At 41.9% G+C, this 56939-nt stretch carries 57 protein-coding genes and 1 pseudogene; 37 read left to right on the top strand and 21 right to left on the bottom strand.

Annotated features, from left to right (window positions below; genetic code table 11):
• Positions 1-157 precede the first annotated feature (157 nt).
• Positions 158-5224, top strand: coding sequence for a tape measure protein (locus ACLFKQ_RS22475; protein WP_449001947.1), 5067 nt, complete (start codon positions 158-160; stop codon positions 5222-5224).
• Positions 5225-5336: 112 nt separating this feature from the next.
• Here ACLFKQ_RS22475 and ACLFKQ_RS22470 read toward each other — a convergent pair whose 3' ends face one another.
• From ACLFKQ_RS22470 to ACLFKQ_RS22445, 6 genes are all read right to left on the bottom strand, one after another.
• Entirely contained in the window at positions 5337-5615 is a 279-nt protein-coding gene (locus ACLFKQ_RS22470) for a hypothetical protein (RefSeq protein WP_449001946.1), read from the bottom strand.
• 51 nt (positions 5616-5666) lie between these two features.
• Entirely contained in the window at positions 5667-5795 is a 129-nt protein-coding gene (locus tag ACLFKQ_RS22465) for a hypothetical protein (RefSeq protein ID WP_449001945.1), read from the bottom strand.
• A 73-nt stretch (positions 5796-5868) separates the two neighbouring features.
• Positions 5869-6009: a hypothetical protein gene (locus tag ACLFKQ_RS22460; RefSeq protein WP_449001944.1), complete on the bottom strand. Its 141-nt coding sequence runs from the start codon at positions 6007-6009 to the stop codon at positions 5869-5871.
• A 260-nt stretch (positions 6010-6269) separates the two neighbouring features.
• Positions 6270-8027 carry a DUF2460 domain-containing protein gene (locus ACLFKQ_RS22455; RefSeq protein ID WP_449001943.1) on the bottom strand — a complete coding sequence of 586 codons (1758 nt, stop codon included), beginning with the start codon at positions 8025-8027 and terminating at the stop codon, positions 6270-6272.
• 112 nt (positions 8028-8139) lie between these two features.
• The gene (locus tag ACLFKQ_RS22450) at positions 8140-8952 is read right to left on the bottom strand and encodes a DUF2163 domain-containing protein (protein ID WP_449001942.1); all 813 of its coding nucleotides are present in this window, start codon (positions 8950-8952) and stop codon (positions 8140-8142) included.
• A gap of 35 nt (positions 8953-8987) precedes the next feature.
• Positions 8988-10019: a DUF2460 domain-containing protein gene (locus tag ACLFKQ_RS22445; protein WP_449001941.1), complete on the bottom strand. Its 1032-nt coding sequence runs from the start codon at positions 10017-10019 to the stop codon at positions 8988-8990.
• A gap of 36 nt (positions 10020-10055) precedes the next feature.
• Between ACLFKQ_RS22445 and ACLFKQ_RS22440 the strand changes: the two genes are divergently transcribed.
• Both ACLFKQ_RS22440 and ACLFKQ_RS22435 read left to right on the top strand, forming a co-directional pair.
• Positions 10056-10460, top strand: coding sequence for a hypothetical protein (locus tag ACLFKQ_RS22440; RefSeq protein WP_449001940.1), 405 nt, complete (start codon positions 10056-10058; stop codon positions 10458-10460).
• Positions 10460-12724, top strand: coding sequence for a phage tail protein (locus tag ACLFKQ_RS22435; RefSeq protein ID WP_449001939.1), 2265 nt, complete (start codon positions 10460-10462; stop codon positions 12722-12724). Before ACLFKQ_RS22440 ends, ACLFKQ_RS22435 begins: the two co-directional genes overlap by 1 nt.
• Positions 12725-12770: 46 nt before the next feature.
• Here the strand turns inward: ACLFKQ_RS22435 and ACLFKQ_RS22430 are convergent, their stop codons facing one another.
• The 3 genes from ACLFKQ_RS22430 to ACLFKQ_RS22420 all read right to left on the bottom strand — a co-directional run bounded on the left by ACLFKQ_RS22430 (position 12771) and on the right by ACLFKQ_RS22420 (position 14437).
• Positions 12771-13493, bottom strand: a complete 723-nt coding sequence (locus tag ACLFKQ_RS22430; protein ID WP_449001938.1) for a hypothetical protein — start codon at positions 13491-13493, stop codon at positions 12771-12773.
• A gap of 96 nt (positions 13494-13589) precedes the next feature.
• Positions 13590-14108, bottom strand: a complete 519-nt coding sequence (locus ACLFKQ_RS22425; RefSeq protein WP_449001937.1) for a D-Ala-D-Ala carboxypeptidase family metallohydrolase — start codon at positions 14106-14108, stop codon at positions 13590-13592.
• Between the two features lie 11 nt (positions 14109-14119).
• A complete protein-coding gene (locus ACLFKQ_RS22420) occupies positions 14120-14437 on the bottom strand; it encodes a hypothetical protein (RefSeq protein ID WP_449001936.1) in 318 nt (105 codons plus the stop codon).
• Between the two features lie 210 nt (positions 14438-14647).
• On the opposite strand from ACLFKQ_RS22420, the gene ACLFKQ_RS22415 reads away from it, so the two are divergent.
• The 4 genes from ACLFKQ_RS22415 to dnaN all read left to right on the top strand — a co-directional run bounded on the left by ACLFKQ_RS22415 (position 14648) and on the right by dnaN (position 18177).
• Positions 14648-15724 (top strand): DUF2793 domain-containing protein, encoded by a 1077-nt coding sequence (locus tag ACLFKQ_RS22415; protein ID WP_449001935.1) that lies wholly within the window; start codon positions 14648-14650, stop codon positions 15722-15724.
• Entirely contained in the window at positions 15724-16620 is an 897-nt protein-coding gene (locus tag ACLFKQ_RS22410; protein ID WP_449001934.1) for an arabinofuranosidase catalytic domain-containing protein, read from the top strand. Before ACLFKQ_RS22415 ends, ACLFKQ_RS22410 begins: the two co-directional genes overlap by 1 nt.
• Position 16621: 1 nt before the next feature.
• A complete protein-coding gene (locus tag ACLFKQ_RS22405; RefSeq protein WP_449001933.1) occupies positions 16622-17014 on the top strand; it encodes a hypothetical protein in 393 nt (130 codons plus the stop codon).
• 77 nt (positions 17015-17091) lie between these two features.
• Positions 17092-18177: a DNA polymerase III subunit beta gene (gene dnaN / locus ACLFKQ_RS22400; protein WP_449001932.1), complete on the top strand. Its 1086-nt coding sequence runs from the start codon at positions 17092-17094 to the stop codon at positions 18175-18177.
• A 1-nt stretch (position 18178) separates the two neighbouring features.
• Here the strand turns inward: dnaN and ACLFKQ_RS22395 are convergent, their stop codons facing one another.
• Complete coding sequence (locus ACLFKQ_RS22395; RefSeq protein ID WP_449001931.1) at positions 18179-18574, bottom strand: hypothetical protein; 396 nt, start codon at positions 18572-18574, stop codon at positions 18179-18181.
• A gap of 165 nt (positions 18575-18739) precedes the next feature.
• On the opposite strand from ACLFKQ_RS22395, the gene ACLFKQ_RS22390 reads away from it, so the two are divergent.
• Complete coding sequence (locus ACLFKQ_RS22390; RefSeq protein WP_449001930.1) at positions 18740-19600, top strand: hypothetical protein; 861 nt, start codon at positions 18740-18742, stop codon at positions 19598-19600.
• Here the strand turns inward: ACLFKQ_RS22390 and ACLFKQ_RS22385 are convergent.
• The 4 genes from ACLFKQ_RS22385 to ACLFKQ_RS22370 form a co-directional block, all read right to left on the bottom strand.
• A complete protein-coding gene (locus ACLFKQ_RS22385) occupies positions 19546-19887 on the bottom strand; it encodes a hypothetical protein (RefSeq protein WP_449001929.1) in 342 nt (113 codons plus the stop codon). The genes ACLFKQ_RS22390 and ACLFKQ_RS22385 overlap by 55 nt on opposite strands.
• An 87-nt stretch (positions 19888-19974) precedes the next feature.
• A complete protein-coding gene (locus ACLFKQ_RS22380; RefSeq protein WP_449001928.1) occupies positions 19975-20364 on the bottom strand; it encodes a hypothetical protein in 390 nt (129 codons plus the stop codon).
• Positions 20365-20386: 22 nt separating this feature from the next.
• On the bottom strand, positions 20387-21487 hold the full coding sequence (locus tag ACLFKQ_RS22375) for a Rha family transcriptional regulator (protein ID WP_449001927.1): 1101 nt from the start codon (positions 21485-21487) through the stop codon (positions 20387-20389).
• A 95-nt stretch (positions 21488-21582) separates the two neighbouring features.
• Positions 21583-24981, bottom strand: a complete 3399-nt coding sequence (locus tag ACLFKQ_RS22370; RefSeq protein WP_449001926.1) for a hypothetical protein — start codon at positions 24979-24981, stop codon at positions 21583-21585.
• 264 nt (positions 24982-25245) lie between these two features.
• Here ACLFKQ_RS22370 and ACLFKQ_RS22365 point away from each other — a divergent pair, with 264 nt between their 5' ends.
• From ACLFKQ_RS22365 to ACLFKQ_RS22330, 8 genes are all read left to right on the top strand, one after another.
• A complete protein-coding gene (locus ACLFKQ_RS22365; protein ID WP_449001925.1) occupies positions 25246-26193 on the top strand; it encodes a Sak single strand annealing protein in 948 nt (315 codons plus the stop codon).
• 6 nt (positions 26194-26199) lie between these two features.
• Positions 26200-26496 (top strand): hypothetical protein, encoded by a 297-nt coding sequence (locus tag ACLFKQ_RS22360; protein ID WP_449001924.1) that lies wholly within the window; start codon positions 26200-26202, stop codon positions 26494-26496.
• 24 nt (positions 26497-26520) lie between these two features.
• Positions 26521-26778, top strand: a complete 258-nt coding sequence (locus ACLFKQ_RS22355; protein ID WP_449001923.1) for a hypothetical protein — start codon at positions 26521-26523, stop codon at positions 26776-26778.
• A gap of 91 nt (positions 26779-26869) precedes the next feature.
• Positions 26870-27061, top strand: a complete 192-nt coding sequence (locus ACLFKQ_RS22350) for a hypothetical protein (protein WP_449001922.1) — start codon at positions 26870-26872, stop codon at positions 27059-27061.
• A 74-nt stretch (positions 27062-27135) separates the two neighbouring features.
• On the top strand, positions 27136-27798 hold the full coding sequence (locus ACLFKQ_RS22345) for a single-stranded DNA-binding protein (protein WP_449001921.1): 663 nt from the start codon (positions 27136-27138) through the stop codon (positions 27796-27798).
• A 132-nt stretch (positions 27799-27930) separates the two neighbouring features.
• Positions 27931-28062, top strand: a complete 132-nt coding sequence (locus tag ACLFKQ_RS22340; protein WP_449001920.1) for a hypothetical protein — start codon at positions 27931-27933, stop codon at positions 28060-28062.
• Positions 28063-28165: 103 nt separating this feature from the next.
• Complete coding sequence (locus ACLFKQ_RS22335; protein ID WP_449001919.1) at positions 28166-28873, top strand: sigma-70 family RNA polymerase sigma factor; 708 nt, start codon at positions 28166-28168, stop codon at positions 28871-28873.
• 272 nt (positions 28874-29145) lie between these two features.
• On the top strand, positions 29146-29682 hold the full coding sequence (locus tag ACLFKQ_RS22330) for a hypothetical protein (RefSeq protein WP_449001918.1): 537 nt from the start codon (positions 29146-29148) through the stop codon (positions 29680-29682).
• 110 nt (positions 29683-29792) lie between these two features.
• Here the strand turns inward: ACLFKQ_RS22330 and ACLFKQ_RS22325 are convergent, their stop codons facing one another.
• On the bottom strand, positions 29793-30164 hold the full coding sequence (locus tag ACLFKQ_RS22325) for a hypothetical protein (RefSeq protein ID WP_449001917.1): 372 nt from the start codon (positions 30162-30164) through the stop codon (positions 29793-29795).
• A 269-nt stretch (positions 30165-30433) separates the two neighbouring features.
• On the opposite strand from ACLFKQ_RS22325, the gene ACLFKQ_RS22320 reads away from it, so the two are divergent.
• The 12 genes from ACLFKQ_RS22320 (at position 30434) to ACLFKQ_RS22265 (ending at position 41836) form a co-directional block, all read left to right on the top strand.
• A complete protein-coding gene (locus tag ACLFKQ_RS22320; RefSeq protein WP_449001916.1) occupies positions 30434-30904 on the top strand; it encodes a hypothetical protein in 471 nt (156 codons plus the stop codon).
• Positions 30905-31010: 106 nt separating this feature from the next.
• The gene (locus ACLFKQ_RS22315) at positions 31011-32561 is read left to right on the top strand and encodes a terminase large subunit domain-containing protein (protein WP_449001915.1); all 1551 of its coding nucleotides are present in this window, start codon (positions 31011-31013) and stop codon (positions 32559-32561) included.
• A 132-nt stretch (positions 32562-32693) separates the two neighbouring features.
• Entirely contained in the window at positions 32694-33473 is a 780-nt protein-coding gene (locus ACLFKQ_RS22310) for a KilA-N domain-containing protein (RefSeq protein WP_449001914.1), read from the top strand.
• Between the two features lie 212 nt (positions 33474-33685).
• Complete coding sequence (locus ACLFKQ_RS22305) at positions 33686-33958, top strand: hypothetical protein (protein WP_449001913.1); 273 nt, start codon at positions 33686-33688, stop codon at positions 33956-33958.
• A gap of 27 nt (positions 33959-33985) precedes the next feature.
• A complete protein-coding gene (locus ACLFKQ_RS22300) occupies positions 33986-34480 on the top strand; it encodes a hypothetical protein (RefSeq protein WP_449001912.1) in 495 nt (164 codons plus the stop codon).
• 145 nt (positions 34481-34625) lie between these two features.
• On the top strand, positions 34626-37196 hold the full coding sequence (locus ACLFKQ_RS22295; RefSeq protein WP_449001911.1) for a Hint domain-containing protein: 2571 nt from the start codon (positions 34626-34628) through the stop codon (positions 37194-37196).
• Between the two features lie 69 nt (positions 37197-37265).
• Entirely contained in the window at positions 37266-38024 is a 759-nt protein-coding gene (locus tag ACLFKQ_RS22290) for a DNA adenine methylase (protein ID WP_449001910.1), read from the top strand.
• A 91-nt stretch (positions 38025-38115) separates the two neighbouring features.
• Positions 38116-38406: a hypothetical protein gene (locus tag ACLFKQ_RS22285; RefSeq protein ID WP_449001909.1), complete on the top strand. Its 291-nt coding sequence runs from the start codon at positions 38116-38118 to the stop codon at positions 38404-38406.
• Entirely contained in the window at positions 38403-38693 is a 291-nt protein-coding gene (locus ACLFKQ_RS22280; protein ID WP_449001908.1) for a hypothetical protein, read from the top strand. The genes ACLFKQ_RS22285 and ACLFKQ_RS22280 overlap by 4 nt, the downstream gene beginning before the upstream one ends.
• A gap of 6 nt (positions 38694-38699) precedes the next feature.
• Positions 38700-39332 (top strand): hypothetical protein, encoded by a 633-nt coding sequence (locus tag ACLFKQ_RS22275; RefSeq protein WP_449001907.1) that lies wholly within the window; start codon positions 38700-38702, stop codon positions 39330-39332.
• Positions 39333-39403: 71 nt separating this feature from the next.
• Positions 39404-41644 (top strand): hypothetical protein, encoded by a 2241-nt coding sequence (locus ACLFKQ_RS22270; RefSeq protein WP_449001906.1) that lies wholly within the window; start codon positions 39404-39406, stop codon positions 41642-41644.
• 9 nt (positions 41645-41653) lie between these two features.
• Complete coding sequence (locus ACLFKQ_RS22265; RefSeq protein ID WP_449001905.1) at positions 41654-41836, top strand: hypothetical protein; 183 nt, start codon at positions 41654-41656, stop codon at positions 41834-41836.
• Positions 41837-42064: 228 nt separating this feature from the next.
• On the opposite strand, the gene ACLFKQ_RS22260 is transcribed toward ACLFKQ_RS22265, so the two are convergent.
• A complete protein-coding gene (locus ACLFKQ_RS22260) occupies positions 42065-43627 on the bottom strand; it encodes a recombinase family protein (RefSeq protein WP_449001904.1) in 1563 nt (520 codons plus the stop codon).
• A 43-nt stretch (positions 43628-43670) separates the two neighbouring features.
• Here ACLFKQ_RS22260 and ACLFKQ_RS22255 point away from each other — a divergent pair.
• The 4 genes and pseudogenes from ACLFKQ_RS22255 to ACLFKQ_RS22240 all read left to right on the top strand — a co-directional run.
• Positions 43671-43769 (top strand): annotated as a pseudogene (locus tag ACLFKQ_RS22255) (peptide-methionine (S)-S-oxide reductase MsrA); the annotation flags it as partial.
• A 279-nt stretch (positions 43770-44048) separates the two neighbouring features.
• Complete coding sequence (locus ACLFKQ_RS22250; RefSeq protein ID WP_449001903.1) at positions 44049-45029, top strand: GntR family transcriptional regulator; 981 nt, start codon at positions 44049-44051, stop codon at positions 45027-45029.
• Between the two features lie 33 nt (positions 45030-45062).
• Complete coding sequence (locus tag ACLFKQ_RS22245) at positions 45063-45755, top strand: lecithin retinol acyltransferase family protein (protein ID WP_449001902.1); 693 nt, start codon at positions 45063-45065, stop codon at positions 45753-45755.
• Positions 45756-45827: 72 nt separating this feature from the next.
• Positions 45828-46229 carry a nuclear transport factor 2 family protein gene (locus ACLFKQ_RS22240; protein WP_449001901.1) on the top strand — a complete coding sequence of 134 codons (402 nt, stop codon included), beginning with the start codon at positions 45828-45830 and terminating at the stop codon, positions 46227-46229.
• A gap of 19 nt (positions 46230-46248) precedes the next feature.
• On the opposite strand, the gene ACLFKQ_RS22235 is transcribed toward ACLFKQ_RS22240, so the two are convergent.
• Positions 46249-46863, bottom strand: a complete 615-nt coding sequence (locus ACLFKQ_RS22235; RefSeq protein ID WP_449001900.1) for a class I SAM-dependent methyltransferase — start codon at positions 46861-46863, stop codon at positions 46249-46251.
• 44 nt (positions 46864-46907) lie between these two features.
• Here ACLFKQ_RS22235 and ACLFKQ_RS22230 point away from each other — a divergent pair, with 44 nt between their 5' ends.
• Together ACLFKQ_RS22230 and ACLFKQ_RS22225 are read left to right on the top strand one after the other, a co-directional pair.
• Complete coding sequence (locus tag ACLFKQ_RS22230; RefSeq protein ID WP_449001899.1) at positions 46908-48632, top strand: M3 family oligoendopeptidase; 1725 nt, start codon at positions 46908-46910, stop codon at positions 48630-48632.
• Between the two features lie 64 nt (positions 48633-48696).
• Positions 48697-49731, top strand: a complete 1035-nt coding sequence (locus ACLFKQ_RS22225; protein ID WP_449001898.1) for a threonine aldolase family protein — start codon at positions 48697-48699, stop codon at positions 49729-49731.
• 45 nt (positions 49732-49776) lie between these two features.
• On the opposite strand, the gene ACLFKQ_RS22220 is transcribed toward ACLFKQ_RS22225, so the two are convergent.
• From ACLFKQ_RS22220 to bioU, 4 genes are all read right to left on the bottom strand, one after another.
• Entirely contained in the window at positions 49777-51588 is a 1812-nt protein-coding gene (locus ACLFKQ_RS22220) for a fatty acyl-AMP ligase (RefSeq protein WP_449001897.1), read from the bottom strand.
• Between the two features lie 188 nt (positions 51589-51776).
• Entirely contained in the window at positions 51777-53177 is a 1401-nt protein-coding gene (locus ACLFKQ_RS22215; RefSeq protein WP_449001896.1) for an ATP-binding protein, read from the bottom strand.
• Positions 53178-53294: 117 nt separating this feature from the next.
• Positions 53295-54209, bottom strand: coding sequence for a histone deacetylase family protein (locus ACLFKQ_RS22210; protein WP_449001895.1), 915 nt, complete (start codon positions 54207-54209; stop codon positions 53295-53297).
• A gap of 136 nt (positions 54210-54345) precedes the next feature.
• On the bottom strand, positions 54346-55347 hold the full coding sequence (bioU, locus tag ACLFKQ_RS22205) for a (S)-8-amino-7-oxononanoate synthase BioU (protein WP_449001894.1): 1002 nt from the start codon (positions 55345-55347) through the stop codon (positions 54346-54348).
• Between the two features lie 365 nt (positions 55348-55712).
• Between bioU and ACLFKQ_RS22200 the strand changes: the two genes are divergently transcribed.
• The 3 genes from ACLFKQ_RS22200 (at position 55713) to ACLFKQ_RS22190 (ending at position 56801) form a co-directional block, all read left to right on the top strand.
• On the top strand, positions 55713-55922 hold the full coding sequence (locus ACLFKQ_RS22200; RefSeq protein WP_449001893.1) for a DUF2997 domain-containing protein: 210 nt from the start codon (positions 55713-55715) through the stop codon (positions 55920-55922).
• Positions 55923-55983: 61 nt separating this feature from the next.
• Complete coding sequence (locus tag ACLFKQ_RS22195) at positions 55984-56370, top strand: DUF1257 domain-containing protein (RefSeq protein ID WP_449001892.1); 387 nt, start codon at positions 55984-55986, stop codon at positions 56368-56370.
• Entirely contained in the window at positions 56370-56801 is a 432-nt protein-coding gene (locus ACLFKQ_RS22190) for a ferredoxin (RefSeq protein WP_449001891.1), read from the top strand. Before ACLFKQ_RS22195 ends, ACLFKQ_RS22190 begins: the two co-directional genes overlap by 1 nt.
• The last annotated feature ends 138 nt before the right edge of the window (positions 56802-56939 follow it).

Raw genomic sequence — 56939 nt, 5'->3', positions numbered from 1 at the left:
CCTCTGGGAGTTTTGGTTGTAGAGGACTCCTCCCCGTGGATTACATCCATTGTAGTCTAACAACTAATTCGGTGTCAATAGCTTTTGAGAATTTTTTTGGAATCTCAAAAACCGATCTGTCACTATTATTAGTCGTTAGTTACAAACACTTTGAAAGATGGCAGTTACTCTAGAATCCTTAATATTAGATTTCAAGGCAGACTTCAGCGAGCTAGATGCTCAATTAGACCGAGCTAGTAGCAAGGCCATAGATGTTGGTAAAAAGATAGAAAAAGGTCTATCTGCCAGACTAAATTCAAAGAACCTAGAGGACTATCGAGGTACGATCGTCAAGGTGCAAGAGGATGTTAACCGAGGGTACCGCGACCAATTAAAATCCTTAAAAGAACTTCAGAGTGCGACTGATAAAACCAGAAGAATCGAAGCTGCTGCGACGAGAGCACAAAAAGAATCGATGAGGGAGGCTACGCGGGCTGCTAAAGAGCGACACAGAGTAGAGTTAGCCGAAGCTAAAGCCAAGATTGCCGAACTAAGGAGATTGCGCCGACAAGAGAAAGACGAGAAGCGTAGAAGAGAAGATCCTCTTAGAGCTGTGCGTCACTCCATGTATAAGATGGGCATCTCTGGAGGAATGGTAGACTTTTTTGACACTACTGTTAGAGGTGCTCGTCAGCTTACGAAAGAATTAAAGTTGACAAAAGCTCAGGCTTTAGCTTTGGGTACGGGTGCCGGTATCATGCTGTTCGGTCAGCAAATCATGGGTGCGGTAAATAATCTCGGTCGGCTCGCTATGGAGCTAGATCGCATCAATCTCAAGTTATCAGCGATCGGTAAAGGTGGGGGGAATATATTCGATCGCTTTGGGGATTCGGCTAATAAAGCTGGTACTTCGGTACAACAGTACGCCGATGCTTACGCCTCCATGCTTTCGTCACTAAAAGGTAATGTAGTTAACCCTGATGCTTTAATTGAAGGTTTGGCGGTAGGGATGGCTAACCGTGGGGTAGTCGGCGAGGGTCAATCTAGGGCGATGACTGCTATTTCGCAGATGGCTTCTAAAGGAGTTGTCTCGATGGAAGAGTTACGTCAACAGTTAGGGGAAGCTCTACCGGGTGCATTGAGTATCGCCGCCGATGCAATGGGTGTTACTACAGGTCAACTTATCCAGATGGTTAGTAACGGTCAACTAGCTGCCAACCGATTCTTGCCTCGTTTAGCTGAAGAGTTAAACAATGTTGAAGGCGAAACCAAGTCACTAAACAAAGAAGTAGCTAGACTCCAAAACCTTTGGGCGGAAATTCGAGCAGCCTCTATTGGTAACTTACCGCTACAGTCAGGCTTAGAGGGGTTAAACAATACTCTCGAGACTACGATGAAGATTGTCAAGCCACTCTCTGGGATGTTGACGGCTTTGGCGGGAGTTGCTTTAATCAATCTCGGGGTACAGGCTGTAAGCGCTGCTCTCGGTATTGGCATGGTTAAGACTGCTTTACTGGGTATGGGTAAAGCTCTACTGGCTGCTGCTCCTCCATTAATCGCTCTAGCTGGTGGTTACGTCGTCTTAAAATCCCTATCCGACTCGTTCCATCAAAATAACATTGAAGTTCGTAGTCTAAATAACGAACTCAAGAAACTTGCTAGTGAAGGTCTAGCAGAGGTAGAGGAGAAAGTATCTGGCTACCAGACTCAAAATATCTCTAGATTTGGGGAAGGAATCGCTCGTTTACTTGGTAGACGTACGGCTTCACAAAGAGAGCTAAACAACTTCCAAGATGCCTTAGGAAGCTCAAACCAAACTCTACTCGACTTAACGCTTGACTTCAAAGCTCGCATTAATCCTGAATCTTTGGCTCAAGTCGAACAGGAAATCCAAAGAGATTTAGACCGTATCGATAACTTGAGCTACCGTATCAACAACCGAGAAGTTTTTGACTTATCTAAAGAAGAAGCTCTTGACCTACAGAGACAGGTGGACTCGATCACGGAAGGTGTAGAAGCTAAAATCGAGACTACATTTAAGCCTGCCGAGTTAGACGGTGCGTTAAAAGTAGTTGAGAAACTCGAAGCTGAAATCGCTCAGAAGCGCAAGCAGGGTGCTAGTGACAGTGACCTCAAAGTCTTAGAAGACGAGCTAACCAAATACAAACGTCAGATCGAAGAGATGCGTCGCCAAGTTCGCGCTCTCCAAAACATTACTAGCCCTGTAATGCAAAACTTGAGAGAATTTAGATCTGCTTCAGGTGCTCAAGGTGCTGAGTTAGAGCTTTCTAGAATCGAAAGGCTAACTGAATCCTATGGTGCTTTAGCTGAGATGAAAGCTTACTCGGGTACTCTTTCAGCTAATGCTACCGTTGACAATCTCAAGAATATCGAAGCTGAAATCGCTTCCTTAGATGCTCTCAAAAACAAAGCTCAAAGCGTTTATGGTGCTTTAAACTCGAGCCAAAAGCAAGACTTGGCTAACTTACTTGGCACGGAAGACTTTAACAATGTAACCCGCAAGCAAGTCTTACAGGCTCAGCAACAGTTAGAAATGCGCGAGCAAAACTTCGGTAAAGCCGACCAAATGGTTAAGGCTGCTGTCGAAGCTCTAGAAGGCATGGAAGACTTAACTCGCCGTGAAAAGCAATTGGCTCTCGAGAAGCTACAGGCTCAAACGGAAATCTACAACGCTACTCGTGACCTTCAAAACAATATGGAGCGCATGGTAGTAGATAACTTCGCTAAAGAGATTGAGGCTCGTAAGTTACAACAAGAGCTATCTAACCAAGGTAACCCCTTGTTAGATAATGAAATGTTTAACGCCAGTAGAGGCTTGCGCGACCAAGAGCGTCAAAACGCTAGCTTACTCAGACAACAAGAAAGAGCTTTCTCTGACTTCGTTCGTGGTTTGTCAAGAGCTACGGAAGATATGAGAGCTGCGGCTGAAAGAATGGGTCTAGAAGTTTCTAAACTCGACCTAAGCAACCTCTCAAGTGCTATCTCAGGCATGAATAACTTTGCCAAGGCTGCAGGTATCGACGATCCATTAGGCTTAACTGGTGTTAGAGACTTAATCGCTCAGGCTATCGGTATTAGTGCTGGTGACAATCGCCCGGGCATTCGCTTGGAGATGGAAAACCAGCAACGTAGCTTTAACCGTACTCGTGAAGACCAAATACGTCAACGGGAAGAGTTAAACTACAATATCGCCAATGCGATCGCCGATGCTAAAGAGCGCGAATTGCAGTTCGAGAAACAAAAGATCGAGCTACAACAAAAGAGCGAAATCTCTATGGATGAGATGTTGCTTAAAGTACAGCAATTTAACTTATCCGTTCAAGAGCAAAACAGAGGTATTGCTGAAGCCAACCAAACTGCTCAAGTCTATGGGGTTAACCGCAGAGTATCTAGTATCTCCGTTCCCGCGTTTGACTTAGATCGAGCGATGGAGCAGCAGGATTATGCTGCTAATTACTTAGAGAATATCAACGACCAGATGATGCGATCGCAAAGAGAGTTGCAATCTCAGCTAAAGGCAATCGCAGCTAAAGGCAACAAAGATTTCCAACGCGAGATGATTGATTCCCAGAGAGCTTTTGGCGAATCGATGGAAGCTAACCGTCAAAAACTCCAAAGCGAAACTCGCAGACTCGAAGTAGAAAACAGCAACCTAGCTGAAACTATCAAAGGAACCTTTCATAAAGTTCAGAAGGCTATGGTGGATGGTTACGAGGATATGGTTAGAGCCGGTCGTGAAGCTAGAAACCAACTAACTAGCTTATTCCAGAAAGGCGGCATCTTTGGTACTAACTACAATCCAATTGAGGCTCAAGTCAGTCAATTTGGTGGTGAAATTAGTAACCAAGTGGTTGAGTTCAAACGTCAAGCTAGAACTTATAACGAGTTAACCAACTTGTTTGATGAAAATGCTAGCCGTGACTCGCTACTAAGAGACATCAAAGACCTCAATAAGAACCAAATTGACAGCGGTTTAAAAGCTCTAATTATGTCTGAGATTAATGCAGCGACTTCTGACGAAGATTTCCATCGCATTCTCACTAAATACGAGCAGCAAGCTAACTTGTATGAGAAGATGGCTAATGACTTGGGCGGTCGTTCCCAACAGTTACAAGATGGTTTACGCCAAGAGCTATTAAGACAAGAGCGAGCAGAAGAGTTCAATCGCTTAGACGACCTAAAAGGTATGAGACTCGATAACGCTCTTAACACCCCTTTTGTTAACGATACCCAAAGGCGTAGGTTAGAAGCTCAGCAAAATCAACTCAGACTTAACCGTGAGTTAAGAAACGAGTATGATAAACTCGACAAACAAGCGTTTGAGACTGGAATGACTGAGGTTGAATTAGCTGCTCGCAAGAATGAACTCTATAACATCTATATCAAAAAGCTCGAAAACGCTAACGCCAAACTCTCAGTTGGTTACGATATCGGTAAAGCTTTCGAATCATCTATCCAGGGTGCTTTCTCTAACTTTGGTGAGAATCTATTCGGTGCTTTAACTGGTGATAACGAACTAGAAAAGCTTAAAGCTAGTGCGGAATACGCCGACAAGCTCAGAGAAGCTCAAGAGAAGTATGCTGATAACCCCGACCAACTAGCCAAAGTATCTGAAAGACTCGAGATGCTTAACAAAACTCGTCTAGACAAAATCAAGAATGAGTTTAGCGTATTTGGTTCGATTATTGGAACCGTTAAGAATGCTCTCGTTGACTTCAGTAAAGCCCTAGTTCAGATGTTCGCTAAGATGGCGGCTACGAGAGTGGCAGAAGGTTTATTCGGCGGCCTGCTTGGTATCAACAAAGGAGCACAGCCCGCAGTTGGTCTTCTCGGTGGAATCTTTAAATACGGCGGCACTGTCGGAGAGGCTCTCAACAGGGAAGGCCAGGGTGCTCAGCTAATCGTAGCTAACAAGTACGAGGAGATTCTAAGTGCTCAAAACAATGATGCTCAATTTTTCAGAAGTCTCAAGAAAAACGGTACTTGGGATATGATGAAAAACAATGGTACTGCTAACTTTAAGTATGGAGGAATGATTAAGGGTGGCAATAACACTGTGGGAGGTGGCAATAGCTTCTACAACAACACTCGTCAGGGAAACACCGTTAACATCACTACCAATTACAATATCAAGTCAAAAGGTAGTGGATTTAATCGCTCGCATTCCCAGATGCTTGCCGAAGCTGAAGCTCGCAATCGTCGTCAGTACGAACGCAATCGGTAACTAACACAAAACCCATCGCTTGAGGGGTTTTCTAATAACTAATTTGATTGGTGGTTTAAAGAAAATGCCCCGACTGTAACGTGCTGCCGGAGCGAGGAAAACAACCATGAACTTACATAATAGTAAGCCGCTTACATTGTACCCTATAAGTCGGGCGATCGCCAATCCATCTAGCGGAAGAATCGAAGTGTAGCAGTCTTTTTACCGCTTCGTCTTCTTCATCTGCTTCAGGGTCAACATTGCCTACAATGCCGTTAAGGATGTTAACTTTGCGCTGTGCGATTTCTCTGTCTTGAAATACGATATAGGATTCGTCTCGTGAATTGGTAACAAACCAAGTTTCTTGTAATTCTTCGTTTCCGGTGGTTCCTTCGATAAAATATAGTTTCATGGTAGTATCCTTTGTAAACTGTTCTTATTCTAATAGCTAATTTAGTGGGCGTCAAACACCAAAAAACTGCTTCCGGATGCCATGAAAAACAAAGTAGGCATTTTCCTGGAGTACGTTGCTATAGCGATCGCTTTCTACAATCTCCCGTAACAGCATTAAGAACTGTTGGACTGTAAGCAACCTAAGCTTCTCCTCTTTGACGTTGGTAAAGATGATTTCAGTACGGTAATAACCAATGAGTCTGATATTCTCTTCAATTATCTTCGTAGCGAGCGATAAAGGTATCTCTAAGGCTCGAGAGATGTGCTCGAAGCAAAACTACTATCTCTTTGGTTTTTAGGTGGCTATATACGCCATTATCTTTGGGTTGAGTTGTAGGAAGTTTTTCTTTCATGGTTGTTTATTGAAATCTACAAATTAATACTAACTTACCGTTTGGTTTAACGGCAAGTAAGATTAGTTGTTAGATTTAGTGTAAAGGCTGTATCCCTTACCCTGTAAGGGTAGAAGGCCGTCAACCGACTCTTTATTATATAATAAAGAACTCGCTTCGCTCGTTATTAATTCCTCGGGTCTTTCGATTGATGCACAATAAGCTAAGGTAGCTATATTAGTTAGAAATACACGAAGAATCGAGATTGTGTTCACCTAAAGTTAGGTAGGCGTTCCGCGCTTTGAATAAATATAGTCCAGACAAAGTTGACGTTCAGAAGCATCGAGAGGCTTGTCATAAACCAAAACTTCTCCAATTAACCCAGAGTATGTGGAGCTGGGAAAGTTTTGCACTGTAATATCATAGATACGACCCAAATAACTCGGGTAGTTCGGGTTAGTGTTGAACTGTGGTACGCCTCCAGAGAATAGAAGAGTGCCCCCCTCGTAAATCTCTAGTGTCAGGCTGTCGTAAGTTACTGTAATAGCCATGAATTCTCCTGAGTCAATCGGCCTCGATACAACTGTATTATAGATAGAGCCGTAGCCAATTACAGCAATCTGGTCATTCCCGACCCTGATGCTGAAAGCTTGACCTTGTGGGTTTACTGAAGTAGGACCAAAACCTATTGAAAGTACATTGTTGGATGATAAATTTTCCGGTCTTAGCGAAAGAACCATACTCCGAGATGCACTACCGGTAAACCTCAACCCATCGATTTTCAGAGACTCTTTGTTGTTCCGATCGAAGCTAAACCATCCGTCCGATAGTGATGGCTGGGTAGCTTGAGCTGCTACATCGTCTACCGTGGCGTGGTTATTGTTGCCACTAAGGTCGTTTATTTGAGAGATATTGGAACTACCATCGAGAGTTATGGATCCCGTGTTTTGAGCATCATACCAAACAATCAGTCCATCCGTAGGCGGTTCGAATGTCACCTCTTCAGCTACAACGACTGACTTGAGTTCTAAATCAGCATACTTAAAATAGAGCTCGCTTTCATTCTCAATCCTTACTGTAGACAGTGAGAGGCTATCGGTATTGAACCTTAAATCCTGGGCTCTATAGCTGAAAGTAATTGCTCTACCTTTGGCTACAACAAACCAGCAAAGCAACAGCCCTTTTTCATTTTCAGTAATGGTATTGCTCTCTAGACTAAACCTGGTATTGATGCTCTCATTCCTCAGCCTTCTGATTTCTCTCTCATTTTTTAACTCTCTAATAGCTAGATCGTAGTCTATAGACTCTTGTTGCTTGGGTTCGAAGGCAAACTGAAACCCATAGTCTACCTCGCTCCAGTCATTAGCATCTAATGGGCTATAAGATGTAGTGACCTCCTCAATTAATTTCAGGTTGCTTATCCTGTATTCGCCGGGCGCAATCAGAGTCGCCTCAAGTTCTTTATTCTCAAACCTAACTTCGTGGTAATATTCGCAACTAAAACTAACGATCGCATCTGAGCTTGGTTGTGTACCAAAAGTTATAACCCCCGTGTCGCCGTCAACCGTAAAATCAAACACTTGAGTGTCATCTACATAAATCTCTAAAGTACTCAGGTCGATATGTTTTAAGGTTTTATAGCCGGAAGTATCTCCGTTATCTCCGCCAACGCCATAACTCTTAACGAGTTGGTAAGTAGTACCGTCTGGCCTAAGATAAGCTCTGCCGCGAGAGTGAACGTAATAATCGCTGCCAAGATAATACTCTTCAAAGTCCTTAGTAGCTTTGTACTCAATAGAGCTTTTGTACTTAAAAGTATCGAGTGTACCCGATACGGAATCAAAAAACTCTTCTAGGTCGGTTAACTGTTCCTCAGTCAAAATAAAAGATTCAAAAGAGAACTTGGCTCGATATTCCGATCGCCGAGCAATTCTTTTTTCGTATCCCTCTTGAGCTTCTATGATTGTCGTTTGAAATTCGGGGGTAAAAGTTTCTATGGGTAAAACGGGAATAGTGAGCTCGAATCCTGAGTAAGTCATGGTGTTTTCAGTTTGGTTGTCAAGTAATAGTAATCCTTGAAACCTAGTTATACCAAGGGTGGAAAGCCGTCAACCGACTCTTTATTATATAATAAAGTTGACTTTGATTTATCTAACGAGGTACAGTGATAACTTCCAAACCTGGCACCCATCGACCGCCAACTGGAACACCACCAAAGTTAATGAAGTTAGAGTATGCCTTACATGCTGCTGCTGTTTTCCCACAAGCAGCTCTAACATCTACGACATCATCTACTGCGATCGCTCCAGCCAATTCCCCTTCAATCTCAACTTGATTGTTAGCTGGTACATCAACTATTTCGTACCGTATCCGGTTATTATTGCCCGATTTAAAGGTCAAAACCCCGCCAATGAAGTTATCAGTCAACAAGTTAGTATCGAGCGTTAAAATCAATTCTGATACGGCTGTGACATCTATATCTGTAAGTAGTAAATTTGCACTAGCCAAATCCTTCTGACATTTACTATCACCAAAAGCATAGGGGCAGGTTGGGGATGTGCGGTAATTGATAGGGCGATTGGCTAACTCCGACAGACTTCTGACTTCGAAAGTAAAGCTAGTGTCGGTAATGCGAACTTGACCGATTCTACCTTTAAGTAAAACGATCGCATCATTTAAGGTACTAGGTTTATTGATAAAGTCTACCAAAGCGCAAGTAACACGGGACTCGTCATACAGCCCAGCAATAAGCTCTTGAGGTTTTAAATCTTCATTATCGAGTAGAGATTCTAATTCGATGTTGTCGGCACTCAAGTCAGCCTTAGAGCTTACCGCAGTTGGGTCTACAGCGCTATTAGCTTTGTAGAGTACGCTGTTGATAGATATATCCTGATTGAAGGAGGTAAAGCCTAGCTTTACTCCGTCAGGTCGTTCGATTAGTACACAATAAGTTAGGGTAGTCATATTAAACAAAAGAGTTCATGTATTCATATATCTATCTATATAGTGGAGAGTAGTTCGAAACTGTTGTAGTTAAAATACAGGTCGCTATCATCCTCGAGCCTTACAGTGGTTAACGAGAAGGTATCTGTGTCAAATCTTAAGCTTTTGGCTTTGTAAGTAAACGGAACTGCTCTACCTTTGGTGGCAATAAACCAACAAAGCATCAAGCCTTTTTCAGCCTCAGTTATGATATTAGACTCTAGGCCAAAGCAAACATCTTCATTAGCGTTTCTGAGTTTTCTAAGCTCTCTACCGTTCTTTAAACTCTTTTCTCTAACTTGAAACTTCCGTTTTCTGGTTAAAGCAGGTTCGAAAGGCAGTTTTAACGAATAGGGTATTTCGGTGTAGTCATTAGCATCTAACGGGCTGTAGGTGGTTGTTAGTTCCTCAACTAAAGCCAGGCTATTAACTTCGTACTCACCTGGGGCAATCAGAGTCGCCTCGAGGTTTTCCATATCAAAGCGAACTTCGTGATAGTATTCGCAGCTAAAGCTTACAACCGCACCACTAGCTGGTTGTGTACCAAAAGTTATAACACCCATGTCGCCATCGGCAGTAAAGTCAAAAACCTGAGTGTCGTCTACATAGATTTCTAATGTACTCAGGTCAATATGCTTTAGGGTCTTGTAACCAGAAGTGTCGCCCGCACTCCCGCCGACCCCATAGGATTTGACGAGCTGGTAAGTAGTGCCATCAGGTCTAAGGTAAGCTCTTCCTCTGGTATGAACGTCATAGTCAGTACCCGTATAGTATTCCTCAAAGTCTTTTGTAGCCGTGTATTCGATACGGCTTTTGTACTTGAAAGTATCTAAGTTACCGTTAACCGAGTCATAGAAATCTTGAAGCTCTGTTAGTTCTGCTTCTGTTAGTGAGAGAGTATCGAAGGTAAACCTAGCACGATATTCAGCACGATTTGCTTGACGTGACTCATAGCCCTCTTGAGCTTCAATAATCGTAGTGTCAAATTCAAAGTTTATTGTTTCCGCAGGTTGTCTGGGGAAAGTTAGCTCAAATCCCGAATAAGTCATGGTTTTTATTATTAGCTGACGGTTAATAGTAAACTCATGAACTTAAGCGAAAGAATTGTTGAAGAAAGTAGAACTTGGCTCGGAACCCCTTGGCGACATAACCAAAGATTGCGATCGGTGGGCGTCGATTGCGTGCAATTTGCTGTAGGTGTGCTAGAAGCTTGCGGCGCACCAAAGAGTGGCTATGAGAACTACTACCGAACTCCCCAAGGTAACAGCTTGCTTGAGGCTATTGACTCGTTAAGTTATTCATACCCCGCTGATAAGATAGAAGCGGGAAGGATTTTAATATTTAGGATTGCCGGGGTTCCTCATCACGTTGCGATCGCTACAAGTGAAACGACGATGATTCATGCGGATTTACGTGTCGGCGAAGTAGTCGAGCATAACATCGGCGCATGGAAAAGAAAATTAGCTGCTATCTATGAGGTGAGGGTCTAATGGCTTCCGTCGGCATATCCATAGGAATTTCACTAGCTTCAGCGGCATTAACATCAATTCTCACTCCAAAACCCGAACCAACTAGAAGCTTAGACGACCTAAGCGTACTTAAATCCGAGCTTGGGGTGCCTATCCCTAAAGTCTATGGTAGAGCTAAAGTTACGGGGAATATTATCTGGGCACCTGACATTATAGAGAGAAAAGAATCTGCTAGCGGCGGTAAAGGTGGCGGCGGTCGAGATGAGTTTAAGTACTACGGTACATTTGCGGTTTTGTTGTGCGAGGGTGAGGTTGAAAACATCGGTCGGATTTGGCTGAACAACAAACTCGTTTCTGATAAATTGAGTGGCAACGCGCCTACCGTTAGTCAGTCAAATAACTTTGAAGATAAGTATGTTACTCGTTACTTGGGTACTGACTCCCAAACAGCTGATGCTACTATCGAAGCTTATGAAGGTTCTGGAAATGTACCGGGGTTTAGGAATCGAGTTTACTTAGTTTTTGATGAGTTGCCGTTAGATGAGTACGGGAACGCTATCCCTAAAGTTGAAGTAGAAATTATCAACACGACAACATCGCCAAGTTTACAAACGGTCTTAGAAGATGTTTGTGTGAGAGCTGGTTTAGCTTCTGGTGAATATGACGCTAGCGCGCTATCAGGTACTAACGTCACTGGAGCTATACTCAAACAAGATGGTCAATCAGTTCGTGAGTTTATCGAAGAACTTCAGCGCTGTTATCACTTTATCTCTAAAGAAGTCGCCGGCGTGGTTAAATTCGAACCAATCGAACAACAAACGGCGATCGATATCCCTGCGACTGCATTGGGAACTAAAGAAGATACAGAAGAAGAGGGGGACTTATATACTGAAACTCGCGAGCAGTTAATCGATTTACCTTCTCAAGTTCAGCTTGAATATCTAAACGGCGAGAATAAATACAATCGAGGCATTCAGGTTGCCTATAAAGCGATCGCATCTCACGTAAATGAGATGAGCTTTAATGTTGGGGTAGTACTAACTAATGATGAGGCGGCTACAGCTGCTACTAAAAACCTAGAGTATTACTGGAGTCAAAGAAGGCGTTATGAAGGTATTAAACTCCCCATTGAATACTTAACACTCGAGCCCGGGGATTTGCTCAATTTACCCATCCGTAACTCTATAGTACAAGTACAGGTGCAAAAGGTTAATATTGGCGCTAACTTGATTGTAGAAGTCGATGGCGTATCCTATTCGACAAGAATCAATAATTTATCCGTTACTACTCCTGAAATCACTTACAAAGAGGAATTTTTACCTTACTCTGGGACTGAGCCAGAAGCTAGGATTTTAGATGTTAATTTGATAAGGGATAGCGATGCCGAATTTGGCTTATATGCCTCGGTAACGCCCGATCCTGCTGGTAGTGGTTGGAATGGCGGTACACTATACTCCAAGCCTGAGGGTGGCGATTATATCGCTACTGCTTCTATTCCTCAAGTATCCGCACAAGGTACTTTAAACGCGGAGGCTCCGGTAGGTAATCCTTATGTCGTCGATCGCTTTGGCAAGATAACAGTTACTCTTGAATACGGTCAATTAGAAAGTGTTCCTGATTTTGATTTCTACGACTTGCGTAATGTTATTTGGATCGGAGGCGAACTAATTGGCTTTCAAACAGCTACCTTAGTTTCAGCTAATACTTATGAACTAACTAACCTGATAAGAGGTGCGAGGGGAACAGAAGGCAGTATCGCAGCGCATGCGAGCAGCTCCGAGTTTTTCTTAGTCAAAGGTAACTTTGGTTTTGAGGATATCGCCGGCACGGTAAGCCAACTCGAGCAAACCTATAACTTCAAAGCCGTTCCTAGTGGTATCGCTCAGACCGAAATAACCCCAGAAACGGAAGTGACGATCGCGGGGAATAGATTAAAACCTTATGCTCCTAGTAATCCCGCAATAACCAAAAAGACTAATAATGACCTGTTGCTGACTTGGAACAGGCGTACTAGAAAGCAAGGTGAATGGTTGAAATCTTCTGAGACTGTTCCGTTAAACGAAGATAGCGAGCTTTATGAGTTAGAAATCTATGATGGTTCTACTTTGGTTCGCACGGAGAGTTTAACATCTCCTACTTACACTTACACTTCGGCTAACCAAGTAAGTGACTTTGGCAGCAACCAAAACCAGTTAACTTTTAAGCTATATCAGATATCGGCACTAGTCGGCAGAGGATACCCGCTAGAAGTTACTAATTTACGGTTTAAGAAAGTAGAAGCCTAAAAGAAAACCCCTCATTTGAGGGGTGACTAGTTATTTGAGGTGTTTGTTAATGAGTGAAGAAAGTAGTTATCGCCTCTCTAAGTTCGTCTGTATCCTCATAGCAATTTATCTTTGTCATAATCCCGTTGCACAACCTAGTCTCTTTGACAGGGTTAAACCCAAGGTCTTTAATGAATTTACCAAGGATAACTCTGTTGCTAGAGTTGGTTTTGTATCCAAGCTCATGTGCTATTTCCACTACACCTCGAAGCTTTTTGCCTGGCAACTGCTTTTGTGGAAGTACATCGTTCATTGCTATATCACTTAGAACTTGAGCTAACCTAGGGTTGTCTGATAATGTATCTGTGATATGTCTAACACTGTTGGCAACTTCTACGGCTAGCTGGCGATAGGGGAGTTGTTTAACAGATTGCTGCTCGGGTTGACTTAGCTTCTCAAAGGTCTGCATAACTCCAATTGTGCCGAAAGTCCTAGCAATCTGCTTAGCTCCTTCGGCTTTTGCTTTAGACTCATAAGCGAAATATTCGATAACGAGCCAAGTAGCTTGGGCGTTGAAACCATTTTCAACTAACGCAGAGGTCTCAAATCCATACGCTGAAAGTATTACAGCTAACTTTTGGTTGGCGAACGCAGAACCCCGGATGATTGAAGTATCTGCAACATGGCACAGGCGAGCTAACCCGACAATGCTTAAATTGCTATTGCTTGTTAGGTTTTCTTTGATGTAGGCTAAGAGTCTTTCTTGAGTTGTGATATTGAGATTACTCATGGTTGTTTCTAATTTCTAATTTAGGGTTGACAATTTCATGTTACTCGTTAGATTCTAGGTTGTCAATAAAAAACCCACCGAATGGTGGGCGGTAGCTTAATAAGACCAAGTTCGAGGTCTACCTAAATCCAAGTGACAGAAGTTATGACGAGCTGATGCAGCGATGCCACCGACCCAGCCAAACTCTCTGGCTTTATTAGCGATTTGATGACCACTAACTCCTCTAGCGATGACATCCGTTGCCAAGCCAGTTAAGTGCATCGATCGGGTAGAGCCACCCACTTGGCGATTAACCGCTGGTGGTCTATACCAGGAAGTAACTATCAAAGGTGCCCCGAAATACTCTCTAAACGCGCTCAGACGGCTAGCTTGTCTGAGAATGTTATCTACTTCAGTCTTAGAATCAGGTGCCCTATATGAGCCATTTGAGCTAAATTTAAGAGCTTCTGCCCAAGTGAAGTAACCTTTACCGCCTATTAACTCCGACATTTCGAAAGTAGATTGGTAGCCAGGTAAGTTGAATTTACCGCCTCTCGCGTATTTAATCATATCGCCTCGATCGCATTGAACAGTAAATAATAAAAAACCCACCATTTGGTGGGCTTGAACTAACACTATCCATTTGCTTATTTCTTACGGATTATGAATACTATTGCTTTGTATTCCCAGTAAATCTTAACTTTGATGGTAGATGACTTGGTTTCGAACTGGTATACGTTAAGTGGGAAGTTGGTAGCAATAAAGTCAATATCTACTGATTTGAGGTCAACGCTACAAGTCATAGCTTTAGCGTGAGGAAGCTTGGTAAATGCCTTATCCCTTTTGCGGTTAGCCAAGATTCTTTTAACAAAGTTGATGCGGTATTGTTTGCGGTCTTCTGCTTTATTGTTTAGTCTAGCGGAGAATCTTTCTAATCCGGAAATAGTCCTTGGTGCGTTAATCATGGTTGTTTGTTTTGTTTAGTGGATTGTTTTCTATATCCTTATATTAGCTGTTAGAAACAGAAGTGTCAAGAAATTTCTTACAATCGCTACAACCCTCACTACATAAGGCTGGAAGGCCGTCAACCGACTCTTTATTAATATATAATGACTCGCTTCGCTCGTTATTAATTCCGAAACCTTACTATTACCCGTAGTCTTTCAATAACAATCATGGCAACCCCATTAACAGGTATTCCTGAAATCCTGGCTAACCAGAATAACAAATATTTAGTTCACAACGAAGCAATCCGTGACTTAGAGGCTTTAGCGATTGGTGCGATTGAAAACGCCACAACTTCAACCCCGCCAGCTTCACCTGATGAAGGGGATATGTATATAGTCGCTGCAACCGGCACAGGTGCCTGGTCTGGTTTAGATAACGAATTAGTACAGTATCAAGATGGCAGTTGGGTAACTTTTACCTTGTTTGATGGATTCACTATCTTTAACAAAGATACTAATACTCGCTTCCGTTTCAATGGTTCTACCTGGAGTGAAATAACTACTGCTGGTAGTGGGGATATGACGAAATCGACCTATGACACCGACAACGATGGTGTCGTCGATAGTGCAGAAAAAGTAGAAGGTGTTGACGCTGCGGGAAATAGCACTTATTACGGTAAAAATGCAGGGGGTACTGCCGGATTTCATAGCTTACCTGTTAACCCCGCCGATATGGAAAAAGCAGACTATGACTCTAATGACGACGGCGTTGTAGATGCAGCAGATGAAGTAGATGGAATAAGCGCAGCAGGTAACGATAAGTATTACGGGACAAATGATAGTGGTACTGCTGGGTTTTACGATTTGCCTAGCTACAGCTTAGAGATAGAGGAAGATGGATCTTCTGTTGAAACTGATACAGTAAATATCAACTTTACGGGGGATGTATCCGTAAGTACGGTCTCAGGGGATGTTACTGTCGATGTTGGTAGAACCTACACGACTAAGACGATTACTTTACCCTATACCCTGATCGCTTCTGATTTGCACAAAGAATTAATCGTTAGTAGCGGAACAGGAATCTTAGAAATTCCCGACTCCATCTCAGGTTTTGCTGACTATTGGAACTGTATGGTGAGTCTAGATGGCTCCGGTGACATTACGATTCAAAGAGAAGATACGACAGATACTAACCTCTTATTTAGTGGAGGTAATACTAACAACCACCTCAAAACGCAAGGTACTATCGTGATTCGTCACCGTACTAGCAATGTTTGGAAAATCGAGGGAGGATTAGAAGCATAATGTTTTTCTCAGGAATTTACGAAAGCTCTAGGTTAGTTTTAACTCCCTTGTTGTTAGATACCTACGGCGGGGCTTATGCTGCATACAGCACCAAAAAACTAAGAACCGCGTATAGCGGGGATGCTCTTAGAGTTCGCAGAAGCTCTGATAACGTCGAGCAGGATATAGGATTCATCGATAATAATCTCGACGTTGCAAGTCTCCAGAGCTTTGTCGGTTCTAGCAATGGTTTTGTAGTCACCTGGTACGATCAATCGACGAACTCCAGGCATATTACTCAGTCGATTATAGGCAAACAACCGCGAATAGTTAACGGTGGTACCGTGCAGACAATTAAAACCGGTTACTACGGCGTAAGATTTGATGGTAGTGATGACTTTTTAGGGAAAAATGGGTTGAATACTTCGGCTTTCAGCACCCTTAGTACTTCTTTTGTACACTCCCCCTTTGTCAACTCTGTGCCAGATGTCGGGCATGGAACCTTGTTAAACTTTAATCACACCCTTAGCAACAGTTACATCGGCTACTTTAACAACACAGGCAGGTTAGATGGTGAAACCTGGGCGCATGGAGGTATATCGGGCAACAGAATCGGTTCTACTACATCTTGGTCTGCCAACGATCTGTTAATTTCCGAGTTTTATTCGACAAACAATAAGACTTTCTACAACAATGTCGAACAGACAGTGAACAAAGTTGATACACAAGGTACATCAGCTACCTATACTCCTTCCGCTGAGGGGTTAAATACCGACATTAGTTTAAAGTTAGGAATGCTTGACGCTAACGGTAACTTCTTGTTTGCTTATTCGGGCTCTATTGGTACTGCTATTATTTGGGACAGTAATACCTTTGCTAGTAGAAGCTCAATTCACACGATCCTAAACACACACTAACATGCTTAATATACCTGTATCCTCTGAGACTCTCGGTTGGGAGATTAGCAAAAAACTATACGAACTCTCTCGCCCGCATTCCGTGCGAGATGCCTCCGACCAGACTTGCTATTACTGTGATGTAGCTCAGCATCCAGTCACAGGCTTTTGGTACTTAAGACTACCCGATATCGACAGTTACCCAATTCATGCCAATGCTGATGATTCTAGTTTAGATGGCGTTCTAGCTCCCTTTGAGCAACAAAGGTTGATTGATGAACAAGACATGCTTGCCGTTCGGGAAGGCATCTCGAGTAACCTAGGAGGCTATACCCAGGTAGACCTATTCGTACCTCAATACTGGAAAGACTTAGCGGTACCTGACAGCGAATTTGCGATCGAACATGACTACTAAATTCAGTATTAGTACGGTTATCAGCAACTAAATTAGTGGCTAGAATAAGAGGCGTCAACACTACAAAACTAACAACCATGAAACTTTCTGTAGAAGCTAACGTTTTAAAATCCGCGCTTAACGCTGTTAAAAACTCAGTAGGTAAAGGTGATATGCCGATCTTGTCTACTGTTCTTATCACTCCTGGTGAAGATACCTTAAAAATCCAAGCTTTCAACGGGGTACAGGCTACAGTTAAGTCTATCCCTTGCGACTTCTTTGATGGTGAAAAACGGGCGATCGCAGTAAATCACGATCTAATCACTAAAATTGTATCCAAGTTATCCGACATTCTCGAGTTAACTGTGAACGAAGAAGGTACTCAATTAGAATTTAGAAACGATAGCTGTGAATTTCAATTAAACTTGAATGATGCTGATGAGTTCCCTGAATTGCCTGTGCTAGATGAAGATGGCACGGGCTTCGACTGGGAGGCTGCTGCACCTATCTTTGCTTCAGTCGTTCCCGTGGCTAGTATCGATCTAAGTAAGCAGGTTCTAACGGGTGTTAGCTTGAGAGAAGTCGATGGTGTCACTGAGCTAGCTGCTACAGATTCTCACAGACTAATTGTAATGCAGCTAGGAGAGCTGATAACTAATGAATCGATAGTTATCCCTCGCGAACTAGTTAACGCCGTTCTAAGTGCATTTAAAGGTGAATCTGTGGTATCTTTAGCTCACAAAGATAATCTAATTAAATTCTCAAGCGAAACAACTACTGTTGTGGGTTTCAGCATTGCAGGAGACTTCCCCGCATACGAAAGGTTAATTCCCACTAACTTTCAGCAAGAATTGACAATTGGAGCTAAAGATTTACTTGAAGCGATCGACCTCGTAGCTCCGTTATCAGCAACTAACAACCTAGTTGTCTCGTTAACTATCTCTGAGGCGAACGACAGTGTTAAGTTAGAGACTCGCTCGGATATCGGTCACGCTCAAAGCGAAGTAGGTGCCGGCAATATCAAACAAGACTTAGAAATCGCTTTCAATCAGAAGTACTTACAAAACGGTTTAAAAGGGTTAGATGGTGAATTCCAGCTAAAACTCAATAGCTGGAATCAGCCCGCGTTAATTGTCTCACAAAACTATACCTATCTTATAATGCCACTGCAACTCAGAAAATAAACTAGATATCCTCAGATACGACGAATAAACTGGAGTTAACCCCGGACACTGGCTGGGGTTTTTCAATGCGGGATGCTGTGATAAACACGCCGGCAAGCAGAGAAAGTAACGCGGTAAGTAAGCCCCAAACCATTTGGTTTTTAGTATTGAGATTTTCCTCTAATCGTCTTATATCGGATGCCGTACTAAGCCCCTGAGTTTCAATCGCCTTCACTCTATCCGTAACTGGTGGTGCTTCCCCACCCTTCCAGACGAGCAAGTTTAAGAAATCTACTTGCTCTTTTTGTTGATGTAATTGCTCTTCGATGCGTATTTGGCTATTTTCTACTCGGTCTAATTTGGCGGCGATATCTTTAGATTGCTCGTATAACCTCGCTAAGATGTCTTCAGTATTCATTACCCGTACCCACTAAACTTCAGTCAATAGTAAGTAAGTTCTAATAGTAAGTTGCTTCATATTCTTCACAATCGTATAAACTTTTGGTAAGGTACTGGTAATTATACGGATGTCATGTTTATAATGAGTTCATAGAATGGCGGATACATATCAAGGAATTATAAAATGCCTAAAGTAGTAAAGACAGACTCAAACGGAACTAGCCTCCAGCTTAAGAAAGCAATAGAGGAAGCTCAAAATAAAGCTAAAGACAAAAGCACTGAAAAACCTCCAGTTGATTTTGCAGAAAGAGTAAAGGTGCTATCAAACCATATTGCTGATATGCCGAGCTTTAGTCAAAAAGAGTTTTTAGAGATTACCAAACTGGGGGAACAAACTTTTAGAACTTGGCGGCACAAGGGTGTTAAACGCCCCCACGATTCTACACTCAATGCGATGCGGCGCTATTTGAGGATCGCTGAGGAACCCTTTCAGGATTACCTACGGGGTAAGATTGACATTGACGAGCTGTGGGAACACCGAAATAGCGATGTCGGAGCTAAGATTCAAACCAATCAATTCCTCAGCTGGTTTAGGTTGCTAGACGCTGACGACAAACTAGATATGTACGCTCAGTTATCCAGCATGTTGAAGGAAGATGTGGGTGCTTTGAAAACTCGAATAGTGGAGCTAGAAGACCAAATTGAGGAAATACAGCAAGAAGCTGAAGAAAAAGCCAAGCAACAGGAATTTATCGAGCTAAGCGATCGCGCTAGAATTAGGTTAAAGCATCTGTTATCGATGACGCTGACCTTTAAAGGTCAGACTGAGAAAGATTTAATTGATTTGGGTGCTGATGGCGCTCTTATCGAATCGATACAGCAAGATGCTAACGATAAGTATCCGAAAGAATCTTTTATGAGTGTGGCTAGTTTGCTCTGCACTCCGATTCAGTGGTCTAACGACTATCCTGTTGTAGATCCAAATACAGCTTACGGGGAAGCCATAGACGAGTTAGTTAAGGAACTAGAAGAGGTTGGCTCTTGAAACTGTAGCAACACTAGCTCAGGTTGCCCCGGCACTTCCAAAGCCTTCCAGCAACTATTGCTTAGGTTTAACTCCTGATACTTGGCGGCTAAATTACGATAGATAACATCGCCGCCTAGTGTCATTACAACAGAAGGTTTAAGCGATCGCGCCAGGTACTTGCAATAGATTTTAAATTCTGCTCTTTGTATCGCTCTATCTAAATTAGTATCGAAGATAGGCTCTAACTCGAAATCATCCGTTTTTGGCGTAACTTGGTAATAATCAGTTTTAATATCGACAATCATAATAAGTTAATTTAGTTCTAGTTTCTTCCATTAAAATGCCAAACCCCTGCGGTTAACAGGGGTAGTATCGTATAATGTCGCACAAAATCAAACAGACTCCAGGATAAACTCTCGGTATTCCTCGTAATTATCAAACATCCACAGCTTAATTAGTTTGTCTGTATGTTTGGTAAAGCTATAGAGTACCGGGGTTTTAATGTGATTGACGTTATCATTTTGGATTATGCCAGCTTTCTGTAAGCCATCGAATACGAACTTACAAGCTGAATAAAGGTTATCCTGGTCGTTGTTAGCGGTTTTGTAGGTAGCTTCTACAGCAACCCAGATGGGAGTTTCAAAAGGCTCTAAATTGGCAGCGAGTTTAGCTATCTTGTTAGTCCAGCTTTTCTTGATTCCCGCAGCTTTAAATCGGTTGGTGCGGGCTGCATTGAGTTGGTTATTTAATGTAGGTGGTTGGGGCACTTCTAAGTATTGCATATCTAGTAACTTGTTTAGTGGCTTACGAGTTAAAATTTAGACTTAGTTGAGGCTCGGACGATTGAGCGGCTTTTAGTGTGATTGGATGTTTTACTACGGCTTCAACAGCTAGAGAAGCTTCGAGATTAAACCATTCGCCGCGCTGTCTAAAATCAGCAAATTTCTCATGTAGATTCTTTTCAATCTCTTTTGCGTTATCGCTGACAGGGGTGCAGAACACTACTTCTAATTCGCAACCTGTAGCACACTCAAGTTGGTCACGTCTTCTTTTGATGTTGTTAGTAACTCCTATTTTGATTAGGTTGGTGATAGGGTTTTTAATCACGTATACAAGCTGTTTGTTATCTGTGCGACCTAAGAAGTGAGCGATCGCATAACCTCTTAGTCGCTCTGTCATTTTCTCAAATGCTTGAATATACCTAACTTTAAATAACTCGGCTTTCTCGCCCGTGAATCCCATCGCCACCAAGGTGAATCCTTCTCTAGTTAGCAAGTACATTTTCTGACTCCTGTTGCTACTGTCGAAATAGGTTGTTTCTTGTATATGTTTGCTGTAAAAGCTCTCTAGCTCTGGGTTCGGAGATGAGCGCAATTTTGCGCCGATCTCTCTAAGCACACTCTTATGTTGCTTATCAAATGCTTCTGCTAAAGTAAGACTATCTGTTACAGCAACACCATCGTGCAGCTTTACAAGCTTGTCAGTTAAACTTAACTCAACATCTGATAGCCCTATAGCTTCCAATTCATCGTATTTACAGGCTTTAAGCTGGTTTTGCAGGTCTATTTGAGCTTTCAATTCCTGAGCTTTTTTGTTCCCTTTGCGATCGAGTTTTGCTAGGGCTATTTCAAAATCTTCTAGAGTTATCCAGGATGTTTGGTTTTTGTTGAACTCCGATTTGCATTTGGACGTCTTGAAACTCTCTCCACAAATACGTTTGAGCACCTTAGCGAACTGGTTTTTGGTAGTCTTAAATCCATCAATTTTAGGATCTCCAGTTATAACTATCTCGGCGACTTGTGGCACAGCTACGCCGTACTCACCGTCAGGTAAAAGCAATCCATCAATTTCGATATGACCGATTTTTACTTTAGCTACTCGAGCTTTTTGCACTTGATTACTCATGGTTGTTTCTAATACCTAATTTAAGATGTACAATATCTATTTTAGGGTTCTCGCTCGAGAGTTACCTCAGCGAGAATACCCAAATTAGGCATCAATCACTCATCTTGTAGCTCCTTAGCAAGCTTGAGGAATCTTTGCTGATTAGCTATCGGCATTGCCTCAATCACTCGCGTTACTAACTTAGCTACAGCATCAGCAGGTATTTGATAGAGGATATCGGCGTAGTTGGCTACTTCTCCTTCAGTCTCCTGATACACTTCTTCGAAGTTATCTAGTTCAGTCTTGAGTAAATCCCAGTCAGCTTCGAATATACCGGGTAAGTATTGGTTAGCACTGAACAAGTCATCTTCGTCGAGTGTTGGTAGGTCTTTATTGTACTCAAAGCGGTCGTTATAGATTAACGCACCGACTAGTCTTTTTAGCTTGTCAAAACCGCCAAACTGTGAAGCAATCTTACTAATGTTCTGTTTGGTCGTTTCAGTTATCTCGGCAATTTTGGAAGTAGTAGCTTCAGCAATTGAGTAACCTTTTGCTACCAACTGCTTAAATGCTTCTAAGATAACTAAGCGAGCTTTAGTTACGCGATCGCCGGCTCTAGTATCTAACTCAATGGCGTTCATGTTCTCGATGCGGTAGCCTAGTTCCGACAAGAACGAAGTGTCTATATCGCAGCACAAGTAGTAGTGTAGTTGCTCATCTTTACGTCTGTTAGCTCTTAGTCTACCTACCTCTTGTATGGCTTCAGCGGCAATCTTGGTATTGACGTATAGCTGGCAGCTAGGGTTGTCTAGGGTAACTCTTTCACCTGTATACACCTCATACTGAGCATGTAGGGTGCCTAAGTGGGGGTAGGGTGCTCCAAAACTACCTACAGCTTTCTTGCCTCTAAAAGCGTTAGAGCCGCGACCATCGACAAAGTGAACCAAGTCCCCGGGCTTAGCAAATGCCTTAAAGTCAATGAATCCCGCATCGCCGTGTAGAGCTGCGATCGCCTCACGAGCAATATCAATTCTTTGCTGTAGACCTTTGCTACGCTGTTTACCAGCAATGCCAAAACCTTGTACGTGATGGATTACCAAGTTATCAGGCTTGTCTTGTTTTTGGCGAACTACTAGAATCTCGTCAGGGCTAACGCCAAGCTTAAGAGCCAAGTCTAACCTAGAACCGGTTGCATCCTGAAAGATAACCGTAGCAGCATTGTTGAAAACTTCTAACATCCTTTGGTTGCGTACCGTTAAGGTAAGTTTGTTCTTTTTAAGGTTTAAGCTACTGTAGGGGTTTTTGCCAGAGATTACTTCAAAGAGTACGCCGAACCAGTTTTTAGTGAGTAGCTCCTCGAGGACTTTATTGCTAGCTTTTTTCTCGCCAGTGATAACATCATGGTTCCATTCCTCAATCACTCTCTCAACGGAAGCTAAGATGTCATCTAATTGGGATAAGTCAATCCCCATCTCTTTAGCTACTTTGTTGAAGTGAGTGAAGAACTGAAGCGTATTCATACCGTAACGCTGCTCTTCTTTGCTGACTTCAAAGTTGTTTGAGTAAGCACCCAAGTTAACTACAGTACCAAGTGCCCCAAGTAGAGGCAATACTTTAGCTAGCGCAGGGTACTTGCCAAGGGCTAGAGTCATATTCCCGATGAGAGAATGGATATCCGCAGTGTGGATTTCGATTGATTGTTCCCATTCTACAGATTGATTGTACTCGTCAACAATCAAGACAGTCTTGTCATTGGTCATTTCAGGAGATAAACCTTGAGGATTAGCTCTTAGCTTAGTGGCTTTTAAGGCTGTCTTAACTTGAGACTTAAAACCAAAACCATTGCCTTCAGCAACCTTACACTGAGAGGCTAGCTTACAAGTGGAACAAACATCAACAGAAGATAATGCGCCGCGAACTACTTGGAACTTGTCGGTTAGGTGGCAGTTGGCTTGAGTATCTGGCTGTTCATTGTGAGGTGTTCTAACACGATAGGGGTTGCCCATCGGAGTTTTTTTGCTCTCGTCAAACTTATATCCTTTGTTACGGGCGGGCAACTCGATAAAGTCTGATTCTAATAGCTCGTCGTTCGGGTTACGTGATTGCTGAGTACCGTAAATTACCTTGTGGTGCTTAAGATTCTCTTTGTCAGCCTCATCATGTCGGAAACATCTTTGAGGCTCTACTCTCGCAGCAGCATAAGTTTTGCCGGCTCCAGTCTGAGAGATATCCAAGATATAGTGCTTACCATTTCTGGCTCCTTCTTCATATAGTTCAGTAGCAGTACCTTCAAACTCGATCGCTTTGTCAGTGTTTAGTAGTTCGCCGGGGCGATAGTCTTTCCAGTCACCTTCTTCAGCAGGTAGTTCGATACGTGATACACTGAATCCTTTTTCCTTAACTACTCTAGCCGTCAAGATGTCGATTAGATCGTCACTCTTCTGAACCAGAAGCATATCGACAGGGTTGGCCCAGTCTTTAACATAAGCTTGATTATCTTTCCAGAATCGCTCTAGTGCATCAACATGTAGGTAACGAACATTGTCTAAATCAGCTACTTCGTCGATATCGCATTTGGATTTAGATAGCCAGTGGCCCCAATCTGCTACCTCGATGTTGGGATAACCAAACTTAGTTAATGCTTTGATAGTGCTTCTTAAAGTGCGGTATACGTTGGCATTCTGCAGCCATCCAGCATCGGGAAAGATTGTAATCGGCTGAGTAGAAATGAGGCTGAGCGAGTCTAAGGCTTGTTTGACTTGAGCCTTATCCGCTACGTTATCAGCTAAGCCTATTAGTGTAATATTGTGGCGGTTAGCAGCGACTACAGGTTTTAGAGTACCTTCACAGATGCCGATGCGAGCTTGGGAAGTCTTGGCTACCGTGATAGGTAATTCGCCATTTTGTAAATGTGCAGTTGTCTCATTGTATCGAACCCAGACATACTTACCTTTGCTGGTGTTGTCAGCTTTAACTTGAAATCCCGTTAACTTATTGTTGTGGTTACGAGTCAAGCAGATAATGCCAGCAGCTCCAACGTACTTGCCATTTTCACTGAAGCCGGCTAAGCCTTCTACGCCCTCATAGACTTTGTAACGCTCGATAGATTTAAAACCCCATGCTTCGATTTGAGCTTCAGTTAAGCCCCGTCTTTGTAATTCTAATTGATGAGCTGGTTTTAAAGTTAGTTGTGAGAGTAAATTTCTTAGTTTAGCATCTCTCTCGTCAACGGATAAAAGAGAAGCTAGGCGATCGCGTTCTTGTTGCTCGGCTAATCTTTTCTTAGCAATCCATTCTTTTTTCTGTTCTTCGCTAGCTTCCTTACTAGCTTCTGCTTTTTCTTTAGGTAAATAAGTTCCCCAGCCGTTATTAGTTTCTTTTACGAATACAAACTCGTCGGATATTTGAGTGCCTCGACATAAATAAATGTCAGTAGATGGATCGTGACTACAAGACTTAGTACCCGTTCCACAAACGGGGCAAATATTTCTTTTGTTAAATCTAATTAAAGCCATAGTTTTAATACGTATCGTGTAAGTTCAAGGTTGTCTACTTAATACTAACAAGCAATAACTAAGAGCTGCAACATTATATTAGTTGTTAGTAACAGGTAGTTTCACCTCAAAGCTTGAAAGTCTTACTGCGTAAGGGCGGAAGGCCGTCAACCGACTCTTTATTAATATATAATGCATTGACGTTGTTAATTCTTGACACTATCGTAATTAACGACTAAAGTAATAAATGTAGACAACAAACCAAATTAGTTACTAGAAACAACCATGACTAACACAAACGATTCCAAGTATCTCGTTATATCTAAAGAAGAATTCGATCGAGGTTATAACTTAAATTTCACTCGCTTTATTTCTCAACAACAAGGATTTGATTATTTGCAATGGAGTTACGCTTTCCGTTTACTAAAGCAACACTTCCCAATGTACCAAGTAGAGGTTAGTAGACAGGAAGTCATCGAAAACAAGGTTATGAGTGAGGAGTTTGCGAGATTGGCTTACGACCAAGCCGTAAAGCAGCTAGAAGCTGAAATTGCAAAACCCAGCCCTAACTGGAAAACTCAAAAAGCATTACAAGAAAAAGTTGACTCTTTGACGTGCAGTGACAGAGGTTTAATGCTTTATTGCCGTATAGTTGATATGGCTACAGGTAAAGCTACTACTGAGATACAGTACCCGGTGATGACTAAAAAGAATGACGCGCTAATCAACCCCGATGCTCGCGATATCAACGATGCTACCCAAAGGGGCTTGTGCAAGGCTATCGCCATCTTTACGGGTATCGGTTTAAGGCTATTCACCCGGGAAGGTATCGACTTAAACAACGGCAACAAAAACCACCCCAAGTTTCTAGCCTTACAAAAGATGAACGGCTTGATCGATATGGCTGACACTTCTGGCGGCTTGCCAGATAATTGGGAAGTTCCCCATTTCGGCATGAGTCTCTATCGTATTAACGAGTTAGGCAAGGAATTAACCGAGCACCTCAAGAAAGGTCGACAGCCTAACGAGAATACCCCACAAGCTGCCGAAAATGCTCCAGCATACAAAAGCTGGAAAAAGCCACAAGATGCCCTAAATTGGGCAAAAGAAACGCTAGGGATTGACGATGAAGCCGCAGCAGCCTTGTTGGCTGATACCGAAGCAGATGCTAAAGGCTCTAAACTGGTGCCATTCTATAATCGCGTTATTGAATTAGCTAATAGAACTAAATAAGTTATAATGTTAGGGTGGCGCAAGCCACCTATTTTATTGGAGGTAACCATGAGAACCAAAGAAAGAACCTACGAGATACTTGATAGTTTGGGAGTCTATCACTGTGAATTTAACGGTCAATTACCTGGTGAGGGTATCACAGTAGACTTAGACTGTAACCGTAAACTAACACAAGAAGAGAGTGAATATCTTGGCGTATTAGTTTCGTTCCCGCACGAAGACGGATTTTGTTCCATCAAGATACTCGCTGACAATCAACAAGCCAAAAGGTTAATTGATTGGCTATTTGATAATTTAAGTTAAACAAAACAATAAAGGAGGAAACCCATGAACAAAACTGAAATTAAAACAACTCTAGACAGTCTCGAGGTTCAATCGGCTACAATTGACTTCGACCAGGTAACAAACGAGCAATTGATAGACCTGGAAACTCGTCGCCAACCACTACCAAACGAAATAGAAGCATTAGGTGCCACTCTTCAAATCTACCCTCAAGATTGTAACTATGTACTGGAAATCCGTACTAGAGAAGAAGCTTATGTAAACCTATTGTGCAAATGGATATCTAACAAACTTCTAAAATAAAACTAAATTAGGTGTAATTACGGATTGCACCCACTAAATTACCTGTTAGATTAGGAGAGTAGAAATACAAACCACCAATTGAACTAAAACGATGGAAAACAACATTACAAAAGAGCAAATTTTACAAGTACTTTCAGTACTGCGCACTCTCGAAATCAAAGCCTCAGTAAGAGGTAACAACGGCTTCGCTGATGTTGTTATCGAGTGTGTACCTGACGCAGAAGTATTTGAAGCAATTTACGAGTTTCAAATCAACACAGTCAAAGAAGCTGAAAACAACTAAAACCAATTTGGCGGGCAACTGCCAACACTCTCAACTCTATCAAAATACAAACCACTAAACAAAGGAAAACAATCATGTTAACTACAGCAACTATCTCCGGTAAAATCATCTCCGCACAAGAACAAGGTAAAATGCTTCTCTGTGAATTAGAAGTAGAAGCGGGCAAACTACCAGTACTTCTAGAAGTTTACGGCAAAAAGATAAATGAAGTCAAAGAGATGTTAGAACTCTATGTTATCGCAACCGGTGACTTCGATATGGTCAACAAAACCGGAGTTATCAATGTCGATGACATCTCGCCAGTATCTCCTGAAACCAAAATTTCTCAGTTGAGTGTCGTTGGCTACTTGAGCAAAAAGCCTACAATCAAAACTCTAGCTAGTGGCATGGATATGTTTAAAACTGCTATTGCAGTTAGAGGTTATCGTAACGGCGAACAGCATACAGGTTGGTTAAATGCTACCGCTTTTGGTAAGCAAGCCGAACTAATGACTAGATTCTTCTCTGGTGGGGGTCTAGCTTGTCTGGCAGGTCGATTAGAGCTTAACGAATACACTAACAAAGAAGGTCAAACAGTCAAGTCCCATAACATGACCGTTAGCAAAATGTACTTTATGCCTAAGTCGGTTAGTGGCGGTGACAACGGCGGTCAACAGCAACAAGCAGCACTCGCAGCAGCGCCTAGCTTTGATGCCCCTGCACCCGCTAGTAACGATTTAGAAGCCTACGCATTCTAATTTCCTCTGAAGTAAACAACAATAGCCCCGTTTGGGGCTTTTTTATTACCAAATTAGGAGTTAAAACAAATGTTAATTAGATATAAAAACGGTCAACACTTAGTAATTACACAAACCACGGACGAGCTTTATATGGTATTCCCATCGTCTACTGAGATTGACTATGAATCTATGGGGTTGACCCAAGTTGACGGATGTCAACGCATCGTACCAGAAGATATAATCGAAAACTGGGAAGAGATACAAAGAGAAGAGCATAGGTAAAAAATAGCCCTCACTCGAGGGGTTTTTCAGTATTATTGCGGTTAACACCCACCAAACAAGTTATTAGAATAGAAAGAGTAAACCAAACAACCACTAAACAACCATGACTTCATCCTTTGCGATCGCGACAAACAACCCGGTCTTATCTAAATCAGAACAGCTCGAAACTTGGTTAAGATTCTCAGCACTACTTGAAGCTTTAAAGTCAGTAGGCCTCGAGTTCAACAAAAACGACTTAGAAACTTATAAGGCTCAAGCCAATAAGCAGCAGCTAAAAGCCCTTAAAGTAGCTCTCGAAGCTCGCGACACTTTAGTATTCACCAATCAAGCTTTAGTTATCAAGTTAGCCGAGCAATACAGCAACGAAGTTATCTCTCAGTCAGAGTTAATCCAAGTAGGTAACTACGGCTTGATGAAAGCTTTAGTCAAGTTCAAGCCTAAGAAAAATGCCAAGTTTAGCTCGTATGCTTACTTCTGGGTGAAAGCAGTTATCTTTGAAGCTTTATATCGTGTAGACCCTATCTACATCCCTCAGAAAGTACAGCGTGAGATGGAGAAGTTTAACTTCGTTGCTGTTGAAGAAGAAGACAGAGTTAAAGAATTGTCTAATAGCGATCGCGTTACTGCTTCAACTGTTAACGAGATTATGGCTAACCTTTCCGATCACGAGCAAGAAATTTTAAGCGATGCTTTTGGCTTAGACGGAAACACGACTTTATTAACAGTTGCCCTATTCCAAGGAATTTCATTTGAAGAAGCTTTGGCAAAAGTTGAAGCTCTCTTAACCCGTATTCGTGACAATGCAGCATAAGGAGCTAATCGTGAGACAGAAATCATTTTACATCTGGTTAACCATCAATCGGGGAATACGAGTTTCCCTCCAAGTAAGAGTTTTAATGATTGTGTTTTGCTCATTAGCTACCCTAACCGCAGCAGCGGGAGTGATAACGGGAAACAATAAGTTTCTCTCAGCCTCACTTGTAAGCGGTAATTGCAGCGGTCTGTGCTTCCAGATATAACTACTCAAGAAACGAGATTAACTAGCTAATATGACGATTTAAAAGGTCACTGGATTATTATTTAGTGACCCAATCTATTATGAGCCGTATTGTGAGTGACAACCTAACGCCAAAACAAGCTGAGAGGGAGGATAAAATCTTTAAAGCTTGGATTTTAAAGACCCAAGGGAGAACCCTTAAAGAAATCGGCATGGCTTTGCAGTGTGCTGAGTCTACTGCCTGGAACTATGTTAAGACAGCTAGCGATCGCGGCTTAGAGAGGCTTGTAGATCGGGTTACGACAGATAAGCTAGCGATGGTCGATCTCCTCGATAACCTAGTTGCTCAGTGCTTCGATGCTATGAAGGATGCTGTAGATGTCATGGATGATAATGGTCGGCTGTATCGAGATGGGATTAAGACGAGAAGCTATCTCAGACAAGAAATACTCAAGCACTTAGATATGAAGGCTAAGATTTTAGGATTCTACGCCACAGACAAGATAGAGCAAATCATTGAAGAGAAACGAGCGGCTCAAGAATTGCAGGATAGTGTCGATGCAAATAGTATGGATAAAGAGACATTAGATGCTTACTTCGCCGACCTAATGCGTAATAAGTAGAGACTTATTATTAGATAACAAGATTTAAAAACATTTCCTCTGGTTGTTTCTAATTTTGGTTTACAGGTTGTCTTAAAGAGCGGATTAGTTCCCCGCTCTTTTTTATTGTCTTATAACTCCCACATCGAGGAATCAAATCCCGAGTCTTTTTTCTCCCCTACTTTGGCGGGTATTTCGGATTCGGTTAAACTGAACTCATCTAACAGGATATCCAACACTTCCTCGATCTCGATCTGGTATTTACGAATACAGAGCGTATACCACCCGATGTTTTTCACAGCAGTATCGAACCTATCCTTCCACTCTTCCACAAGTCTTTCATGCCCTCTATAGTCGTAAGGATAGTTAAGAACTTTGTTATCGTCTTTTCTTAGTATCCTCTTAACTGTTGCACTAACCCGCACCTCTAGATTCTGTATTTGCTCCACTGCATGGTGGTATCGTGCTTCCAGTTTAGCTCGTCTTTCGTTATTGGTATTCAACGTTTTTTAACCTATGGTTGTTTTACAACTAATAATAGTTTCCCGTTTTCCTCTAAAAATCTTAAAAAGAGGGCAAAATGTACGGTTTTCAGGGAACCCGGACAGTTCAAAAATATCTTAAAACCCCTTGCTTGTCTGCATTCTCAGGTTTGCCGTACTTTGTTGTCGTACTCCTAAATCCCGCTAACTAGGACAATCTCTAATTTTCTTCTTTGCAACACTAAATTATGTGTTAGAATTAAGAAGGCAACCTAAAACCACTAAATACAATGACTAACAAACAACGATTACTCAAACTAGCAAAAGAGGGCGGTTATAACTCGATTGAGGAAATGAAATCAGCAAGTAAGGCTAAGCGGCGCGAGGAAATCGACAGCCCCTTACAAGAGCTTTTTATCCGCGTATCAGATCGTTTTAATTCTTACCTGACGAGGTCGCCCGATGCCAGACCTATTTTAAAAGATATGGCAAATACTTGGATGAAAGGGTACGAGGTCATGATTGACATTACAGCGCTTCTTGATGACTATACAGCTGGAATGATGAACGAGAAGCGATGGGAAGATATTCTACCTGTAGTAGTTAAAAGAGTACCTAAGGCCGAGTTTGAGGCGTTTATCAGATTTCACGATATAGTGTTGGAGGGAAAAGGTGTTCCCTACATTATTATCGCCCTAGATAAGAGAGATGGGGCGTTCTTCTATGCTACATTTGAGCTTGCTGCTAATTTCGGCAAGTAGTCTTACTATTAGGTGATTGATTTTCTTGAATTGGTTTAAGTTATTCATTTGTCTCCTTATCTGAAACACCCATATTATTAGCTAGCGACTAATATGGGTGTTTTTTATGTCAAAATCTGAACTAGCGATCGCACATGAAAAGAAGGTGGAGGATATCCTACGGGCTAGGGTTAAATTCATGCAGGAGGCTGCTCTAAGCAAAGAATTTAGGGTTCACGCCCGGGCGAAATCGGCACAGGATATCAAATGGTTCGTAAATTATTGGGTAACAACTTATAACCCAAGGATTAGAGATGGTCAGAAGATAATCCCGTTTGTCTTATTTCAACGTCAAGAGGAATGCCTCGACTGGATAGAGGAGTGTTATAGAAAAGGGCGATGGGGTGTCGTAGTAAAGTGTAGATATACCGGATTAAGTTGGATTGCCTCAGCTTTCCTCGTACACAAACTTTTATTTGAGCCAGATTTCTCTGGCTCGTTAGCTAGTAACAAGCGTGATTTAGTAGACAAACCCGGTAACCCCGATGCTTTGTTCGAAAAAGTACTCCTCATGATTAAATGGCTACCTAGCTGGATGCATGAGATAGACTTAAAACGCCATAGAACTTCGATGCTCATCCGGCATCCCAAAATGAACTCGGTGATAAAAGGAGAGTCTGGCGTTTCTATTGGTAGGGGTGGTAGATCATCTATCGTATTCGCCGACGAGTTTGCTAAATTTGATGATGCACCAGAGGCGATCGCATCATTATCCGAGAACACAGATTGCGCCATATTCATATCGACACCAAAGGGTACGGGCAACAAGTTCTATGAGCTTGCTATGAACAGGCATATCCCCGACTTTTACTATCGATGGACTGCCGACCCTAGAAGAACTCCCGAATGGCGGGAGCAACAAGACCTAGAGAAGGGTGAGGAGATATCCGCTCAGGAGCTTGATTGTGACTTTAACGCTAGCATTAAAGGCCAATATATCAATAGCCAATGGATTAAAGCTTGTATCAATGCCCACGAGAAGATAGAAGGATTAGAGCCAGAAGGAGGAATTATAGCCGGCTTAGATATCGCAGCTACCGGTAAAGACTTGACAATCCTAACCTACCGAGAGGGTTGTGTCGTAACTTCTATTCACGAATTACCGGGCCAATCTCCTACTCAAACAGCTATTCAAGTCAACGACAAGCTGAACGAGGATGGAGTTCAACAGTTAACCTTTGATGCTGACGGTATTGGTTTAGACTTTCAGGGTGCTCTAGCGGCTTGCGAACGTAAGCCTCGCTACACAATAGATGAATTTAAAGGTAATGGTAGGGTGACTGAAAAGTACTGGGAAGATTACGAAGCACACTCAAAGGATATCTTCTACAATGCCCGGGCTGAAGCTTGGGGGATGTTACGAGATCGAATGAAAAAAACCTATAACCATGTGAATGGCATCCAGGAGTATCCGTTACACGAGTTAATATCAATACCAGATAATGGTCAACTACTAACCGAGCTAGCCGCCCCGTTGGTAATGTATACGACTACGGGCAAGATCAAGCTTGAGTCTAAACAAGATATGCGAAAACGAGGTATCAAGTCACCAGATTATGCCGATAGTTTAGCCTATTGTTTCTACGAAAACTTCGACGGGTCGATGTGGGGGCTGTAGACTGAAAGTATTGCTACATAAGGCTGGAAGGCCGTCAACCGACTCTTTATTAATATATAATGCATTGACGTTGTTAATTCTAATAACTAATATTGTAACTGTAAACCAATTACTTAGTTATTAGAAACAACCATGGATTTCAATAAACTCGTAAAGTCAAACACACGTGACGACGAATATGTTAATGCTACGAAGCTTTGCAAGGCTTTTGGCAAAGAGTGGAGAGATTTTAAGAAACTGAATCAAACCAAAAATTTCCTAAAAGCACTACAAGGTAAGCTTTCTAGCCTAAATTGTACTTCTAAATCACAATTCACTAAAAACAAGTTGATACAATCTAGAGGTCGAGCAGGCACTTACGTACATCCCTTAATCGCAATTAAGCTTGCTGAATGGTTATCGCCTGAGTTCGAGGTGTTTGTCAAAGAGACTTTCAAAGGATTTCTTGAAGCCGACCCCGAATTAACTAAAAACCTAATCTCCCGTACTGAAAGTCTAGAAGACCTCGACGCGATCGCCGAAAAGACTGAAATACAGCGCCAATACTTGAGATCGGAGTTCACCTTAAATTACGAGGGTGGTAAAATCGAATCCGAGCATAGCGCCCATTGGTTTACCTCGGTCGTCAAAAGATACAATAATGACTGTGCAGGTGTAAAGGATGGTGAAAGACCTTCGATGCCCGATAACGATAAAGCAACATTGCTTTTTACTCAGTTAGCGCAAGCCAAGCAATTAGAGCGCAATCGTAAGTCGGATAACCCCTATCTCAGTGCAGGGGAAGCTAAAGATGATTGTTACTCAATCGCGAAGCAGGCGGCAGAGTTAATGAGTGGTAGACCCGCTCCAAAACCTCGTGACTGGGACAGAATGAAGCAAGCTTCTAGAAATAGGTTATTTCCTGCGAGTTAAGCATAGTCACCAAATTGCTCAAAAACCTCCCAATTAGGGAGGTTTTTGATTTTAAACAATCGCTTGTATCCCAGTCATGCTAAGGCTTCGCAGCCTACAAGTAGTGTATTATTATATTATAATGCGACTGTTTTAATCTAATAGTTAATTTAGTATTGACAGAGGTGAACGGGTAAGTTATAAATGAATTGTCAACCAAAAAAGAGGTAACTATGAACTACTACCAACTACTTAAAAATCAAATTGAAATTGAAATAAACAGGTTAACTTTATCCGCCTATACTCCAGGGATGGAGTATTCTGGACTATTCGTTGAATACCTATACGACGGCATTGTTAGAGTATATGACGATTATGGTGGTGGGGATTATAAAGCGGAAGACCTGTTGCCAATTCTCCGTAACTTAGAACCTGAAGATGTAGGGAGCGTTGAAGATATCTGGGATCTAATTGAAACCGCTGAAGTTAAAAGCTACAAAGACTAATCGTAAAAAATAAAAGGAGAACTAATCATGAACTACTTAACAGAATACCAAAAATTCACTCCCTCCACATCTAAGTCTACTGCAACCAGCAAAGATTACCTCTATTGGGGTTTAATCGGCGAAATTGGCGAGGTAGCCTCAGTACTGGCTAAAATCCCTATCAGAGATGAATATTCGCCCCAGATAACGCAATCTAAGCTTAGAGATGAGCTAGGTGATATCTGTTGGTTTATTTCTCAGATATGTAACTACTGCGACCTTAAGCTTACCTATTCAGGGATACCTATTTTATCAGGTAAGCTTACCTATTCAGGGATACCTATTTTATCAGGTAAGTTTGATTACAGCGAAGAACTATTTGATTTTGCTACGTTATTTAAAATTGATGAACTAGAGCAGCGACTAGTCTACATGGCTTTGGAGGCCGTTTCCTCTCTCGGTCACAAGTACGGTTTGACTCTCGAGGAAATAATCGAATTTAATATCTCAAAGTTAACCCAGCGACACTTAAAAACGGCTTAACTCTACACAAAAAAAGGACTCGACCCCTCAAATGAGGGGTTTTTTAATATCTAACGTCTAAATTAAGTAGTTTTACTAGTTACACCTCCTATTATTAGTTGTTAGGATAAAACGAGTAAAGGATACTACTACCAAATAAACAACCATGACTATTGAAACTAGAAAATGTCGCAAATGTCAGAAGCATGTCGAGAAAAGCTTGATGAGCTATATCAAAGAGGGTGTAAGATTTCGCTGGTTCTGTACTGATACTTGTGTACCCGAGCGTCCCATCAGCACATCAGATGAAGCGATCGCGCAAACCGCTAGAGAAATCGCCGACTTAGAAGAGCAAGCAGAAGACGCTATAGAAGCCGTAGAGAAATCTTTGTTAGACGACACTTACAGCTTCGATTACAGCTACAAAGATATCAAAGTTAATCCTGAGCGAATAGAAACTTATGTTATCACGGCGGCGCAAAATAATACTTTGGTACACGGTCATTTCTTAGAAACTCTTAAGTATTATTGTGAAATTAACAACGCGACTTTAATCGTCATCCCCTATCGTTACCGCAATCCGACTTCCCCACAAGAGGATTTGAGTGAAGATTGGTTTGACAGCGCGATCGCTACTGAATTAGTAAACCATCGCATCATCACCAAAAACCTAGCTATTCTAGCAGACATTTCGGTCAACCCTACTGCAGTAAATCCCCTATCAGGACTAGAGTCGCTGACAGGAGGTAGGAGTGGGATTGTTGCACACCCCCAGATAGCTCTCAAGTGTATTCCCACCCCTAAGGTTAAAATCCCGCATATCTTGACAACAACTGGAGCGGTCACTAGACGCAACTACTCTGACTCTAAGAGCGGCAAAAAAGGAGAGTTTCACCATACTTTCGGTGCAGCTGTCTTACAAACCAAAGGCGATCGCTTCCACCTGAGAAACATCTCAGCCAAAAATGACGGCAGCTTTATTGACTTAGGCATCGAGTACAACGGCAACTTCAAGCGGCGGGCTAAAACTTCCGCTTTAGTTATGGGGGACTTGCATATAGGCTCTAGCTGCCCGTTAGTAGAGAAAGCTACTGATGAGCTTATCGCTCAGTTAGAACCTGAAGTAATCGCTTTGCATGATGCTTTCGACGGTGAAACAGTCAACCATCATGAAGAAAAGAATCCCTTTGCCAAGTTCCAACGTCAGTTTAGGGATTTAGACCACGAGCTAGAGGTTAACGCTCAAGTGCTGAACAAATATGCTAGCAAATGTCGCGAGCTAGTAATTGTCGATTCGAATCACAACGATTTCTTAGCTCGTTGGTTGCAAAGAGCTGACTGGAGAGATAACAATCTAAATCCATCTACTGCTAAGTTTTACTTGAGAGCGGCTATGGATATGGTTGAATCAGGTAAAGCTGAAGTTTACGGAAAGGAGATGCAAAGGAGATGTGTTAAAGCTAGATTCCTAGAGCTAGATGAAGATTACCAAATAGAGGGTGTCCAACTAGGCTTTCACGGGCATCTCGGGAGCAACGGCAGTCGTGGCAGCGCCAAGCAATACGCTCGTACTGGAATGAAAACCATTATCGGGCATTCCCACTGTTTACCAGGTAATTACTTGGTTCAAACTAAAGCTAGCGGCTGGAAAGAGATTAAATCTTTAAATACGGATGACCTCGTTCTATCTTATGACTGGGAAACAAAGACTAATACTTGGCAATCAATCAACAAGTATCACGAATACGATTATAACGATTTGTTTATCCAGATCGAAGGTAACGGATTTGAGCAGACCTTCACAAAAGAGCATATGCTTAGACTGAAAGATGGCTCTTACATTCCTGCACACCAAGCAATAGTCACCCGTTCTGCATCCGAGCTACCCCTTTCCGCATTACCTGTAGTTGATGAAAGTAAGTTGGTTACTATCTCAGACCTTGCAATAATGCGAGCAGTAAGTGTAGCCAATGATGGGTCTAAAGATGGATACCGTGTAAGATTTCACCTGAAAAAAGATCGTAAAATTGCTCGGCTAAAAGAGCTTTGGGGTTCCGAGTTGGTTGCGTATAGAGACGAGCCTGGATACTTTGATGGTTACATCAGGATCCAGTCGGAGTTGTATAAAGAGAGTAGGCAGATCTTAGACCAAAAAGGGAACAAACTAGGTCGCACAAGTTGCCTAAAACTTAATACCCACCAGTCTCAAATACTAGTGGATGAATTAAGATATTGGGATGGTACTTACGATACGGGTAGCAATGCTCGTCAATGGTCTACTTCAATCAAAGGTGAGGCTAATATAGTTCAATCCCTGTTAACTCGCATTGGATACTCTAACTCCAGAAGTATTAAAACAAAAGGGGGAGAAAACCATAATGATTTGTTTGTAATTACGTGGTGTGTTGACCGAGACTTTGCTAGGTCTTCTACTCAAAAACACCATGAAGTTAGATTCAACGGTTGGGGATTCTTTAGTTACCATGCTCAATCAAAAGTCTACTGTTTATCTCTAGATACTAAATGCTTCTGGGTTCGCTCTCCAAAAACAGGTCAAGTTTCACTAACAGGAAACTCACCAATGATTGAGAAAGGTTGCTATCAGGTCGGCACCAGCACTCATTTAAGTTTGGGATACACCAAAGGGTTGTCTAGCTGGCTTAATACTCACTGTTTGATTTACGAGAACCACAAGCGCCAGTTAATACATATTATCGACGGCGAATACCAATTCTAAACCATCTTTGACAACCACCAAATTAGCTGCTAGATTATATCTAGTAGCTTTTTATTTTGAGGAACAATTATGAAATCACCGATAAAATACGCTGGAGGTAAGAGCTGGTTAGTTGACCAGGTTAAACCTATGTTTGAAGCATCCGGTCAAACTCGACTAGTAGAACCTTTCTGTGGTAGTTGTGCTATAGCACTAGGTATTCAACCCGATCGCGCCCTACTAAATGACATTAATCACCCATTAATAAGCTTCTTTAATGAAATCAAGAATGGGTTGTATATCGATGTTGACGAGTTTACTCTAACCAAAGAAGAATACTATATCATTCGCGATCGCTTTAACGAGCTGAAGAAGTTAAACAAAAGAACCCCAGAACTCGCCAAGTGCTTCTATTACCTTAACAAAGCTGGATTTAACGGGCTTTATCGGGAGAACAAGAAAGGTGAATTTAATGTGCCTTGGGGTAGACGTAAAAAGATAGCACCTGTAGAAATAAAGACTCGTGACTTATGCCGTTACTTGTTTACCTGCGGAGACTATCAAGATTTGCAAATCGAGCCTAATGATTTCCTCTTTGTCGATCCACCTTATGACACTGACTTTAAAAACTATTCAGGTAACGGATTTACAATGGAAGACCAAGACAAGCTAGTCCGGTGGCTTTTAGGCTTAAATGTTCCTTTTGTGCTGACTAACCAAGCTACCGATCGTATTGTAGATTTGTATGATAACTACGGGTTAGATAACTTATTTGTAGAAGCACCCCGTAGAATATCTTGTAACGGCGATCGCAAACCAGCGATCGAGGTAATTGCTACTAACTTTTAAAATAGTGGTTGACATCCACCAAATTAGTAGTTAGATTTAAGTAGAAGTTTAACCACTTTTTAATTTAATGAACAAACTTCAGATTACGACAATGTTAGTCGGCAGCTCGGGAGTTATCTGTCATATACTAGGCTTTGCTCTCGGCAACGAGTACTTAAACTTTGTCGGCGCACTACTCGGTAGAAGCTCGGCTATAGTGTACTTAGCTGCACTCGATAAATTTAGACTTTATTCACTCGTTCCTTTGGCTTTTGCGATCGCCAACGTCGCCCTCAACGATAGAGTTTTACTTTATCTGGAGTTAGCCAGCCAAGGGTTTATCTACCAAATCATCGCTTTTATCACTTTTAACAAACTCAATCAACAGGAGAAACAATCATGAAGGGACACTTAGATAACATAAGAGAGCTAAAAAACGCAGGTTACTCACTTATACGACAGTCGCTAGTTGATATGTATATTGGGAACGCTTTGGGCAGTAGTACGGACTTAGCGGCAGTTTACCGAGCCACAGTTACAGAAAACGGCGATTTCTTCGAATTCGACTTTGATGATGCGGTTTACTTGATAACTCTCACCATAGAGAAATCCCAAGACCGCGATAAAGTGTATATTTACACTTTTGATACAACAGGTAATTTTGTAAACGTTGAATTTATACAGTATTAAACAATCATGAAAACTTTAGTACTAGTACATGGGTTTGCTCGTTCAGGGAAATCGACGCTAATGAGCGAGCTACAAAAGCAGGGATACCAAATCTTGTCAACATCTCAAGAACTCGATTGGATCGTCATAGATCGCTATAACTTACCTCGTTATTTTATCGAAGTGTTACGGAATAAAGAGGATAAAGTGCTACAAGATTATCTCAAAGATGAATCTATTACCTGTCGGTCTATCAAAATCTCAACAGCAGAAAACTGGTTTATACCGCAGTTAGGTAGAAAAGGGTTAATCGAGCGTACTATGAAAAATCAGTACAACCCCAACTATAGTGAAGGGTATCGATATAATAAAGACTTAGTCTTTTTCGAGACTATCGGGGGAGTAGAGGCTGAACTAGCTAGACAAGCTTGGCAACCCTATGGCTGTAGTCTCAATGTAAACCTGAGAGGCGATCGCGAGCTAGCAGGCGTTGACATTCGTCAGTTAGCTAAATACGGGTTAGAAGTCACTAATGACTATTTTAGTCCCACTCAGCTCTTCTTAGACTTCATGCGAGCAGTAGACAACGAGTTAGACGATTCGGATTATGACCCAGATTACTTAAATAACATGTATTACGCTCGGTTGGATGCAATGTAAACTAAACTAGACATAACTCAAATTGGTTGTTAGAATAAATCTGACAACCATATTTTTTTTGGATAACACATATGGCTAAGAAAACAATCACATTCGGGCAATTAGATATGTTGGCGGTATTCGATACAACTCCCCTAGACAAGAACATCTTGAGAAACGACCACCCCGAGATTGATAATTTCATCTCAGATTGGTCTAAATCGCGATTCTTTGCCCTCGACATCGAGACAATGGGTACTAAGTCATTTAACGAAGCTCTCGACCCATTTAGAGGCAAAATACGATTAATCCAGATTGGCTTGAAAGATGGTAGGATTGCAGTTATCGACCTTACCGAGCCACTACCAAATAAGTTTTTAGAAACACTCGAATCTACTTTACTAAATCCAAACCAGCATCCTGTAGGTCATAACATCCAGTTTGACCTAGGGTTTATTAAGCAGCAGCTAGGTTTTGAGTGTAGATCGCCTCGCTGTACTCGTATCTTATCAATCTTACTTTGGTGCGGGATTAAGTACTATAACCATGGCTTGAAAGATGTTTATAAGCGATTATTCAACAAAGAGCTAAATAAAGACGAGCAAAAGAGCGATTGGGGGCAACCTACTTTATCTAACTCGCAATTAAACTATGCGGCGATGGATGTTAGAGCTACCTTTGATTGCTTCTGGGAACTTTGTAAGCGATTGAGCGATTGGGATAATAAGCCAGATATCAGAGGTTTACCTTGTCGTTATAAGCTTACAGAGATTGCTGCTGTTGAATGTGACGTAATTCCCGCGTTTGTCGAGATGCGCTTAGTAGGGCAACCTATTGATATTGAATACGGCGAACAATTACGGCAGCAATACTTAGATGCGATCGAAGACTTATATAAACCAGCACAAGAGGCATTGGGTTTAACTTTTTCGGCAGCATCAGATAAGCTTTGTAAGGCTGTCTGGGAAGAGTTGGATATTCTCCTGCTACAGGAAATTAAAGATGAAGACGACGACAAAGATGATATTGTCACGGTCGAGCAGCTAACCTTATTTGCTACCAAGCCAATGAATATCCCCAAAGGCAAGAAGTTATCTACATCTGCTGCAAACATCTTTTTCCACTACACTCAAACTAAAAACGATATCTTGTTAAGAATCTCATTGGCTCGTAGCCTTAAGAAGTGTGTCGATAGTATTGATGCACTACTAACTTCAGCTAAGCAAAATAACGGCTATGCTAAGGGTGGTTATACCTCATTAGGTAATACCGGTAGTGGTAGGTCTACCTGTAGCAGCGAAAAAAGATCTAGCTTGGAGGCTACTAACTTACAAAACATCGCTGGTGAAATCGAACACCCTTTAGTAGAGCAATATAACCTGCCCCTAGTTCGCTCGATTATCAGAGTGCCCGGCGAAAAGAACATGTGGCTTCAGGATTTGAGCAGTAGCCACATTAGATTCGGTGCTAGTAATTCAGGTGACTTAGCAATCGTCAGCATTCTCGATTTAAAAGACCCTCACGCCTACGTAACCTCTAAAATGTTTGAGGTTGCTGGAAAAGAGGCTAGCGTCGAATACTGTATTGCCAACAAGAAAACCGACCCGATAGTAAAATATTTTAGAAGTATCGCAAAATGTGCCACGTACTCGATGTTTAATGATGCCTCTCCGTTTAGTTACAAACAATCTCTAAACAAGAGCTTTGTCGATGTAACAATGGAGGATTGCGAGAAGGCGGCAGAAGCACTCAAAGAATCTTTTCCTGGTTATGTGGCTTACGCTACTAAGTTAAAGTATTGCGCGAGAAATCATTACGTTGACTTAGACTGTGGGGAGTTTGCCCAGTTTAGAACGCATGACGGCAGGTTATTTCATGTTAAGGTTTGGGAACGAGAAAATAGAGAAGGCGAGATCTACAAGAAAGTTAAACTTGGAGAAGTAACCTCAGTGCAGTTAATCTCGCCAGAGGCTATCGTAATGAAAAGAGCTCTTATCGATATTTTAGAGTTTATCAGAGCTAATCGCCATCTACCAATCAAGTTAAACTCCTTTACACACGATGATTGTAGCGGGGAAGACTACACACAGGATAAAGTGCTAGCGAAATTTGTCTACAAAACAATTTCAAATTACTTCACAGAAGCTCTCACACCGCAAGGTCGAGATCCGCACAAGCTCGATGGATCTAGCTTTTCGCAAACCGAGAGAGTGCGCCTGGATACAATCCTAAGCAAAGGTGTTAGCGGGTGCGTCAATGTTGAATCAGGTTTAAACGAACAAGATGCAGATGGGTACAAGTCAATCTTGATTAACAACTACTCAGAAAAATAAGGAGAAAACATGAACTACCTAACCAAAGAAAGATTACAGGAATTTTTAGAATCAACTCCCGCAGCTTACGAGATTACCAGAAAAACTTTCGGGATTACAATGTCGGAACTAATCCGACAAATTGAAGCCAAACAAATAACTTTAGACGAATTTTTAATGAGAATTGCGATTATCCCACAAAATCGCACATAATCGCACATAATCGCACATAATTTTACCAAAGCGAAAATAGAGCAGTTATTTTAGTATTGTCTCACAAAGGCAACTGCTCAATTCAACCCTCCAGGTTTGGCAGCTTCAGGGGGGTTTTTCTTTTGACACAAGAAAGAGGTTAGCACGAGTGAGGGGAAAACGCAACCTTAATAAGTACTATGGATCGGAAAACAGCAATCGAATTAAAGAAACTCGCGCTTGACTGGGCTAAATCTCGAGGTCTAGAGACACAAGGTGACCGTCATCGAACCAAGCATCCCGTACAATCCTCTTTAGAAGATCGTGAAGCCGGGCATTACTCAAACCTAGCCAGAAATCAACAGAAGAGTAGCTGAGTAACAAAGTTTCTTGCGCTCTCACCGCCTCGAGGTCTGCTTGTAAGTTGGCTTCGAGGTTTTCTATTTTTCTTTCAAAAGTCTTATGGAGAGCTAAAAACTCGCTCATTCCTGTTTGCTGATACTTTTCGAAAGCAGCTTGAGACTCACTCTTCAAAACTTTTAGTTGACCTGAATCGATCGCGACTTCACCCTGAGAAGCCTTTTCGACAGCTTCAGTTAATTGACTCGCTTTAGTTACAATCGCTTCCATTAACCACCCTCGGAGTTTACCTTCACTAACCCCCTCGCTTTTACATTTAAACTCGTTTCTCCCGATGCAGTAGTAATACCGGTAGTATTTCCCTTTTTGGTACGTACCCGTTGCGTTAAATCTAGATTTACACCGACAGCAACGCATTATCGACGATAAAGATTTTGGAGTACCTGGAGATGATTTGGCGATCGCAATAGCCCTACCTTTGTTTTCGTTGGTAGTTAATAGTTTATCAATGGTTTTAGCTGTTGCCAAATCGATTAGGCGATCGCTCGGATGGGTGTTGTAAGCGATTCGCCATTCGTGACGAGGTAAGAGCTTGTATCTTTTCTTTTCTAATTTTTCGCCGTAAAGCTCTCGCTTGTACTTTCCGTAAACCATGTGCCCTCTCAATACTGGCTCTCTCAACCAATACCCGAGCCAAGATTGGGTAAATTGTAGAATGCGATTGTACTTAGACTCGTCAGCCGCTTCGAGAGCCTGTAAATCCCGTTTCCAAGCTTTTAACGCCCCTCTAATAGTCTGGATTTCGAGATAGAGGTCAACAAGTCTCTGAGCTAGCTCGCAAGAAGCCAGGTAGCGGCCTCCGTCTTTAGCGATCGCATTGGAGCCATCTTGTAGCGCTAAATCTAGCTCATACTGCCGTTGGGAATTAATCCGATAGCCAAAGATAACCTTGCGAGCGATCGCCCTTTTACTTTCTTCGGCGTAAAGATAAGCTCTTTCTTGTCGTCTGCCTATCCGCTCTGATTCTTGTTGAGCTTCATAAGCTTTTTGAGAGCGTAACTCAACACCCCAAGGACTAGATGAGCTTAACTCGGGTTCTTCAATAAAATGCCATTCCGTTCCTAGCTCCGAGCATAGATTGTAAAAATACCTCATCTCCCGCATGTTCCGATTCAAGCGATCGCTACGGGTAGTGACTATTTTATGAATTTTCCCTAACGAGATAGACTTAATTAACTGATTATACAGTTGCCGTTCGGTAGAAGTTCCTGATTCCCGTTCGACTAGCGTTAGTTGACAACCTAGTTTTTCTAAAGTATCAATCTGCCTTAGTACGGAAGTATCCTGGTGGCTTTGTTCAGTGCTGACCCGAACATAGCCGATAGTTATTTCTTCTGTTTGTAGTTTTTCCAGTAATTCGTTAAGAGTTTTGATAGAGGTTACAAGCTGCATGGTAGTTGTAGTAAGCTTTTCCTTAGTTTAGCACCATGTGAAGTACTGTCAGCAGTATTTAGCTAAAAACCCCAACGGTTACTGCGGTTTGGGCGGTACTAATGTCTGCTATCCTCAAACCGAAAATACAGCCGTTAGTTAATAATAATTTAAATAAGATGTGCTCGGTGGCGCGATCGCGCCACTTTTTGTTTTATACATTAATTAATTATCGGTTAAATAAGTAAATTAAGTAAATAAGGTAAACTTTCGCTCCTATTTCCAGAGGAAGAAAGAAGAGGTTAAATCGCGATAAGCCCGAAGGGTATGCGTTTGGCAATCGCAAACTTTAAACCATAAACGATTGTGAAATATTGCAGGTAAAAACTAAATTTTCCGCCTACAATGGCGCAAGTAAGAATACTTTGTCTGCTTCCCAAAGATGCTGAATTTTCAAATCCAGTCAGATAGCGATATTCCCGCCTCTAAACAACTATTTGCCCAAATTCAGTTTGCGATCGCTTCTGGACAATATACCCCCGGACATCGTTTGCCGAGTACCAGACAACTGGCAATGATCACGGGACTGCACCGCAACACTATCAGTAAAGTATATCAGCAATTGGAAGAATCGGGATTGGTAGAGTCGGTAGCAGGATCGGGAATTTATGTCAAAGTTCACGAAAGGGAAAGCGTTTTAGCTTCAGATTCTCCTTTGGTTATTGCGAGTAATTCGATCAAAGATAGTATCGACAAACTATTAGAACTAGGCTGTAGTTTAAACAGTACCAAGGAAATGTTTCTCGAGGAAATTAATTGGCGGTTGCGCTGTCGTGAAAAAATTTTGGTGGTAGTACCCCAAAGAGATATTAGTGCAGGGGAAATTATGCAGCGAGAATTAAAACAATCCCTACAAATTCCCGTTGATTTGGTTGAGATAGAAAATTTACCCTCAATTATCGAACGAATTAACTTTGGCACTCTAGTTACCAGCCGTTATTTTATTCAAGAGGTTATGGAAATTGTGCCTCATAACTCATTTCGTGTAATTCCCATCGATATTTACGACTATGGCAAAGAATTAGAAATTATCAAAAAACTTCCCGCGTTAGCTTGTTTGGGCATAGTCAGTTTGAGTGAAGGTACCTTAAGTATTGCCGAGAGCATTGTCAACTCGCAGCGGGGTGACGATTTGTTAGTCATCACTTCCACTCTTAGCGATCGCGATCGCTTGAGAGCAGTTGTCCGTTCGGCTCATACTATTATTAGCGATCCTTCTAGCTACGATAAATTAAAAGAGGCGATCTTTGCTATGCGAGACGATATAATTCGGATACCCGAAATCATCCGTAGCGATAATTATATCGGTGAAAAATCTATCGCTCTACTCAAGCGAGAATTGGGATTAGAAATGATTAAATAAATATCAGTCACAATTTATTAATGTATCGAGCAGATGGCAAGAGGCGATCGCATTTACGTATATCGAAATTTATGGCAACTAGATGGAGTATACAAACATTACGGTATCGACTGCGGCGACGGTACGGTAATCCACTATCGCAAACCTAGTGAAGTTATCGAACGTACCTTAATGATTGTCTTTAGTATGGGTCATCCAGTTTACAAAGTCCAAGAGGCTGAAAATTTCTGTTTTGTCGCCGATGCCGCTGTTGAAAGAGCCGAGAGCAGACTGGGAGAAAAACAATACAATTTACTGTTCAACAACTGCGAACATTTTGCTAGCTGGTGCAAAACGGGAATAAGCGACAGCAAACAGATTAGAAACTTTTTGCCGACGATTGACAGACTCGATACCGCTCAGCTATACGAACCGATTAAGCAAGCACTTCAAGGTAAAGATAAAAACAACGCCCAACAGTTACTCGATGAAGCTCTAGCAGATATCAGATCGGTATGGAATACCGTCCAGCCTGAATACGAACGAGCGATCGCCGAAATTAAAACTTGGGACGAGGTGGCTAAAGCAGCACTACGAAAAGATAGAGAAGATTTAGCCCGCGCCGCCTTAGAGAAGAAATGGAACTATCGCCAACGAGCTGGCAAGCTAGAACTAGAGCTAAACGAGCTAGCAGAATTGACTGAAAATATTATTCGCAATCAGCAAAGTTTAAATGCAGTTCGATAAATCGCCAAAAAGTTGTTTACTTTTGTCTGTTTATTCTTAAAACTAAATTTCAGTTGATATGCGATCTATACTATGACCGAGTTGAATTCTCAAACAATTGCTACCGCTCAAAAAGCATTTGACTACTTTAGTCATGGTTTGGCAACGGGTGATTGGGCGGATTTTTTAGCCATGCTAACTGACGATTTTACTTTTTCCTTTCCTATCGGACCTTTTAAAGGAGAAAACGTGGGACGAGAACGAGCCGCGCAATTTTTTCGCTATGTATCGGACAGTGTTTTTACTGAAGGCTTGTTTCTGACCTTAGAACGAACTACTAATAACGAAATTACAGTGGTTTTTGAAGTTAAATCCTCAGGTTTGATGTTGGGAAAACCCTATCAAAATCAAGTGGCTATTTCTTTCGACATTAGAGGCGATCGCGTTTGTGGATATCGTGAATATCTCGGCATTATATATCAGTTTAATAAATAGAATTAAAATGTTAGTCTATTCAATTTTTTCGAGCGATACCTCGGTACAAATAAGCACTAATTTTGGGCAAATTTTTAGCATACAGCTCTGTTAAATCAACGGTATCAAAGCGAGCTGCTATTAACTGCTCGATATTACGATTTAGATGACAACCATCAGCAATTGCTTTTTGAATTGGTGTTAACCGATTTTGCCAAACCTGAATGGCAGGTTCATTACTCAATCCGTGTTCGACAAAAAAGAATTTTCCTCCAGGTTTTAGAACCCGATAAATTTCTGCAAGTGCTCGCTCGACATTAGCAATACTGCATAGAGTAAAAGTACTAACTACGCTATCAAATGTCTTGTCAGTCATTGGTAGATTTTCCCCATCTAATATTTGGAAATCTACAGTCATAGAGGAAGATTGGATGCGCTTCTTAGCTAACTTATTCATACCAGGATTGACATCGACTGTAACGATATTTTTGATGTTTTCAGGATAGTAAGCAAGATTCAAGCCCGTACCAAAACCAATTTCTAAAACTTCTCCCGTCACATCGGCTAATATTTCTCGACGATGCAGGGCAAGATTGGAATCGGATAATGACCAATCAAGAAGATAAGGAAGAATATTTTTCGAATAGAATCCCATTTCTCGCTCTAAATAAATATATTATTTACGATCTTAATATTAAAATGATCGCTATATCCTTATTTTCAACCGCGATCGTGACTCAAACTACAGTTGATTTTGCCGACATCGAAGTAGAAACACCTACTCTAGAACGAGTCAAAGCCGAGTATGAAACTATTCATGCTACCTTAGAGCGTTCGCCCGAGCGCATCGCAAGGCAACGAGCTTTACAACAGTGGGACGCTCTACGCCGTAGGATTAATACTTGGAGTGCCCTAACCGCGCTACATTTTAGTCAGGATACACGCAACGAAGCTTATAGAAAAGCACAAGAATACTATGACGAACTGCAACCCAAGCTGACTGCTTTAGAAGTTGAGCTGAAACGGAAGTTACTTAGCAGTGAGAATCGGGCGGAATTAGAAGATATTTTAGGCAAACACGCCTTTAAATTGTGGGAAGCAGATGTTACTGCCTTCGAACCGATAATTGAAGCGGATTTGGTCGAGGAAGCGAACTTAGTCAATCAGTATGTAGGACTGCTAGCTTCAGCAGAAATTGAATTTGCCGGAGAAATCATCAATCTATCTGAAATCGAGCGATATACCGAGGATCGCGATCGCCAGATACGTTATCGAGCAGAAAAGGCGCGTTGGCAGTTTTTTAGCCAACATCAGGAGCGATTCGACGGGATTTACGACCGACTGGTAAAGTTACGTCACCAAATGGCGTGCAAACTGGGCTATGAAAATTTTATCGGTCTGGGTTATCGGCGGATGCAGCGCGTTGACTATACAGAAGCAGATGTTAACCGCTATCGAGATGAAGTAGTCAGAGAAGTAGTACCCCTAGCAGCCAAAATTATCGCTCAAAAAGCCGAAAAGCTCGATCTAGACAAAGTTTATTTTTGGGATGAGTCTGTCTTCGATTTGCAAGGAAATCCCCAACCTCAGGGCGAATACGATTGGATGCTGGAACGAGCAAGACAGATGTTCGATGAGATGCATCCAGAATTAGGTAATTTTTTTCGGATGATGATGGATGCCAACCTTCTCGATCTCAAAACTCGTTCTGGAAAAGCTGGCGGTGGTTTTTGTACCAGTTTCGATTTTTACAGTGTTCCTTATATTTTTGCTAATTTCAACGGTACCAAAGGAGATGTCGAGGTATTTACCCACGAAATCGGTCATGCCTTTCAATATTGGCAGAGTCGTAATCTACCACTAGTAGATTATTTATGGGCGACTTCCGAATCCAGCGAAATTCACTCGATGAGTTTGGAATTTCTTACCTGGTCGCAAATGGATAAGTTTTTTGAGGAAGATGCAGAACGTTTCCGTCAAATTCATTTAGCACGATCGATTCTCTTCTTACCCTATGGTTGCGCGGTAGACCATTTTCAACATCTCGTTTATGCCAATCCTCAAGCCACACCCCGAGAAAGAAACCAGATGTGGCAAGAATTAGAGGCGCGTTATTTACCCTGGCGGGAGTACGGAGATTTAGCCTATCTTACTCAAGGAGGTCTGTGGCAAGCCAAGCAACATATCTATTGTTATCCTTTTTATTACATTGACTACACCTTGGCTTTGTGTTGTGCCATGCAGTTTTGGAGCCAAGCCGAATCTAACTACGAAGCGACCCTATCAGATTATATCGCTCTGTGTCGGCGCGGTGGTAAATTACCCTTTCAAACCCTAGTTAAATCGGCTAATTTAGTTTCCCCTTTTCAACCTGGTTGTTTGGCTAGGGTCGTCGAGCGATCGCGACAGTTTTTAAATTTATAGAGTTTGATTATCTAAAATCGAGATCGACTACTCTTACTCATAAGGATTCGCTTGAAGCTCGAAGATGCTAGAACAATTTGCAAGTGACAATTACTCTGGTGTTTGTCCAGAGGCGATGGAATATACGCTTAAAGCCAATCAAGGGAGTGCTTTAGCCTATGGTAACGATATTTGGACGGAACGAGCGGCGAACTATTTCCGTAAGCTATTTGAAATTGATTGCGAAGTCTTTTTTGTGTTTAACGGCACTGCAGCTAATTCTCTAGCTTTAGCTAGTTTGTGCCAATCATACCATAGCGTCATCTGTCATGAATTGGCTCATATTGAAACTGATGAATGTGGTGCGCCAGAGTTTGCTTCTAACGGCTCTAAATTATTACTAGGCAGAGATAAAAATGGTAAATTGACTCCCAAAACTATCGAAGAGATTATTACCAGACGAACTGATATTCATTACCCCAAACCAAAAGTGATTAGTTTGACTCAGGCAACCGAACTGGGAACTTTATACACGGTAGCAGAATTACAGGCGATCGCTGCAGTTGCGGATAAATATCAGTTAAAAATCCATTTAGATGGTGCTCGATTTGCCAATGCGGTAGTAGCTACTAACAAAACTCCTGCAGAACTTACTTGGAAATGCGGTGTAGACGTTTTATGTTTTTCTGGAACTAAAAACGGCTTGGCAATGGGAGAAGCAATTATTTTTTTCAAACGAGAGCTCGCTGAAGATTTTGCCTATCGTTGCAAACAAGCAGGACAATTAGCTTCCAAGATGCGTTTTATTTCTGCTCCTTTTTTAGGATTGTTAGAAACCGATGCCTGGATTGATAATGCCCAAAACGCCAATCTATGTGCCGCATATTTAGAAGAACAATTGCTAGATATTCCCAAGATCGAGATCTTATTTCCGCGAGAGGTTAATAGCATCTTTGTTGAGATGCCAGAACCAGTAATTACCAATTTGCAAGCTAAAGGCTGGCATTTTTATACTTTTATCGGTACTGGTGGTGCTCGTTTTGTTTGTAGTTGGAATACTACCAAAGCAGATGTAGATCGATTAGTTGGAGATATCCGAGCGGCGATCGAGAATTGTTAAATAGCAACGAATCAAGGCAGAACGAGATCGCTCGAGGCAAATTATTTATTCTGTCATTGTCTGCATAAAGTCGCTAATATTATTTTGCTGGAGTTCTTGTTGCCACTTGCCAACTAAATTTAAACTGCCATCTAAAAAGCCTTGACGACAGGCGCGACGCTGAATTTTACCACTGGTGGTTTTGGGAATGCTACCGGTTTTGAGCAACAGTATGGTGTAGACATCTACAGTATGCTCTATGGCTACCGCTTGACGAATTGCCCCAATAATTTCCTCTAAGTTCAAGCGACGTAAATAGGTTCTCTCGACTTCACTGGCAATAATCAATCTTTCTTCTCCTGCAATTTCTACAGAGAAAGCCGCACCCGCATTGATTCTTAGGGCAGGATGTGCATCTTGAATCGTTTGTTCGATATGGTGGGGATAGCAATATCTGCCCCAAATAATCATCACGTCTTTGATCCGCCCGACGATATACAGTTCGCCATCGCGAATAAATCCCAAATCTCCCGTGCGCAGAAATGATTTATCTGGTTCGTCAGCAAGATGAGCCTGAAAATCCCGTTCCGTTGCTTCTGGCTGTTGCCAATAACCCCGAGCAACTCCCTTACCACGTACCCAAATTTCGCCAATGCGTAGCGACGCCATGCCGTCAGGCTTATCGCTCGGACATCTAGTTAGAGTTTTGGGATCGACGATGACAACTTCATCTTCCAACCAGCCATAACCACAACTGACCACTGCTTTAGCGTATTTTTCCTCTGGTTCGACGCAGACTACTCTGTTTTTGGCTAAATCTAGTTCGTTGATATATAAAACTTGAGGAAATTTAGGTTTGCTGCCTCCCGTAATAAACAGAGTGGCTTCTGCCATTCCGTAGCAAGGATAGAAAGCTTCTGGTTTAAAGCCACAGGGGGCATAAAGTTCGATAAATTTGGCTAGAGTTTCAGCCCGTACTGGTTCGGCACCAGAAAAAGCCACTTCCCAATGGCTAAGATCGAGATTTTCTCTCTGTTGGGGGGTGACTTTTTGGCACAAGAGATCGTAAGCAAAGTTGGGACCTCCACTGGTAGTAATTCGATAGCGTGAAAGTGCCTGTAGCCACAAAACAGGCTGTTGAATTAGTGCTAGCGGTGACATTAAAACAGCGGAATAGCCGCCATATAAAGGCTGCATCACCCCGCCAACTAAGCCCATATCGTGAAACATGGGCAACCACATCAAAATTCTGGTAGCTTCATGATGTTGAAACGCTTGTTTGATGACTTCGGAGTTATGCAGAATATTGCCATGACTTACCATGACTCCTTTAGGATTTCCCGTCGAACCAGAAGTGTATTGAAAAAAAGCCAGAGTATCCCTGTCTAATTTGGGCTGCTGCCAACTTAAAGCTAAATCTAAACTCAGGCGATCGCTAGCAATCCAGGGCAATTGAGTTAACTTGGCAGGTAATTCGACGAAATTTGCCATACTTGCCCGAATTCGGTCTAAAAGTCCTTGAGTAGTTAGAATTGCCCCTGCTTGAGAATCAATGAGGCGATTTTGAAACTTAGTCAGCGATTTGGTTTGCTGGGGGGGATAATCGGTGACAGCAATTACTCCAGCATACAAACAGCCCATAAAAGCAGCAATAAACTCCAAACCTCGATCGTAGGGATAGATCAGCAGTACGCGATCGCCGGGTTCGAGCTCTGACTGAAGCTTTGAGGCGATCGCCCGTGCCCGAGTATCTAATTCTCCATAAGTAATCTTGCCCGATTCGTTTTCGCCATCGGCTAAAAAAGTATAGGCGGTTTGTTCTGGCTGGGTTGCGGCTCTGTAGAGTAAGATATCTACTGCTGTTGAATAGTTAACCATTCTTTTAAGTGATGAATGCTGAATAATAGGCGAGCGTGATTTTAACTGCTTAGGAAGTTTATAATTAACACCTGGGTGCAAGAAAGAGCAGTAAGACATAACTGAGGTATGTTTGCCCTATTAGCGTGGAGTTTGTACCGGGTTTATTTTAATAGGGAAACGTCACCGAGATAGGAAAGGGATTTTTGTCACTCATGGATTCGGGAGTCAATTAATTCTGCCGGTACCACCGGTAGTAAAAGTTTAAAACTCGTACCTTTGCCAACTTTACTACTTACCTCAATCGAACCACCAATACGGTTGACCAGTTGTAGTACTATGGTCAATCCTAAACCCGCTCCCGTAGTCTGACGATTATTAATTGCCTTAGTGCTGTAAAAACTATCAAAAATATTGTCGAGTTCTTTAATGTCAATTCCAATTCCCGTATCGGTAATAGAGAGTTCGATAAATTCTTGTTTGTCGGTTGCTTGAACGTATACCCTACCGCCTCCAGGAGTAAAGTGCAAACTGTTATTGAGCAGATTAATAATAATTCGCCTCAGCCAAGCAGGAGGGCAGGAGATCGGGGGCAGGGCGGCAGGAATAGTGTACCCTAGTTGAATATTTTGTTCTCTTGCTAGAGGTTGATAAGTGCTGACGATTCCCGGCACGAATTCATCTAGATCGATCTGTTCGGTTTCTGTAGGCGTACTTAACTGCAGTAATTCTAGCAAGCCCCGTACCAAAGAATTTTGGCGATCGCATTGGTTGCCGATTACTTGTAAATAACGCTGTCGCTGCTCTCCTTTGATTTGTTTGGACTCGAGTAGACTCAAGGCAGTTTTAATGTGAGTTATTGGCGAGCGCAATTCTCGCGCTAAGCTGTTTAAAAAATCCTCCTGCAAACTCAAACTTGCTGAATTTTTTGTTAAACTAGACTGCCTTTGAGTAAGTGAACTGTCAGTTTTTGAAGTTTCAACAGCTGTAATTTGTTTGAGTAGAAGTTTGGTGAATAATGACGAGCGATCTCCAGCTGCTTGAGGAACTTTTAAGTCTGCTGCAATTATGGAATTACTAGCATCAGTAGCAGTGGCAATCTGCTCGATTCCAACTAAAATTTTTTCAATTAGCGACCCTGAAAAACTAGAAACCATCCGAATATAGGGCTGTGCTAACCTTTTTTGGGAAGATTCAACAATAATTTGACCCTTTTGCCATTGAGATAAAATTACTACGGAGAATTGAGACGATAATAAGATTAAAAAAGATTCCCGTTGCAGCCACGAGTTTTTCATCAGTTTGACTGGAATTACTTGACTGGCAGCTAGATTTTGAGCAAGCGATTGAGGGTGTTTGTTCTGAGTGCTACATAAATAGATACGTTTAGCTTTACCCGTTCGATCGTATTTTTGTATCGCTTCAAACCAGGTTTGGGTTTGAGGCAGCTTGACCCAGATTGTGGCTTGGAGTTGTTGCTCGATCGCCAAATCGATTGTTGTCTCTACATAGGCTTTAATAGTTTCTGCACTTATAGCTATAGAAGTTAAAGGAGTTTCTAAGGTCTGAGTTAATTGATACAAAGATTCGGGGATCTTAGCAGAGTTCATATTATTATTGCCATGATGCTCATAACTAGTTGCTGGTAAAATCCTATCGATCGATACTCTATATTTAAGCTCAAATACTCCTTAAAGTCAGAATATTAGCTTGATGATGAACAAATATTACAGACAACTAGCTAAAGTTGCCACTACAGATTCGGCAAGAGATTCTAAATGGTAACCACCCTCTAAGCCAAACAAAATATTTTCGGTTATTGGCAGCACGGATTTAGTCAACCAGCCATAATCTGAAGGATTTAGAGCTATTCCCGCCAAGGGATCTTCACGATTGGCATCGTAACCGGCACTGACAATTAGCAAATCCGGGTTGAATTCACTTAAAAATGGCACTACTTCTTGGGTAAAAACAGGTTGATAATCTTCGATAGTACTCCCGGGATTCATTGGTAAATTTAGTACGTTATCGTATTTACCGCGATCGCTTCTGGCTCCGGTGCCTGGATAGCAGGGATGTTGGTGAAGAGAACAATAAATAATTTGTGGGTTATTTTCCACGATCGCCTCGGTACCGTTACCATGATGTACGTCCCAATCTAAAATTGCCACTCGCTCGACTCCAGACTGTTGTAAAGCGTAGTTAGCTGCGATCGCTGCATTAGAAAATAGGCAAAATCCCATTCCTGTAGTGGAAGTGGCATGGTGCCCGGGGGGACGTGCTAAGACAAAAGCGGAGTTGTGGCTGGCAAGTACCCGATCTACTCCATCTAGCCAAGCACTAACTGCAAGTAAAGCTACTTCATAACTACGAGCCGACACTATGGTGTCGCTATCTAGATAACCGCCTCCTTTATCGGCAATATGCTTGACTCGTTCGATATAGTCGGGGGTATGAATTTGACGCACCCATGATAGTACTTCTCGTTTATCTGGCGGAGTAGGTGAGAACCATTCTATGCTATTTTGCCAAGAAACTCGTTGTAAGGCTTCGGCGATGGCACTAAGGCGAGCGGGGCGTTCGGGATGGGCATATCCCGTATCGTGCTCTAAAAATTCTGGAGAATAAATTACCGAAAGCATGTATATAACTTAGAAGTATGCAACTAGTTTTTATCATAATTGAATTACGGAATTAGCAGAGAAACCAATTCGGAGTTCGGCGTTAGTAGTTTTAAACTCCAAATCCCGAACTCCAAACTAAATCGCAGCGATTTAACTATCTAACAAACTGAGGCATAATTTCTGCTGCGGTAAACAAACCAAAGATGCCCCGTTGATTTAAAGCCACACCCGCCTTCAGATAACCAAAAGCAGGACCACAGACATTAGCTGCCATGCTGGTTTCGTCCCCCAAAGTAAAGGTGTGAGTTGAGATTTTACCCTCAAAAGTTCTTCCCGTAATTTTGACATTAGTACTGAGAGGTTTTTGGGGATTGCGAGTATCGACCACTCCACCTACCGTAACGCGATCGCGACTGCAAATTCCTGCCAGCTCCAACATGATATCATCGGCATGTTCCATGTTTTCTAAAGTTAGAATCCCGTTGGTTCGCTCTAATAGCTCGGCTACTTCGCTATCGCTCATGTTTCTAGCTGTCTCGACATTGTAGCCAGGTAAATGGGCGATATCTTCCCGAATCGTAGCTCGATAAGCTTCCCAGTTAGCAATACCTACCCCAAAAGTTATTTTGACGCTGTGAATTTCAGCATAGCTTTGGGCGGCAACCGCGGCGGCAGCAGTTAGTAACCCAGGCGTGGCACCACAACCAGTAAGATAGGTAATTCCAGCCTGCTGTAATTCTGCGCGTAATTCTAATAATTGTTCTACTGCACTAGTACGTTTGAGAGCATCTACCAAAACTCCTTGCCATCCAGACTGAATAAACTGTCTGGCAACGTCCGCCATGAAATTATTGGGTAAGTTGGGCAGGGCGAGAAAATATCCATCTGCGGTGGCATCAGTCAATAAGTCTTGAATGCTAGCGTTACTTAAAGTACCGTAAGTTTCCAGATGTCCGAGGGAGTGTCGCTCTTTATAAGCTGTTAGTGCTGAATTTATTTCCAATCCAGTCTGAGAGTAAGCGTAACCTTTTTGGTCTGCTGCCGCTACCCAGGTCATTTCGCTTTTCGGTGCTAAAACTTTGGCTGCGGCTTGCCCCAAGCCGCCAAAACCTAAAATTCCAACTCTTATGGGATGGTTCACTCGATCTACAATCATGTCTGAATTTAATTAATATAACCAGTTTTATTATCAGAGTTAGTGGCGCTAATTTAGTTAAGTAAATCAAAAGTTATGGACTTAAATTTTTAACTATTTTTTTCTCTGACTTTGTATAGATTTATTAATTATTTGGCTTTAGAACCCTTGACTCACAGTATAAACTAAGGAAAACATAAATTATGTAATAGCAATCGGCACCGCTAATATTAAATTTTAATAAGATTCTCATATTATTGCTGCAATTGTTCGCGATAAATTTATTTATATTTATATAAGAGCAATTGGAGGAGAAGCAAAAAACCCGATCTATCTAATGCTTAAGTAATTAAGATCGGCAACCTAAAAAGTGATCGCCCTATGATATGGAAACACTAGAATTCATTATTTATCCTGACGGCAGGGTAAAAGAAACGGTAACAGGCATTGTCGGGTCATCTTGTCAAGAGGTAACCAAGGCAATAGAAGAACAGCTTGGGGTAGTAATTTCTCAATCGCCAACTTCGGATTACTACGCTCAGCAAGTAAGTCAATCGGAAAAAGTCTTCACTCAAGGCACTTTCAGCGATTGGTAATTTGGCTAAGTGGTATGCAAAAAATAGTTCAAAAATAGTTCAATTTTGAAAACGGAAAAATATGTCACATTTCAGCAATATCAAAACTAAAATTCGCAATTTGACTTCCCTAAAAGCTGCCCTTGACGATGTGGGAGTAGATTGGAAAGCAGGACCGGCACAAGTTAGAGGCTATCGAGGTCAAACTCGCCAAGCCGAGGTGTTAATCGAGCAAAGCAACAACTACGATATTGGCTTTAGCTGGAACGGTAGTGAATACGAGCTAGTAGCTGACCTGCAATACTGGCAACAACCGTTAACGGTAGACGGTTTCCTAAGACAGGTAACGCAACGCTATGCTTATCATACCGTCATCAATGAAACTAGTAGTCAAGGGTTTTCAATTGCAGAACAACAACAAAATCAAGACGGTTCTCTCCGTCTCGTAGTTCAACGCTGGAGTGCGTAATGTCTGATTTTTCCAATACCCCCAACCGCTCTGGTTTAGAGCCAGAATTAGGGGGAGTATTTAGAGAAGCAGAAGCAAGAACGGGTTTTGAGCCAGAATTAGGTGGAGCTTTACGCCAAAAAGGTACCTATGTCGATGAAAATAGATGTATCGGCTGCAAACACTGTGCTCATACGGCTCCCAATACCTTTTACATCGAACCAGATTACGGACGAGCTAGAGTCTTCAACCAGAATGGAGACTCCCTAGAGACTGTTGAAGAAGCGATCGATACTTGTCCTGTAAATTGCATTCACTGGGTCGATTTCACCGAACTCAGGCAGTTAGAGGCAGACCGAAAATATCAAATCATCGAACATTTAGCTCTTCCTCCAGACATGAGAAAATCATCAATGAATATGAAGAGTCGCATGGCTAAAAGAAACAGATAATACCCTTCTGGCTAAATCTTGCTACCTCAATAGTCTTGGGCTATTGAGGTTTTGTATTTTTTGTTCGCTCGAAATTGGAAGAAATTAGCGGTACTTAAACAATTTAAACAGACAAAATAAGATAGAATACCTTTGCTG

The sequence above is a fragment of the Myxosarcina sp. GI1(2024) genome, assembly GCF_053543375.1.
Note: the sequence above shows the minus strand (reverse complement) of the source record. Positions and strands in the feature narration are given on the sequence as shown.

Excerpts from the sequence above, each read along its gene's own strand:
- ACLFKQ_RS22375 (WP_449001927.1), bottom strand. The coding sequence starts at position 21,487 with ATGAGTAATCAAGTGCAAAAAGCTCGAGTAGCTAAAGTAAAAATCGGT.
- ACLFKQ_RS22270 (WP_449001906.1), top strand. The coding sequence starts at position 39,404 with ATGGCTAAGAAAACAATCACATTCGGGCAATTAGATATGTTGGCGGTA.
- ACLFKQ_RS22195 (WP_449001892.1), top strand. The coding sequence starts at position 55,984 with ATGTCACATTTCAGCAATATCAAAACTAAAATTCGCAATTTGACTTCC.
- ACLFKQ_RS22395 (WP_449001931.1), bottom strand. The coding sequence starts at position 18,574 with ATGAATACTGAAGACATCTTAGCGAGGTTATACGAGCAATCTAAAGAT.
- ACLFKQ_RS22345 (WP_449001921.1), top strand. The coding sequence starts at position 27,136 with ATGTTAACTACAGCAACTATCTCCGGTAAAATCATCTCCGCACAAGAA.
- ACLFKQ_RS22385 (WP_449001929.1), bottom strand. The coding sequence starts at position 19,887 with ATGATTGTCGATATTAAAACTGATTATTACCAAGTTACGCCAAAAACG.
- ACLFKQ_RS22430 (WP_449001938.1), bottom strand. The coding sequence starts at position 13,493 with ATGAGTAATCTCAATATCACAACTCAAGAAAGACTCTTAGCCTACATC.
- ACLFKQ_RS22435 (WP_449001939.1), top strand. The coding sequence starts at position 10,460 with ATGGCTTCCGTCGGCATATCCATAGGAATTTCACTAGCTTCAGCGGCA.
- ACLFKQ_RS22235 (WP_449001900.1), bottom strand. The coding sequence starts at position 46,863 with ATGGGATTCTATTCGAAAAATATTCTTCCTTATCTTCTTGATTGGTCA.
- ACLFKQ_RS22440 (WP_449001940.1), top strand. The coding sequence starts at position 10,056 with ATGAACTTAAGCGAAAGAATTGTTGAAGAAAGTAGAACTTGGCTCGGA.
- ACLFKQ_RS22285 (WP_449001909.1), top strand. The coding sequence starts at position 38,116 with ATGTTAGTCGGCAGCTCGGGAGTTATCTGTCATATACTAGGCTTTGCT.
- ACLFKQ_RS22470 (WP_449001946.1), bottom strand. The coding sequence starts at position 5,615 with ATGAAACTATATTTTATCGAAGGAACCACCGGAAACGAAGAATTACAA.
- ACLFKQ_RS22280 (WP_449001908.1), top strand. The coding sequence starts at position 38,403 with ATGAAGGGACACTTAGATAACATAAGAGAGCTAAAAAACGCAGGTTAC.
- ACLFKQ_RS22250 (WP_449001903.1), top strand. The coding sequence starts at position 44,049 with ATGCTGAATTTTCAAATCCAGTCAGATAGCGATATTCCCGCCTCTAAA.
- ACLFKQ_RS22350 (WP_449001922.1), top strand. The coding sequence starts at position 26,870 with ATGGAAAACAACATTACAAAAGAGCAAATTTTACAAGTACTTTCAGTA.
- ACLFKQ_RS22315 (WP_449001915.1), top strand. The coding sequence starts at position 31,011 with ATGTCAAAATCTGAACTAGCGATCGCACATGAAAAGAAGGTGGAGGAT.
- ACLFKQ_RS22215 (WP_449001896.1), bottom strand. The coding sequence starts at position 53,177 with ATGAACTCTGCTAAGATCCCCGAATCTTTGTATCAATTAACTCAGACC.
- ACLFKQ_RS22245 (WP_449001902.1), top strand. The coding sequence starts at position 45,063 with ATGGCAAGAGGCGATCGCATTTACGTATATCGAAATTTATGGCAACTA.
- ACLFKQ_RS22420 (WP_449001936.1), bottom strand. The coding sequence starts at position 14,437 with ATGATTAACGCACCAAGGACTATTTCCGGATTAGAAAGATTCTCCGCT.
- ACLFKQ_RS22210 (WP_449001895.1), bottom strand. The coding sequence starts at position 54,209 with ATGCTTTCGGTAATTTATTCTCCAGAATTTTTAGAGCACGATACGGGA.
- ACLFKQ_RS22310 (WP_449001914.1), top strand. The coding sequence starts at position 32,694 with ATGGATTTCAATAAACTCGTAAAGTCAAACACACGTGACGACGAATAT.
- ACLFKQ_RS22410 (WP_449001934.1), top strand. The coding sequence starts at position 15,724 with ATGTTTTTCTCAGGAATTTACGAAAGCTCTAGGTTAGTTTTAACTCCC.
- ACLFKQ_RS22230 (WP_449001899.1), top strand. The coding sequence starts at position 46,908 with ATGATCGCTATATCCTTATTTTCAACCGCGATCGTGACTCAAACTACA.
- ACLFKQ_RS22355 (WP_449001923.1), top strand. The coding sequence starts at position 26,521 with ATGAACAAAACTGAAATTAAAACAACTCTAGACAGTCTCGAGGTTCAA.
- ACLFKQ_RS22220 (WP_449001897.1), bottom strand. The coding sequence starts at position 51,588 with ATGGTTAACTATTCAACAGCAGTAGATATCTTACTCTACAGAGCCGCA.
- ACLFKQ_RS22445 (WP_449001941.1), bottom strand. The coding sequence starts at position 10,019 with ATGACTTATTCGGGATTTGAGCTAACTTTCCCCAGACAACCTGCGGAA.
- ACLFKQ_RS22460 (WP_449001944.1), bottom strand. The coding sequence starts at position 6,009 with ATGAAAGAAAAACTTCCTACAACTCAACCCAAAGATAATGGCGTATAT.
- ACLFKQ_RS22305 (WP_449001913.1), top strand. The coding sequence starts at position 33,686 with ATGAACTACTACCAACTACTTAAAAATCAAATTGAAATTGAAATAAAC.
- ACLFKQ_RS22450 (WP_449001942.1), bottom strand. The coding sequence starts at position 8,952 with ATGACTACCCTAACTTATTGTGTACTAATCGAACGACCTGACGGAGTA.
- ACLFKQ_RS22275 (WP_449001907.1), top strand. The coding sequence starts at position 38,700 with ATGAAAACTTTAGTACTAGTACATGGGTTTGCTCGTTCAGGGAAATCG.
- ACLFKQ_RS22300 (WP_449001912.1), top strand. The coding sequence starts at position 33,986 with ATGAACTACTTAACAGAATACCAAAAATTCACTCCCTCCACATCTAAG.
- ACLFKQ_RS22335 (WP_449001919.1), top strand. The coding sequence starts at position 28,166 with ATGACTTCATCCTTTGCGATCGCGACAAACAACCCGGTCTTATCTAAA.
- ACLFKQ_RS22365 (WP_449001925.1), top strand. The coding sequence starts at position 25,246 with ATGACTAACACAAACGATTCCAAGTATCTCGTTATATCTAAAGAAGAA.
- ACLFKQ_RS22320 (WP_449001916.1), top strand. The coding sequence starts at position 30,434 with ATGACTAACAAACAACGATTACTCAAACTAGCAAAAGAGGGCGGTTAT.
- ACLFKQ_RS22415 (WP_449001935.1), top strand. The coding sequence starts at position 14,648 with ATGGCAACCCCATTAACAGGTATTCCTGAAATCCTGGCTAACCAGAAT.
- ACLFKQ_RS22340 (WP_449001920.1), top strand. The coding sequence starts at position 27,931 with ATGGTATTCCCATCGTCTACTGAGATTGACTATGAATCTATGGGGTTG.
- ACLFKQ_RS22370 (WP_449001926.1), bottom strand. The coding sequence starts at position 24,981 with ATGGCTTTAATTAGATTTAACAAAAGAAATATTTGCCCCGTTTGTGGA.
- ACLFKQ_RS22240 (WP_449001901.1), top strand. The coding sequence starts at position 45,828 with ATGACCGAGTTGAATTCTCAAACAATTGCTACCGCTCAAAAAGCATTT.
- ACLFKQ_RS22295 (WP_449001911.1), top strand. The coding sequence starts at position 34,626 with ATGACTATTGAAACTAGAAAATGTCGCAAATGTCAGAAGCATGTCGAG.
- ACLFKQ_RS22475 (WP_449001947.1), top strand. The coding sequence starts at position 158 with ATGGCAGTTACTCTAGAATCCTTAATATTAGATTTCAAGGCAGACTTC.
- ACLFKQ_RS22455 (WP_449001943.1), bottom strand. The coding sequence starts at position 8,027 with ATGACTTACTCAGGATTCGAGCTCACTATTCCCGTTTTACCCATAGAA.
- ACLFKQ_RS22360 (WP_449001924.1), top strand. The coding sequence starts at position 26,200 with ATGTTAGGGTGGCGCAAGCCACCTATTTTATTGGAGGTAACCATGAGA.
- dnaN (WP_449001932.1), top strand. The coding sequence starts at position 17,092 with ATGAAACTTTCTGTAGAAGCTAACGTTTTAAAATCCGCGCTTAACGCT.
- bioU (WP_449001894.1), bottom strand. The coding sequence starts at position 55,347 with ATGATTGTAGATCGAGTGAACCATCCCATAAGAGTTGGAATTTTAGGT.
- ACLFKQ_RS22200 (WP_449001893.1), top strand. The coding sequence starts at position 55,713 with ATGGAAACACTAGAATTCATTATTTATCCTGACGGCAGGGTAAAAGAA.
- ACLFKQ_RS22390 (WP_449001930.1), top strand. The coding sequence starts at position 18,740 with ATGCCTAAAGTAGTAAAGACAGACTCAAACGGAACTAGCCTCCAGCTT.
- ACLFKQ_RS22260 (WP_449001904.1), bottom strand. The coding sequence starts at position 43,627 with ATGCAGCTTGTAACCTCTATCAAAACTCTTAACGAATTACTGGAAAAA.
- ACLFKQ_RS22405 (WP_449001933.1), top strand. The coding sequence starts at position 16,622 with ATGCTTAATATACCTGTATCCTCTGAGACTCTCGGTTGGGAGATTAGC.
- ACLFKQ_RS22225 (WP_449001898.1), top strand. The coding sequence starts at position 48,697 with ATGCTAGAACAATTTGCAAGTGACAATTACTCTGGTGTTTGTCCAGAG.
- ACLFKQ_RS22265 (WP_449001905.1), top strand. The coding sequence starts at position 41,654 with ATGAACTACCTAACCAAAGAAAGATTACAGGAATTTTTAGAATCAACT.
- ACLFKQ_RS22380 (WP_449001928.1), bottom strand. The coding sequence starts at position 20,364 with ATGCAATACTTAGAAGTGCCCCAACCACCTACATTAAATAACCAACTC.
- ACLFKQ_RS22190 (WP_449001891.1), top strand. The coding sequence starts at position 56,370 with ATGTCTGATTTTTCCAATACCCCCAACCGCTCTGGTTTAGAGCCAGAA.
- ACLFKQ_RS22290 (WP_449001910.1), top strand. The coding sequence starts at position 37,266 with ATGAAATCACCGATAAAATACGCTGGAGGTAAGAGCTGGTTAGTTGAC.